A 57,671-nucleotide genomic window follows, 5' to 3' on the forward strand; every position below is an offset into this window, starting at 1 on the left:
CGCGACCAGCAGGCCCAACCCGAGGCTCAGCAAGACCGCCACCTGCAACCCCGCCCGGTAGTGCCGGTTCACCTCGGCGGCGTCGGCCCGGCCGTTGGCCTGCGAGATGAGCGCGCCAATGACGGTCAGGCCGCCGATGCCAACACTCGATAGCAGGAATGATAGCGACATCGATAACCCAGCGGCACCCAGTGGCACCGCGCCCAGCAATCGGCCCACAAACAGGTTGTCGGTCAGGCCCATCAGCGTGGTGCTGAGTTGCGCAATGATGATCGGTATGCTTAAGCGAAGGGTATCAGACAGGTCGGCACGTAACGGGGAAGGCATGACAGATGGGGGTAATGACTACTTAAACAATGACCCTTCACGAACAATCGTTCATCCGGCCGAAAAGCCCTTGCCGATCGACTAACCCTTTCGGCAGATTCGTGGTTATCAGGAAAATTAAACCACCCGTCTGTGTATGGTCACCCTTACCGACCTGCGTGCCTTCCCGCCTTTTGAACACGTACCTGATGACCAGCTCAACTGGTTGATCGACCATGCCGAAGAGGCAACATACCCCGCCAACCACACGCTCAACAAGGCGGGTGAACCCATCAATTACCTGCGGTTATTGCTCGACGGCACTATTACCATCGTGGAAGCCGGGGGGGAACCACTGCTCGAATACCGCGCCCCGGCCATACTGGGTGTGTTGCCGTATTCGCGCATGACTGAAGCCAACCTGCCATTGATCACCGATACGCCCGTGCGCACGCTGGACCTGCACCGCGATCGGCTTCGGGACATGACCACCAGCTGCTACGAACTCACGGCCGCGTTGGTGCAGCAGATGACCGACCGGGTGCGCAACTTCACGCAGCAGGCGCAGCAGGAAGAGAAGATGGCGTCGCTGGGGCGACTGTCGGCGGGGTTGGCCCACGAGCTGAACAACCCGGTGTCGGCCATTGTGCGGAACGCCGATGCCCTGAAGCAGCAGATGCGCGCTACGCCGGAGCACTTCAAGGCGATCATGCACCTGAACCTGACCGACGAGCAAACCGACACGGTCAACGAGTGGCTTTTTGATAAGCTCGATCACAAGACCGCCCCGCTCAGCTTGCTGGAGCGAAGCAGCCTCGAAGACGACCTGACCGACTGGCTCGACGACCAAAAGGTTGTTGCCGATGGAGCCGAAACGGCGGATCTGGCCGTGTCGCTGGCGGAGTTCCGGTTTAGCGAAGCTGATCTGGATTTTATTCTCGACCGCATTGGCAAGCAAAATCTGGCGGGGGTGCTGCTGTGGGTCAACAATAACCTGATCATCGAAAAATTGGTCGTCGATATTGGCGAGGCGTCGAAGCGCATGGCGGCGCTGGTGTCGTCGATCAAATCGTATACGCACATGGATCGGGGCGGGGGCAAAGAGGCCGTACACGTTGGCGAGGGCATCCAAAGCACGCTGACGTTGCTGGGGCATAAACTTCGGGCGAAAAACATCGCCGTTACGCTCAACTTCCCGCCCGAAATGCCGACCGTGCAGGCTTGGCCCGGCGAGTTGAATCAGGTCTGGACCAACCTCATCGACAATGCCATCGATGCGCTGCCCGAGAAAGGCGGTACCCTCACGATCGGCAGTCATCTGGAGCGGGGACAGTTTCTGTACACGACCTTTACCGACAATGGCAGCGGCATCCCGGAGGCAATTCAACGGAAAATCTTCGACCCCTTTTTTACGACAAAAAGCGTTGGCAAAGGTACCGGCCTTGGTCTCGACATCGTGCAGGGCGTCATTCGCCACCACAACGGCAGCATTACCGTTCACTCCAAGCCGGGCGAAACGACCTTCACGGTATGTTTACCCATTAACGCGTAGCGCCGCGGGCATCTTAGCCGCAGTCTGTGCCTGCCTGTAGCGAGTCTGTGTTAAATGCAGCATCTTGCGGCTCAACCTGAAAAACGCACCCATGAAACAGCCCATCATTCTTGCCATCGACGACGACGAACAGGTGCTTGAAGCCCTGCGGCGCGACCTGCGGGCCCGATACCGTAAAGAGTACCGGATTCTGACCACTTCGTCGGCCCGTGAGGCGCTGGCGTCGCTAACCGAGTTGAAGAAAAAAGGAGAAACGGTGGCGCTGTTGCTGTCGGATCAGAAAATGCCCGAAATGCTCGGGGTCGAGTTTCTGAAGGAAGCCCGCACCATTTTTCCCGGCGCCAAAAAGGCGCTCTTGACGGCCTATTCAGATACCGAAGCGGCCATTCGGGCCATCAACGAGGTACAACTCGATTACTACATCAATAAACCCTGGGACCCGCCCGAAGAGAAACTGTTTCCGACCCTCGACGGGCTCCTGGCTGACTGGCGGGTCAACTACGTACCTGACTACGAAGGCCTGCGGCTAGTGGGCTACCAGTTTTCGCCCCGTTCGCACGAGCTGAAAGATTTTCTGGCGGGCAACCTGTTTCCGTATCAATGGCTCAACATCGAAGCCGATGAGCAGGCCAAACAACTACTAGACACGCACGGGCTGACCACCGCCGATTTGCCGCTGGTGCTGCTCGAAGACGGTGAAGTACTGGCGCGACCCACGCTTCAGGAAGTCGGCGAGAAGCTGGGGTTGACGCCCAAAGCGGCTGGCGAACTGTATGACTTGGCCATCATCGGCGCTGGACCGGCCGGGCTGGCGGCGGCGGTGTACGGTGGGTCGGAAGGGCTGCGCACAATCCTGGTCGATAAACGGGCGCCGGGTGGGCAGGCCGGTACATCGTCGCGCATCGAAAACTACCTCGGTTTCCCCAATGGGCTCAGCGGCTCCGAACTGACGCAGCGGGCCATCACGCAGGCCAAGCGCTTCGGGGTAGAGTTTCTGGCCCCGCAGGAAGTCAACGAGATTCAGTCGGAGGGTCAATATAAACGCATCAAGATGGTCGACGGGAGTGAGATCGTGACGCGGGCCATCCTGCTGAGCACGGGGGTTTCGTACCGAAAACTGGAAAACGATACCCTCGACAAGTTTACCGGCGCGGGGGTGTATTACGGAGCCGCCACCACCGAAGCCTACGCCTTTAAGGGGCAGCCCGTTTACGTAGTAGGGGGCGGTAATTCGGCGGGGCAGGGGGCGATGTACCTGTCGCGGACGGCGTCTGACGTGTATATCTGCATCCGCCGCCCGAGCCTGTCCGAAACGATGTCGCAATACCTGATTGATCAGATCGAGCGCACGCCCAACATCCACCTGCTGCCCTGCACCGAGATTGTGGCGGGCCGAGGGGATGACAAGCTCGAAACCGTAACGATCCGCGACTTGAACACCAATGAGGAACGCGACGAAAAAGCGGGAGCGGTGTTCATTTTCATCGGCGCTAAACCGCTTACCGACTGGATCGAGATGGACATCATCCGGGACGACAAAGGCTTTATCCAGACGGGCCGCGACCTGATCAACAACCCGCGCTACAAAGAAATCTGGAAGCAGAAACGCGAACCCTACTCGCTGGAAACATGCAGCGCCGGCATCTTCGCGGCGGGCGACGTGCGGTCGGGCGCCATGAACCGGGTCGCCTCGGCCGTGGGTGAAGGGGCCATGGCTGTCAGCTTCGTGCACAAGTATCTGGCTGAGAATTAGCGTACCTTTGCGGCCATTATGACACCGATAACGCCCCTCCTTCAGGCTGCTCAGCAGGCAGCGGCTGCCGTGCGCCGGCTCAGTAGCGACCAGAAAACGACTCTGCTCAATCGGCTGGCCGACGTGCTGCTGACTGCCACACCACAGATCCTGGCTCAAAACCAGCTTGATCTGGATGCCATGCCCGACACCGACCCGAAGAAGGATCGGTTGCGCCTTACCGAAGGGCGCGTGGCCGATCTGGCCGACAGCCTGCGGCAGGTGGCGGTGTTGCCCGACCCGTCGGGCGTGGTGGTGCTGGAGCGCGAAATCGAGCAGGGGTTGCGGCTGAAGAAATTGGCTGTGCCGCTGGGCGTGGTGGGTGTGATCTACGAATCGCGCCCCAACGTGACGGTCGATGTGGCGTCGCTCTGCCTGCGATCGGGCAATGCGTGTGTATTGAAAGGTGGCAAAGAAGCCGATCATACCAACCGGGTGCTGGTGAGCCTTATTCATCAGGTGCTTGGCGAAGCCAACGTACCCAGCGCCGCCGTAACACTCCTCCCGCCCGATCGTGCGGTAGTCAATGAACTGCTCACGGCCGTCAGGTACGTCGATATCATCATTCCCCGAGGCTCGGAATCGCTGATTCAGTACGTGCGGAAAAATTCGCTTATCCCAACCATCGAAACGGGCGCGGGCGTTTGCCATACGTACGTGGACGCCTCAGCCGATCTGGACAAGGCGGCGCGCATTGTGGTCAACGCGAAGGTATCGCGCCCGTCGGTGTGCAACTCGCTCGACTGCGTGCTGGTCGACCGGGGGGTAGCGGCCGATCTGTTGCCCCGGCTGCTCCCCGATTTTAAGCGGTACAACGTCGAAGTGTTTGCCGACGAAACCGCATTCGGCATATTGCAGGCGGCTGGGTACGTTGCCCTGCAAGCCGCCCAGCCCGCCGATTTTGGGCGTGAATTTCTTGATTACAAATGCGCCGTGAAGGTGGTCGATGGGCTCGATGAGGCCCTATCGCATATTCAGGCGTATTCCTCAAAACACTCCGAGGCTATTGTTTCAACGGATCAGGCCCGTATCGACCGGTTCCTGAGCGAGGTTGATGCTGCCGCCGTATACGTCAACGCCTCGACGCGGTTTACGGACGGTGGTTGCTTTGGGCTGGGCGCCGAGATCGGCATCTCGACCCAGAAGCTCCACGCCCGAGGCCCCTTCGCCCTCGAAAAGCTGGTTACCGAAAAATGGGTTGTTACCGGCGACGGGCAGGTAAGAGAGTGAAGTAAGTTTGTCAAACTTACTTCACTCTACCAGCACGCGGCCGACTACGGCGCCTTGCGGGGTGATGATCTGGTAGACGTGAATGCCTTTGCCCAAATTCCGAACGGCAACCTCGGTGTTGCGTTGAAACGGTTTGCGGAGTTGTTCGCGTCCGGCTACGTCAAACAGCACCAACTCGTGGGGGCCGCTAAGGTTGCTTTCGACCCGCACCAGTTCCGAAGCTGGATTGGGCCGCAGCGTCACTAATGGCGGGGCGTTAGGCTCGACTGCCAGCAACGGAATGACCGTAATCCGGGCCTGTCCCGATACCGTGCCGACGCCGCACCCGTTCGACACACCACTGACTCGGTAGACGGCCGTCTGATCGGGTTTAATCACAACCTCGGTCGTAGTTGTAGCCGAATTGCCGGTGGTTCCGTTGGAGAGCGTATACTGGAAAGGCGCCGTCCCGGTGAACGTTAGCCGGAGGCGGGTTTCGTAGGTCTGCAAAACGCTTGAATCGCCCGCTGCTACAATACTAGCCGTGGGTTTCACATTGATCGCAAAGGTCGGGCTGGGCGTGAGTTCCAGTTTTTCGGCCACATTACCCACCACGCGCAGCCGGTAACCACTTCCCATTGCCTGGCTGGTTCCAATCGTAAAGGGTAACGGCGACTGTGTACCTGCGCCTACGTTGACGGGCGTTGTAAAACTGCCTGCTGCATCGGAGAGCTGTACCACGTAGCTGGTTGAGGCGTTGAATTTGCCGCCCTGCACAAACGTCAGCGAACTGCTCTGGCCCGCGCATAGTTCGGTCGCACCAACAGTCTGTACTGCCAGCGTCGGAATGACCGTGACGCGCGTTGCCCCGCTGACGGTACCCGCGCCGCAGACATTGCTGAGGCTCGTTAGCTGGTAGGTGGTGCCTTCCGTGAGGGTTACCGCCTGCACCACCGGGCTGCTGGTCGTGGTGCGGGGGCCATCGCCTGTAAGCTGATACGACCAGGGGCCAGACCCGTCGAAACTGAGCGTGAGGCTGGCGGGACTGCCGTAGACAACCTCCGCCGGGCCATTGAGTGTGGCTTTGGGCAAGGTCAACACCGAAAAGGCATCGGAGGTATCGGCGGTGGCGATGTTGTTGTTGCGCAACACCCGAATCTGATAACCCGCGCCCCGCGCCAACGTACCTGGAATCGTCACATCGGCCGTCGTGGCGGTGGTGCTGGCGAGTAGCGTTGGGCTGGCAAAGGACCCGCTGGCATCCGAAAGTTGAATCGCGTACGTGTTGGGGCCTGTGGCGCCTTTCGTGACCTGGTACGTAACGCCCATCGACGTACCGGCGCATACGTCCCGCTTGGCCGTGATGAGCGACGTGACCTGCCCAACGGGGACCGCCAGTGGTACTTCCCAAACACCCCGACCGTGGGTAGCGGCTTTCAGCTTACTCCCTGTATAATCGACGCGCATATCATACACAGGCGAGTTGGGTAGTCCCGTTCCGTAGCGCGTCCACTGGCTCATGGTATTGTCTTTATAATAAACGCCCTGATCCATCGCGACGTAAACACCCTCATCGGTGCCTTCCTGCACGGTAATCGCGTTGCCCGACACCTTGGGCAGATTGCCCGTGATGTCGGTCCAGGTACGTCCGTAATCGCTCGATTTCATGACGAAATAGCCTGCGGGCGATACCGTCCGGTAGCGCGAGGCGTAGATGGTTTTGGCGTCCTGCGGGTGAATCGTCAGCGCCGTGATGTAGGCGTCAAAGCCATCGCCCAGTACTTTATCCCAGGTTTGGCCAGCGTCGGTAGTTACGTAGAGACGGTAGCTGGTGGTGGCGCTGTAGGTGCGGACGTAGATCGTTTTAACATCCGACGGGGCCACAAACACATCCTGAATCATCTCTTTGCTGTCAAAATCCTTCACCCGCTCCCAGGCTGAGCTGAAGTTGTTTTCGTTTTTGCGCCAGAGTGTATTCGAGCCGATAAATAGGGTTTTGGTGGCCTGATGGTAATCGATGGGGGTATAGAAACTAGTGTTTTCGTCGGTGACGCCCGTAGGCGTGATGTACGACGAACTGGCCGGGCCCGTAAACCGAAGCAGATAGCCATTCTGCGAGGTGACGTAATACACTGAGGGGTTGGCGTCGTCGATGAGGCAACTGATCCCATCGCCGCCACCTACCTGCTTCCAGAGGCCGTTTTCATACATCTTGGTGCCGTTGTCCTGCAAGCCGATAATCATCCGGTCGGAGAGGCTGGCCGGTTGGGCCAGGAAATAGATCTGCGACACGGCGATGTTATCGTAGAACCGAAACGCCGCCCCCCGTTTGCCCGTGGCCGCATTGAGCCCCCCATCGGAGGTGACGAATAGCCGGTTGGTGCCCGGCTGAAAATCGAGGCTACTGATGTCGGAGTGCACGTCGCCCGCCCGGCTGGTTGCCCAGCTGTGCCGGTATTCCCAGGTACGTCCCCCGTCGAATGTCGACATCAGCGGTACCATGCCTACATGGATCTCGCCGGTATCAGTAGGGGAAACGGCCAACGAGAGGCAATAATACAGTTGGGTGTCGTCGCGGGTTTGCTGTTGGGTGGCAAAACTTTTGCCCCGCGCCACAATGGTCCGCAGGTCACCCGTGGCGGTGTTGAGGCGATAGAGGCCCCCGTGGCGCTCGGTGCCCATCGTCGTGAGCAGATACAAAAAATCGGGTTGGGCCGCCGATACCGCCAGTTCGACCCGGCCTACCGTGCCCACTTCCACGGCTTCCGGCAGCGGTAGTTGGGTGAATGTCTTGCCGCCATCGGTGGAGCGCAGTACCTGCTCTTTACCGGCGCCACTAACGTAGACGGTTTGCGGGTCGCCCGGCTTGAACGCGATGTCGACGTAATCGGCGAGGCGATCGGCCACGGGTGTGGTCGCTTTCTGCCAGAGAAGGCCGCCGTTGGTCGAGTACAAAATAGCCCGCTGGGTAGTGGCAATCAGGTGCTGATCGTCGGCGGGGTCTATGTCGATCGACAGGGCCCGGCCCACGTAGGCTTTGCTGCCGTTGGTGTTTGTCTCATACTGCACCAGAAAGGGAATGTGCTGCCAATTGGCGCCCCCGTCGGTCGATTTTTCGATGCCGTAGCCTGCCGTGCCGCCGCCCACCGTGGCAACCGCAAAATGATTGCCGGTGGCATACACAGTCTGCGGGTTTTTGGCCGACACGGCCACGTCGGTCACGATCATGTTGGGGTATTGGTCGAAAAGCGGCGTCCAGCTTGTGCCGCCGTTGGTGGTTTTCCAAATACCCCCGCTGTTGATGCTGTTGCGGCCCGGCGCGGCCGTGTAAATTGTATTGGCGTCGGTGGGGTGGAACGCAACCGCGCCCAGCCGCCCCACGTTGTAGCCGTAGAGGTAATGGGCTGCGTTGTTGTAAGCGGCCGTCGTTTGTGTCTGAAACGGGCCCAACTCGCGCCAGGCCGGTGTCGCCCCCTGACGGGCACGTTTCGACCCCGAACGGACAGCGGCTACCTGCTGCCGATCAAACCGGGTAAACTCCTGCGCCGGGCTGGCTACGTCTTCGGTACCGTCGGGCGCCAGGTGCCGCAGTCGCCAGCGTTCCCAGCGATAGAACTTGGCTTCTTCTTCATTTTCCTCAAAAACCGGATCGGGGAGGCCTTTGCGGCGGGCTTGACGCACCGCCTTTTTCTTGGCCCGTTCGTCGAGTTCGCGGGCTTTTTCGAAGGCTTTTTTTACGTCGCTGTAGCGGACTTTTTCGTCCTGCATCAGCAGCTGATACGGCTTTTGCTGCGCCTGAACCAGCAGGGTTGACCAAAAATACAGCAGGCCAAGTAAGCGTAAACGAGTTGGCATAGTAAACAGGGGGATAGAAATCGGGCAACCCAAGTTACCTGCTTACCTATACCTACCGTAGCCGCTACCTGAGTTACTGTCGGTCTAATTTACTAAGTGGTAGCGCCTAAAAACGGACCGTGGTTCGTTGTCATCGATTGCCCGTTTCGGCAACCCAATGACAACGAACCACGGTCCGTTTGTTAAGCTTCTTAGGCGTACATTTTTACGTCGTCGAGCGTGATGACATCACCACACATGATGACCAGCCGTTCGATGACGTTGCGCAGTTCGCGAACGTTACCTGTCCAGGGCATCGTCTGTAGGTAGACCATCGCGTCGTCGGCGATTTCCTTCGGGGCCGAATTGTATTCGTTGCCAATGTCGTGCAGGAATTTGTCGGCCAGGAGCGGAATGTCTTCGCGGCGTTCGGCCAGGGGCGGCACGTGGATCACGATGACGCTGAGGCGGTGGAACAAATCTTCGCGGAAATTACCGTCGGCAATCTCTTTGCGCAGGTCTTTGTTGGTGGCCGCAATCACGCGCACGTTCACCTTGATTTCCTTATCGCCACCCACCCGGGTGATTTTGCTTTCCTGCAAGGCCCGCAGCACTTTCGCCTGCGCCGAGAGGCTCATGTCGCCAATTTCGTCCAGAAACAACGTACCTCCGTCGGCCTGTTCAAACTTGCCGATACGCCGGGCGGCGGCGCCCGTAAAGGCCCCCTTCTCGTGACCGAACAACTCGCTCTCGATCAGTTCGCCGGGAATGGCCGCACAGTTGACCTCCACCAGCGACATGCTGGCGCGGTTGCCTTTTTCGTGAATGCCCTTGGCCACCATCTCTTTACCCGACCCGTTGGGGCCCGTTACAAGTACGCGGGCCTCCGTGGCGGCCACCCGGTTGATGGTTTCCTTAACTTTCCGAATCGGGTCTGATTCGCCCACGATCTCGTTGATCTTGTAGATCCGCTTTTTAAGCGTTTTGGTTTCGGCCACCAGCTTCGATTTCTCGATGGCATTGCGCACCGTTACGAGCAGGCGGTTGAGATCGGGTGGCTTCGTGATGAAGTCGAACGCCCCCCGTTTGGTGGCCTCAACGGCATTTTCCACGTTGCCGAAAGCCGAAATCATAATGAACTGCGTTCCGCGTTCGGCTTCGGTGGCTTTCAGAAGCATTTCCAGCCCGTCCATTTTGGGCATCTTGATGTCGCAGAGGGCTACGTCGTACCGGTGTTTGAGCACCATGTCCAGGCCTTCTTCACCATCTCTGGCTTCGTCAACCTCATAGCCTTCATACTCTAAGATGTCGCGGAGAGCGGACCGAATGCTCTTTTCGTCATCAATGATGATGAGTTTGGCCATAAATTGTAAAACTGTATTCGATGTAACGATTAGTTAGTTGGCGAGGGCACTTGTTTACTAACCTGTTGCGCGCTTCCCTCTTTTTTCAGGCAATCGAAATACGGGGTTTACTGACAAGGAAACAACTGCCTACCTAATCTTTTTGCTGAAACTACATAGGTACGTGGCTGCTAGCCAATCCCTTCCAGCCAAACGGGCCACAGTAAACCGACATTGTGTCCCTGAATCGGGGCCAAAAAGAGTTCGCGCTGATGCTGTTGACGGGTAATAAATGGTTACTACCCTCAGGCCTATACGCTGACTAAATACAAGAAAATGGTTGCGGTTACGACGTAACTGTAGCTGTTTTGCGGTACGCCCAACTTTATCGCTGATGCCCCGCCTCGACCGCCTGACTGCCATTCTGATTCACCTTCAAACCAAGCGGGTGGTGAAGGCGCAGGAACTCGCCGACCGCTTTGGGGTCAGCCTGCGTACCATTTACCGGGACGTGCGTTCGCTGGAAGAAGCTGGCGTACCCGTTGGGGCCGAGGCCGGCGTGGGTTATTTTCTGGAAGACTACCACCTGCCGCCGGTCATGTTCAGCAAAAACGAAGCAAGCGCTTTGCTGTTTGGAGCTAAGTTGGTAGATCAGTACACAGACGGCTCGGTGCGGGAGGGCTTCGAATCGGCGCTATACAAGATCAAATCGGTGCTGAAGCGTGGCGAGAAAGACCATATTGATGACCTCTCAGACCAGATTGCCGTGCAACGGTCGGCGGCAAGCGCAGTGTCGGGCAGCGGTACGGTGCTGTCGACGATTCAGGCGGCGATTGTGGCCCGGCACCGGTTGCGTATGGTGTATCAGCGGCAATACGGCACCGATACCGAGCGTGAGATCGAGCCCATTGGCCTGCTGCACTATGGCGTGGGCTGGCACCTCATTGCCTGGTGCCACCTCCGGCAGGCGTACCGCGATTTTCGTACCGACCGGATTGTGCGCCTTGCCGATACGGGGCAGCCGTTTCCGGCTCGTGATCGGCTATCGCTCAGCGATTACCTGGGTACGTTGCAGTTCACGGCGCAGCTCACCGAAGTATGGGTTCGTTTCGACGAAGCGATGGCGCGCCACGCACAGGTGCAGCGCTATAATTTTGGGTACGTGGATGAAGAAGTACTCGATGGCCAGGTGCGGATGCGCTTCCTGACCATGTCGACGGAAGGGCTCTGCCGATGGCTACTGATGTTCGGCAATGGCATCCACCTCGAATCGCCGGTGGAACTGCGCGACAATCTTCGGGCGTATGCGCAGGAGTTAATGGCCCACTGGGGCTAGCGGCGACCTCGCGCTACGAAAATCGCATGGAGAGCCGGGTTTGCAAAAAGGCTCCTGACATACTGTTGTCACAAGCGCCGCTCACCTTTGTTACGCTCGTTTAAACCAAGCGCAACCATGACAACAGATACCCAACAACTCACAATTCCGTCGCTGAGCATCATTGACGTACCTGCCTTTCAGGCACTGTGTTTTACAACAGTCGCCACACTGCCACAGGTACCGCAACTTGGGGACGTGCCGGCCCAGTTGTATGACGACGCCACGCGCCTCGGCCTGACCATCGCCGGTCCCGTTCAATACAGCTACGAAGGCGTCAGTGGCGACGTCACCAACGAGTTTACGCTTACCATTGCCCTGCCGGTTCGGGAACCCGAGCCAGGTACGTTGTCGGATGGGTTCGTATTCGCGTCCGTACCAGCTTTTCGGGCCGTGACCTTCACTTACACCGGCGCCTGGGATACGTTTATGCCCATGTACGACGCGCTATTCGCGGCTTTCTACGAACAGGGCTACGCCTACTCGGGTAACCTGCGCGAAGTCTATACGGTGGTTGACCTGGGCCAGCCCGAGCGCTGTGTAACGGAGATCCTGATTGGTATTCGCTGAAACGTCTAGTGGCGCTGACCTAAGCAGAAAGCCCCTTCAACGTCGTGTTGGAGGGGCTTTCATTGTTACTCTACTGGCTGTTGGTAAAGCGCGTTACCGTGACCCGGCGTTGCTGCTCATCAGTTTGCTCTGCATGTCGCGGGCGACTTTCAGGTGCGTTTTCACCAGCGGGTGCGCCGCTTTCTCAATAGCACTCAGGTTGCTATCTTTCGCCTGGCTACGTACCGTCGACATCACCTGATCGAGCTTTTCGTGACCTTTGATGGCGTGCTGCTGTACGTAATGCTTATCCAGCTCAGCACCCGACATGTTCTGCATTTTCGAGAGCATGTCCTGCAACTCGGCATCCGGGGTCGAGGGGAGCGTGACGCCTTTGGCGGCGGCAATTTCTTTTAGCTTATCAGACAGACCCGTTTGCTCGTCGACTTCCGCCTGGGCAAACTCGCGCACTTCCTGGCTTGCCGCTTTCTGAACGGCGATCTTGCTGGTTTCGAGCTGCATCATGCCGCCCTTGGCAACCTGCATCATCAGATCCTGATCGGCCGAGGAGAGCTTGGTGCTGGTAGGGGTAATGCTCGACACGGTGGCGGCGCCTTCCTTGTTTTTCTGATCGAAAGCAGTCTTGCTCATTTTGCCGACCATGTTGTTGTCCATGCGGTTTTGGGCCTGCGTCACTCCCGACACACATAGAGCCGTCATCAGGCTCATACCCATTACTAGTTTTTTCATGACGTTATGTTGATTACAAGTCAAACAACGCCGATTCGGAAGGAGTGTTTGCCGTTAGCTATCAAATAATCTATTTATCTATAGATTAAAAGGAAAAGTGCCTTTTAACGCCCATATCTTCCCTGTGGGTAAGTGAAAGTCTCACAAAACCAACAGGTTACAACCTCGGACGTCGCTGTTGTCGAAACGGCCCATAATCCGGAAAGAGCCATCGGTGCCTACGTATTGCCCCAGATCCTGTGTCTCGATAAACGCGCAGGAATCCAGATTAGCCAGGTCGATGACATTGACGCCTCCAGTCTGTCGGGTACGTTCGGGGTGGTTGGCAGCTGGGTTAATGACCGGGTACAGGTGAAAGGGATCGTTGAGGTCGCGTAGTCGGATACGCAGCGTGGCGCTGGGCTGGAATACCCCGGCTCCCGAGGAATATGCCTGCGAGAATAACTCGGTCATACCGTATTCGGAGTGGATGGCGGGTACGCCCATGGCGTCGGTCAGGATGGCGTGTACTTCGTCGCGCAGGAGCTCGCGGCGGCGGCCTTTCATGCCTCCCGTTTCCATAACGACGAGGCCTGGCAAGTCGGCTAGAAAACGCAGGTCGGGCGTGGCGTCGACCCAATCGAGCAGGCCAAACGTAACGCCGATCAGCAACACCCGGCGGCTAGGTACGTTGCTCCGGGTGGCGGCGTCGGTCAGGTGCCGTAGGTGATTGGTTAAGGCGGCGGTATCGTGCAGGTAAAAACCCGATAAATCGGAGCCCGATCGCTCCATAAACCGCTGAACCATATACACCAGCGACGAGTTATTTCGTTCAAGGTACGACGGCAGCAACGCCAGAATATGGTAGTTGGTGAGCGGGCCGTAACGGGCCTCAAACAGTCGGATCGACACGTCGTCGTAGAGCGCCAGATCGGGTGCCCAATGACGGCTGGTAGTCGCGCCGGTGGTGCCACTGCTGGCAAAGACGGTGGTCTGGCTGTCGGCGTCGCCAATTAATACGCGTTGCGTCTTGAAAAAACTGATCGGCAGAAACGGAACATCGGCCAACGACTGTACATTGGCCGGGTCTCGGCGAAGGTGATGCAGATAAGCGTTATAAACCGGGTTGTGGCGAGCCTGATACTGAAACAGATCAAGGGCTACCGCCTCAAAATCGGTATCAGTAACTTGCCGGATACGGTCGCGTAAGTGGGTACGTTCGCCAGATAAAGAAGAAAACACGAGACAAAAGTTTTTTAGTTTTCAGTGTTGATCAGGCGTGGTGCAACGCAAGGAGCGCCGCGAGGGTCTACACGCAGCCGAGAACAGAAAACGATTAACCTGAAAACTATAAGCGGTACGTTTAGAACACGATGCGTAAACAACTAATTCAGCAACTTGCCCTGGTGTGCACCCTTGGGGTGGCCGTAGCTGCCTGCTACGTGGAGCCCGATTATAGCGATACACCCGAAATCAGCGTCGTTGGTCCGCCTATCCGGTATGAATTGGAGGCCGGTACAGGCGTTGGCGCTTCTAAGCGGGATTCGATCGTTCTGTCGATCCGGTTTCAGGATGGGACGGGCGATCTGGGCGAGAATACGCTCGATACGGCCCGCATACGGTCACTTTTCGGCAAAGAAACCTGGGGGAACTACGAATTGCGCACGTTCTACCTGCTCGACGGTAAATTCGTGGAGCAGCCCGCATCAGTAAACCAGAAGCTATACTTCCCCCGCATGACGCGCGACGGGCAGCGGGGGGCTATCGAAGGCAATCTGGATTTTAGTCAGAACTTTCCTTACGTGCGGCCTTTCCGAATGGTGCCCGCCAAGTTCCAGATCCGGATTCGGGATCGGGGCCTGCGCGCCAGCAACGTCGTCGAAACCGATACCATCAACGTGCCGGTCAGTGCACGATAAACGAGCTAGGCCTCAGTCATTAAACTAGGCTTATGCCGCCTTTTTCGGCCCTCGCAGCGTAAGCAGTGAGGGCCTTTTTTTGCGCGGTACGGCTACTTCGGGCAGCATTCCCGGTTCGCGCTTGAGTACGATGCGGAACGTGGTGCCCTTGCCCAGTTCAGAGCTTTTCACGAACAATCGCCCGTTGTGGTATTCTTCCACAATGCGTTTGGCGAGCGTAAGGCCCAACCCCCAACCGCGTTTTTTGGTGCTGAAGCCCGCCGTAAACACTTTGGCCATGTTGGCTTTGCTCATGCCTTTGCCCGTATCGGTAATGTCGATAGCGACTTCGTCGTGGGGGAGGGGCAACATCCGCAACCGTAGCTCGCCTACACCAGCCATCGCATCGACGGCGTTTTTGCAGATGTTCTCGATCACCCATTCAAACAGCAACCGGTTGATGCGTACCGTCAGCGTGGCGGGTAGGTTGCTTTCGACGCTCATCTTCACCTTGGTCGAAATCCGGCGGGCGAGGTAATCGGTAAACTGCGTAACCACCTCGTCGAGGTTTTCGTCTTTGAGCGTTGGTATTGACCCGATGCTGGAGAAACGCGCCGTGATGGTCTCGAGCCGTTTGATGTCTTTCTCGATCTCGTCGGTTACTTCGGGCTCGTAATGATCGGGGTCGGTGCGCATGTAATCGACCCAGGCCAGCAGCGAGGAGAGCGGCGTGCCCAACTGATGCGCCGTCTCTTTGGCCAGCCCCACCCAAACCCGGTTTTGCTCGGCCCGCCGCGACGAACTGAACGACAGGTAAGCCAGGATGCTCAACGCGCCCAGAATGGCTAGCAGCGCGTAGGGGAAGTAATTCAACTGGCGAAGGAGCTGCGAGTTGCTGTAATAAATCAGGCCCAGTTTCCCATTTTCCATATTGACCGGAATCGGGTAGTGGTCGGCCCGCATCAGCTTTACCTGATCTTTCAGAAAGTCGTGTTTTTCGGTGTCGGTAAGGTTCGCCGGGAAGTCGATGTTTCGATGCTGGGCGGGCTCGTTGTGCTCATCGACATAGATCGTCGGCACCGCGTTGGCCCCGTTAGTCTGGATAATGTCCGTGACCACAAAATTGACATCTTCCAGCTTGTCGGCTTGCTGAATCACATAACCCAGCGCTTTGGCGTACAGCTGGACGTACTGCATCTCGCGCTGCTCCAGCTTGTTGATGATCCGGTTCGTGAAAAGCAACGACGCCGTACCGACCAGCAGCAGGTTGACGGCCACGATGATTTTCAGGATATTATTCTGATTATATATATCGAACGATTTGAGCATGAAGGCGGACGGTAGACACCAATTGTCGCTTCATTGGCAGGAATTGACGGTTCAATGGCTACGAATTACAATTTACTCGTTCTGTCGCTATCTAAGCAACGAAACTCAGAACTGATCCGTATAGCCAGGTGTTTTGGGGTTAAGGAAACAAGTTGGATTTAGCCAAGAATAGCAGCTTAGTTTGTACTTATTCTAAATAGGCTCGATCTACTAATTCTGGTTTACTCTACTCGTTCTGTACCGTAATTTTGCACCCGCGTTTGGTTGTTGGCTAAGCGTTTAGGCTATGTTTGACATTTTCAAAGCTATTAGTTTATCTCACAAAACGGCCCCACTGGCTGTGCGTGAGCTAATTGCACTCAGCGAAGATGAAGCCAAGCGGCTAATGCACCGCCTGCGCGACTTCTTTGGGCTGTCAGAATTGCTGGTTGTGTCTACCTGCAACCGGACCGAAGTATACTACACCAGTGCTCAGGATCAGAACGAAGCCATTGCCCGTTTGTTACTGATCGAAAAAGGACTCACTGATACCGATACGTACCTGCCTTATTTCCAGCAGATGCCCGAGCATGCTCAGGCCGTTCGGCATTTGTTTGAAGTGTGCGTGGGGCTGCATTCGCAGGTTATTGGCGACATGCAGATTCCCAATCAGGTGAAGCAGTCGTACCAATGGTCGGCTGATCTGGACCTGGCTGGTCCGTTCATTCACCGGCTGATGCACACGATTTTCTTTACCAACAAACGGGTAGCGCAGGAAACGTCGTTCCGCGACGGAGCCGCCTCTGTATCCTATGCCGCCGTTGAACTAATCGACGAACTGGTTGGCGAGCACGCTAACCCGGCCGTGTTGGTGGTTGGTCTCGGCGAGATCGGGGCCGATGTATGCCGGAATCTGGTGAATCGGGGCATCAAGAACGTGGTGCTTTGCAACCGCACCCGCTCGAAAGCTGAAGAACTGGCGCAGGAGCTTAACTTAGGTTTTGCCGATTTCGATCAGCTTGCTGCCGAAGTGCAGAAAGCCGACGTAATCATCTCGGCCGTGCAGCGCGACGAACCCCTGTTTACCCCAACGCTGCTGCGCGACATTACCGTACTGACCTACAAATACTTCATCGACCTCTCGGTGCCGCGCAGCATCGACGCCGCCGTGGAGCAGATTCCGGGCGTGTTGGTGTACAACATCGACCACATCCGCAACCGGGCCGACGAAGCCCTCAACCGCCGTCTTGCGTCTATTCCGCAGGTCGAAATGATCATTGGCCAATCGGTGGCCGAGTTTGGCGACTGGTCGAAGGAGATGATGGTGTCGCCGACGATCAACAAGCTGAAGAACGCCCTGGAGCAAATCCGCAAAGAGGAAATTGCCCGGCACATGAAGCACCTCTCGACCGACGAGTCGGAGAAAGTCGACAAGATCACCCGGGGCATCATGCAGAAAGTGCTGAAACTGCCCGTACTGCAATTGAAAGCCGCCTGCAAGCGGGGCGAAGCCGAAACGCTGATCGACGTGCTGAACGACCTGTTCAACCTCGAAGGCCAATCCGCCGACGTACCCACGACGCACTAAGCCGTACATACACAACAGAGAAGCCCCGAACCGTACGGTTCGGGGCTTCTCTGTTTAAGGGCAACGTGGGATTAAAACTTGAACCCCAACTCAACGGCGACCGTGTTGTTGCGGGCGTCGAGGTTGGCGTCGCGCATGACGCTGGTGAGACCGCGCTGGTAGCTCAGGCCGAAGTTCAGGGCGTTAACCGTGTTGAGTTTGTACTGAACCCCGGCGCTGAGCAGTACGCCCAGGTCAAGCAGGGTGTATTGGCGTTCGTAGGTGCCGCTGGCCATCGCGTATTTGTACAGAGCGTTGGTTGTCCTGTCGAGCGCCTTCTCGGCAAGTTTAATATCCATCAGCCCGCCGCACTGAACGTACCCACGCAGGTTGGGGCCGATGTTGTTGGCGTACATCTTCACCGTCAGCGGAATTTGCAGGTATTGCAGGTTATACACCGACTCACCCGTGGGGCGGTTTGGTACAAAGCGTTCCTGACCAAACGAACCCGGAACTGTAAACGCCGACCGCTTGACGGTGTACCACAGCCCCGTACCGAAGGCGTAGCGATCTTTGAAGAAGAAATAATCGAGCGAGGGACCGATACTCATGCGGGCGCCCATACCGTTGGCGTCGAACTGGCTATAGGCGCCTGAGCCTTCGACGGTGTTGAACGAAATGCTCGGCGCAACCCGGAAGGTCATTTCAATCAGGCGGGCGGGGTTCTGGTAATCAGGGTTGCCGTTGCGTGCCTGCCGTTCGCGCAGGTATTCGGCGTTGGCCCGGTCGACATCCGACTGCGACGAGAATTTCGGTTTGACTATTTTTCGCCGAACCTGCGCTTCAGCCGGTAACAACGTACCCAGGCTTAGCACACAACCCAGCATCAGGCCCGCTACTGCAACTTTTTGCATAATTTTGTACGTTTTCAAGATAGCTAAAGCGCCATCCGTATGGGAGTTAGGGTCAGCTCAGTCAGACGTACCTATGGGTTGATAGGCTGTCTGAGCCTTATTTATTTTTTCTGCTTCAATTCCTGTACCAAACGTGAACCGGTTACGATTGACCGGCTCGATCAGGCCTTGTTCTCGGCAAAATCGCCCGCAGCGGTGCAGGCGTTTTTAACCAAAAACCGGACAGTCGCCGAATTGTACTTTAACGTGGGTGAGTCGGCTCAAGGCCCCGCTGGCGATACCGCCCTCGTAGCCGAACTGACAACCCGTATCAATAATCCCGAACTGAACCTGCTGTATCAGCAGACACAGGCCGAGTTTGGCGACGATGCCGCCCTGCTGCGCGACCGCCTCACCGAAGCGTTCACTAACATCCGCCGCGACTTCCCCGACTTCAAATCGCCCCGCGTTGCCACGATGATCACCGGCTTTATGGGCCCCGACCTGCTCGTGACCGACAGCCTCATCGTGATTGGCCTCGACTACTTTGCTGGCCCGAAGGCCAAATACCGGCCCGTCGGCGAAGAGTTTCCGCAATACGTGTTGCGCCGTTACCAGCAGGCCTATATCGTCCCGACAATCGTCCGGTTGATTGCCGATCGATACAACGCCTCGGACCGGGCCGATCAGACGTTACTGGCCGACATGGTCTATAACGGTAAAAGTCTGGTTTTTACGCGGACCATGCTGCCCGAAACCCCAGATAGTTTACTCATTGGTTACTCAGACCGTCAACTGACCGAAACGTTTAACATGCAGGATGTGGTTTGGGCACATTTTATCGACAATCAGCTGTTGTACAATACAAACGGCGAGATCAAAAAGCGGTACATGGGCGAGCGCCCGTTTACGGCCGAGATCGGTAGTCGCTGCCCCGGCCGCATTGGCGACTGGCTTGGCTGGCGCATTGTGAGCCGGTATTTCGACGAGAAGAAAATATCCATTCAGGAATTAATGCAGAACGCCAACGCCCGGCAGCTTTTCGAACAGTCGGGTTATAAAGGGCAAAAAGAAGAAGATTGAATGTATAATTTACAAGGTACACTGTACACTGGTGCGTTGCTAATGACCCTAGGGGGCCGATGAGCGGAGCCATTGTTCATTGTACATTGTGCATTGTACATTCCATAAAGGAATGGCAAAACGAGGACGGAATTTCGGTGAGGAGACGCCGGAAGAAGATAAAAAGAAAATTACGGGCGACAGCCTGAAACGCACCCTTCGGATGTTCCGGTTTGTGCGGCCTTACCGCACGCAGTTTGTGCTGATGTGCGTGTTTCTGGCCCTGTCGACGGCTTCTACGCTGGTGTTTCCGGCGCTGATCGGGCAGGTGACTAAGGTGATCGAAGGCAAATCACCGTTTACGCTTAATCAGGTGATTGGGCTGTTTGGCGGTGTACTGGTGCTACAGGCCATTTTCTCGTTTTTCCGGATTTATTTCTCGGCGCAGGTAAGCGAGCGGGCCATGGCCGACGTGCGCCGGGCCGTTTACGCCAAGATCATCACGCTACCCATTCCGTTTATGGAAAAACGGCGCGTGGGTGAACTCACCAGCCGCCTCTCGGCCGACGTATCGCAGTTGCAGGATGTGCTCTCGATTACGCTGGCTGAGTTTTTCCGGCAGATTGCTACCCTGCTGGGTGGTACGGCCTTTATCCTGTATGTATCCTGGAAACTGACCCTCTTCATGCTGGGTACGTTCCCGGTCATTGTGGTGGCTGCCATTGTATTCGGGCGGTTTATCCGGAAGCTGTCGAAAGAATCGCAGGATCAACTGGCGGCGGCAAGCGTGATCGTGGAAGAAACACTGCAATCGATCAACGTGGTAAAGGCCTTTACCAACGAACGGTTCGAGATCGGCCGGTACAGCGGTGCGCTGGTGAAGATGGTCAATACGGCGCTCAGAACGGCCAAATTCCGGGGGCTGTTCGTGTCGTTTGTCATCACCACCATGTTCGGCGCCATCATGGCTATTGTCTGGTATGGCGGTAACCTGGTGCAAAGCAAGGAGATTGCCTTTGCCGACCTGCTGTCGTTCATCTTCTACACGGCCTTTATTGGTGGTTCGGTAGCGGGTATGGGCGATATGTACGCGCAGATTCAACGCACAATCGGTGCCTCGGAGCGGATTCTGGATATTCTGGACGAAGAGTCGGAGGTGGACGTTGAGCAGCCGCAGCCGGTGTTGGCCGCGCCTATTACCGGCGACGTAGCTTTTGCCGACGTTACGTTCTCATACCCCGCCCGTCCCGATGTGGAGGTGCTGAAAGGTATATCGCTGCGGGTCGATTCCGGGAAAAAGATCGCGCTGGTAGGGCAAAGCGGGGCTGGTAAATCGACCATCGTGCAGCTGCTCATGCGGTATTATCCGCTGGCAGGTGGCCAAATCACGATCGACGGTCGGCCAATCAACACGATCGACGTAACGACGCTCCGGCAGCACATTGCCGTGGTGCCGCAGGAAGTGATGCTCTTTGGCGGCACCATCGAAGAGAACATACGCTACGGTAAACCCAACGCCACGGAGACCGACGTGCGTGATGCCGCCCGGCGGGCCAATGCGCTGGGCTTCATCGAGTCGTTTCCCGAGGGCATGCAGACCATCGTGGGCGAGCGGGGCGTGAAGCTATCGGGCGGGCAGCGGCAACGTATTGCCATTGCGCGGGCTATTCTGAAAGATCCCGCCATCCTGATTCTGGACGAAGCCACGTCGTCGCTTGATGCCGAGTCGGAGCGGCTGGTGCAGGAAGCGCTCAACGAACTGATGCAGAACCGCACGACGCTGATTATCGCGCACCGGCTCGCGACCATCCGTAGCGTCGACCAGATTTACGTGCTCCGCGACGGACTCATTGCCGAACAGGGCACCCACGATCAACTGACCAACGTACCCGACGGTCTGTATGCTAATCTGGTTAAATTGCAATTTGAAAACGTAAACAATGTCATTAATGGTCATTGAGCGTTGCTGTCATTAGTAGAAAAAACAACGAATGACTACTAATGTCGGCGAAGCTTAATGCCAGCGACGCTTAATGACGTTTCTCCTATGACCGCTGCACAGACGCTTAAGGAACACGACCTCCGCCATACAACCAATCGGGTAGAACTGCTCGATCTGTTCATGCAGAGCGATCACGCGCTGGCGCACGGTGATATTGAGTCGCGCCTGGGGCCCGACCATGACCGGGTGACGATCTATCGCACGCTCCGGACTTTTCTGGATAAAGGCATCGTGCATCGGGTGCTCGACGATGCGGGCGATCCCAAATACGCGCTCTGCCGGCATAGTTGCGGCAAAGACGATCATCACCACGATCATGTTCACTTCAAGTGCCATCAGTGCGGCCAGACTACCTGCCTCGATGAGGTGCGGATTCCAACCATTGCGCTGCCCAATGGATATCAACGTCAGGAAACAAACCTGCTGATTCAGGGGGTTTGCCCCGATTGCGAGAAATAGTATTCTCCAACGCTCCAGCGTTGGAAGTAGCCACGCTACGTAGCCGTTTACACCAGCGCTGGAGCGTTGGCCCACCCTATGCTCCCGTTTACTCAACGACAACACCAGTTTGAATCGATCGCTGCCGAAGCCCAGAAGCAGCATAACACCCTGGCCATTGGTCGCTTAATCTGGTTTTTCGGTACACTGGGTACGTGTTGGTTGCTGTGGGCCAACGGGCAATCCAGCGCGGGCATCATCGTCGCTATCGTTGGGATGATCGTATTTGTCCGCCTGATGGTCTGGCATCGGGCGGTGCGCCGTCGTCGGGACCTACACCTAAATCTGGCCGCTATTAATGCCGACGAATTGGGGCGGCTCAATCGGCAGTATACCCGCCCCGAAACGGGGCTCAACTTCGCGCCGCCCAATCACGCCTACGCGCAGGACCTCGACCTGTTTGGTAATCACTCGCTGTATCGTCTGCTCAACCGCACCCATACGCACGAAGGGGCCGCCCGCCTGGCTTATTACCTGCTTCAACCCGCCCGGCCCGAGCATATTTTTCTGCGCCAACAGGCCGTTGAGGCCCTGAAGCCGCATATCGACTGGCGGCAGGAACTGGAAGCGACAGCTAAACTAAATGAACGCATCGGGCAGTCGCCGGAAGGGCTACGCGAGTGGGCGGTTGGGCAAACGCCATTGCCCGGCTGGGTCAATGTGGCCCGGTTCGTGTTGCCGCTAATTACATTGGGTGTAGTTGCGCTTTGGCTGCTGGGCAACGTACCTGGCTGGGTTGTATTGGCTTCGCTGGCGCTGCATGGCACGGTGCTGAGCCCACTACAGGCCACCAGCAAACAGGTGAGCGTCCAAACCGCCGACATGGCCAACGCCCTGACCGATTTTGCCGATTTGTTTCGATTTGTGGAGAACATGTCCGGCGATGCCCTGCTACTCCACGACCTGAAGCAGCGGCTGCGGGTGGAGCATGGATACGCCTCAACGGCCATCGCGCAACTGGCCCGGCTAGTTGAGAATTTCAACTTCCGCCAGAATGCCTATTTCTACCTGTTTGTTGGCTTGCCTACCTTATGGGATGTCCACTATCTGGTAGCGCTAAACCGCTGGCGGGCACAACACGGTCCGCAACTGGCCACCTGGCTGGCCACCCTGGCCGAAGCGGAAAGCCTCAACAGTCTGGCGGGGTTTGCCTATGCGCATCCAACCTACGCCCAACCCGATCTGGTAGATGAAACCAACCCGGTGCTGGAAGCAACCGACATGGCGCACCCGCTGATCGTGCCTCTTCGCGCAGTCACCAATTCGTTGGCGGTGAGTGGCTCCGGGCAGACAGTGCTCATCACGGGCTCGAACATGTCGGGTAAAAGCACATTCCTACGGACGTTGGCCCTAAATGTGGTACTGGCGCAGGCTGGTGCGGTAGCGTCGGCGAAGCGGTTCGTGTGTGCGCCCGTGCAGGTTTACACCAGCATGCGAACGCAGGATTCGCTGGAAGAGAATACGTCGTCGTTCTACGCGGAACTGAAGCGGCTCCGTACCCTGCTCGAGTTAACCGATCCGAAAAACGCCAATGTATCACCTCTACCGGTGCTGTATTTTCTGGACGAAATTCTGAAAGGCACCAATTCGACCGACCGACACAAAGGTGCCGAAGCGCTGATCCGGCAACTCCATCGTACGAGTGCGTTGGGGTTTGTGTCAACCCACGACCTTGAACTGGGGCAGATGGGCGATGCTGTCGATTATGTACAGAACTACCATTTCCGGTCTGACATTCACGACGGACAGGTCACCTTCGATTACACGCTTCGCCCCGGTATTTGTCAGAGCTTCAATGCCAGTCAGCTGATGGCCGCCATTGGCATCGAGTTGTAAAAAAAACGACCGTCAGATACCGAAGCGACCAGCTTCGGTATCTGACGGTCAGCGTCCATTTCTGGGTACGTTACTTCTTGAATTCCCCCTTGTAGGTATCAAAGACCAGCGCGTTGATCCAGTAAGCGTCGCGGGTGAAGTAAAACATCTTCGTGTTCAGGTTGCCAATCTCACGGAATACCTGCTGAGCCAGCAACGTACCTGCCAGACACCCTTCGCGATTATAGACCTTCTTGGTCGCCTTGGCATGATCGCGCTCCATCAACTCCCGCAGCTTGGGGTCTTCTACTTTGGTAAATGTACGGCTCTGCCAATCAAGCCAACCCGTTGGTGAGCTGAGCATGTCGATAAACTGGTTGAAGTCGTTCATCGTAAATTCGACGATCTCGTCCTGTACTTTCTCCGGGAAACGCCAGGTAACGAATTGATAAGCCGCCCCACCCGTCAGATACACGATAGAGCGGTTCACCGTTTTGATCTCCGGGTTATCGTTCAACGACATCCGAATCAGCGGGGCAATGGAATCTTCTACCATCGTGCGCAGCTCGCTCTGGTACTTAACCGGATCATTCTGGCGCAGCAAAACCCGCTCAGAAACCCGACGCGCGCCATGCTCAATGGTGTAGGCCTTAAACGTATAGCGCGTTGACCCCGACGCGCTGATATAGGGCTGTAAAATGCCACCTTTCAGGTTACCACCACCCACGTCGATCAGGATCGCTTTGTCAAAGTCTTCGCGAGCCAGGCCCGCCCGTACACTATACGTCGCTTCAACTTTTGTGGGCATGTTGGTTGTCGTCGGGATACCCAGCACTTTCTGGGTCAGCGCATCGACATCGGCCACGTTAGTGGCCAGATTGACCCCCGATGACGTATAAATAATGAAGTCGCGGGGGGCCATGCCATACGTTTCGCTGGCATCTTTCAGCATTTCCTGCACCGTGGCTACGGCATCCTGAATATCCGCCGCTCGGAGCTTACCGTTGTTTAGCTCCATGCCTTTTACCAGCCCGACCGTTTCCTGCCGGTCGTAAACGAGCTTGTATTTTAGTTTGCCCTCCCGGTGGTAAAAACCGATAATCGATAGCTTAACGCCTTGGGAGCCAATATCAAAGCCGCCCCGGTAGCCGTCATAAACGATCGGCGCCTGTACTTCCTGTGCCTGTAGGGTGCTGGCGCTCAGGCAAAGCAGGATGAACCAAATAAAACGACGAAAAGGTAGGGTGTACATTGGGGTAAAGTGTCAAATCGTTAGGTGGTGGTTTCAACGAAGGAGTGGCCTACCGGAAGTCGACTTCAACGTCTTCGTCGTTTTTGGTTTTACGCTTAAGTACGGGGGCTGCACTCACCGTAACAGGCGCCGGTGCAGGTTGAACAACCGGTTTCAGATCGCCGGGAACACCCGATTTGGTTCTGCCCGTGGTTGTGGGCGAGGCTGGTTTGGCCGTAGGGGCCGTAGCGACAACAGCCGATTTGGCAACGGGTGCAACCTCAGGTTTGACAGCAGGTGCAACAGGGGGCGCAGCAACAACGGCTGGCTTCTCGACGGGCGTTGGGGCAATAGCCGGAGCGTCGGCAACGCGGGCTGGTGTTTCGGTCGGTTCTACATCGTCGGAGGCTGAATTGACTGAACGCTTGATGCGTGTTCGCTCGATCGGATTGACTTTATTCGTAGCCACTGTGCCCGATGCCTTTGTAGCAGGCTCTGCGTTGTCAGTAGCCAGTTCGGGCAAATCTTGTGCCGCTTTTTCGGTTGAAATAGGGGCCTGAGCAGCTTCTGTAGCGCTTTCTGATGCCTTTGTGGCAGTATTCGATGCTGGTGCGGACGACGGCGTTGAGGTAGGCGTGGTAGAAAACCAATAAAGACCGCCTGCCAGAAAAAGGAGCAGGAAACCAATTAATAAACCACGCTTAGCCTGAAAAGAAGAAGAGGGCTGATCGTCGTTAGTTGCTGACATGATATGGACTGATTGAAAGTACGCAGGCTGCGATCAAATTAATGGATAAGTATACGCTAAATTACTTCATAGATTTATGAAATTGCGCTATTATACTCATAGATTTTTGTTTAAATGGTAATTCTAATAAGGGTAGCTATTTAATAGTCAGCTATTTAAACAACATATTAACAAAAAAGCCCAATTGGGTATAATAACCTAATTGGGCTTTCATATGATCCATTGCTAAGGCGAATGGTAACCTAAGCGGCTATAAGTGAATCGCTTCGCCGTAAGCCGCTTCCGTAGCATCCTTGATCGCTTCCGACATGGTCGGGTGCGGGTGAACGGCTTTCAAAATCTCATGACCGGTGGTTTCCAGTCGGCGGGCTGCAACGACTTCGGCAATCATCTCCGTTACGTTGTTGCCGATGAAGTGAGCACCCAGGAATTCGCCATACTTCGCATCGAAAATCACCTTTACGAAGCCTTCTGACGCACCGGATGCTTTGGCTTTGCCCGATGCCGAGAAGGGGAACTTGCCAACCTTTAGCTCGTAACCAGCTTCGCGGGCGGCTTTCTCGGTAAAACCAACCGACGCGATCTCGGGCGTGCAATACGTACAGCCCGGAATGTTGTTGTAGTTCAGCGGTTCAACGTGCGGCAAGCCGGCGATTTTCTCTACGCAGATGATGGCTTCGGCTGAGGCCACGTGCGCCAGCGCCTGTCCTTTGGTTACGTCGCCAATGGCATAATAACCCTCTACGTTAGTTTTGTAGAAATCGTCGGTGACGATCTTGCCCCGGTCGGTTTTGATGCCCGTTTCTTCGAGACCGATGTTTTCGATGTTGGCCACCACGCCCGCGGCCGAGAGTACCACGTCGGCATCGAATGACTTTTCGCCATCCGGTGTCTTCACCGATACTTTACAGCCTTTGCCGCTCGTATCGACTTTCGTCACTTCCGAACTGGTATAGATATCGACGCCGAGCTTCTTGTACTGGCGCAGCAACTCCTTCGATACGTCTTCGTCTTCAACCGGCACAATGTTGGGCAGGAACTCGATGATGGTAACCTTGGTACCCATGCTAGCGTAGACGTAGGCAAACTCAACGCCGATGGCTCCCGAACCGATGACCAGCATCGTGTCGGGGCGTTTTTCGAGTGTCATGGCTTTCCGGTACTCGATCACCTTTTCGCCGTCGATGGGTACGGCGGGTAGCTGCCTCGCCCGGCCACCGGTGGCAATAATGATATGTTTAGCGGCGTACTCAGTCGTTTTGCCGTCTTTGTCGGTCACGTCGACTTTCTTGCCGGGTTTCACTTTGCCAGTGCCACTGATGACGTCGATTTTGTTCTTCTTCATCAGGAACTGAACCCCCTTGCTCATGCTGTCGGCTACGCCACGACTCCGCTTGATGACCGCGCCAAAATCGGCCGACGAGTCGCCAACGGTGATGCCGTAGTCTTTCGAGTGCTTGATGTACTCAAAGACCTGGGCGCTTTTGAGCAGGGCTTTGGTGGGAATACAGCCCCAATTGAGGCAGATACCGCCCAGACTTTCACGTTCAATAACGGCTGTTTTCAAGCCTAACTGCGAAGCCCGGATAGCCGCTACATAGCCGCCCGGTCCGCTTCCTACCACGATTAGATCGTATTGCGAAGCCATCTATTTAGAATAAAATGAGTCATTTACGGTTATTGGCCGTCATTCGGCAACGTCAGCTTCGAGCCACCATAAATGACTACCAGTGACGACGAATGACGATCAATGACCTACTTTATCAACGCAAAGGTATGTTTAAAAGTTGAGCCGGGGCCAAACCCAACCCTCGCCCGCTTTTGTTCTATTTTTGTAGTAGCAATCGGAACGCGGATTGAGCGGATAGAACAGATTGTCGCGGATCCTGATGCGAATCAGTACCTAAGCATCCGCGATGATCCGTTCCATCCGCCCAATCCGCGCTCCCATCCCTTTTTTCATGACGACGGAACAATTACAAGACCTGCGGAGCCGTGTTGAGGCGTTGCGTGGGTATCTGGATTACGACAATAAGAAGCAGCAACTGGGCGAACTGGAACAGCAAACGTTTCAGCCCGAATTCTGGACCGATGCCGAACGCGCTGAAGGGGTGATGAAGCAGGTACGTGGGCTAAAGGGCTGGATCAGTGGGTACGATAAGCTGCTGTCGGAGTTTGGCGATCTGGAAACGCTTTACGAATTCTATGACGCTGGCGACGTGAGCGAAGAAGAGGTTGATGCCGAGGGCCGTAAGCTTCAGGTGACGCTCGACGAACTGGAGTTGAAAAAGATGCTCAGCAACGAGGAGGACCAACTTTCGGCGGTGCTCGAAATCAACTCCGGTGCGGGTGGTACCGAAAGCCAGGACTGGGCCGACATGCTGTATCGGATGTATATGCGCTGGGCCGAAAAACACGGTTACGGCGTCAAACAGGTCGATTATCAGGATGGCGATACGGCGGGTATTAAATCAGCCACAATCGAGATCGACGGCCCCCTGGCGTATGGTTACCTGAAATCGGAGAATGGTGTTCATCGGCTGGTGCGCATTTCGCCGTTTGATTCCAATGCCCGGCGGCACACCTCCTTTGCTTCGGTCTACGCCTATCCGCTGGTCGATGATACGATCGAAATCGACGTGAATCCGGCCGATATCGATTGGGACACCTTCCGGTCGGGTGGTGCCGGTGGGCAGAACGTGAACAAGGTCGAAACGGCCGTGCGGCTGCGCCACAAACCGTCGGGGATCATCATCGAATGTCAGCAGGAGCGGAGTCAGTTGCAGAATAAGGAAGTGGCCATTCGGCTGTTGAAATCGAAGCTGTACCAGATCGAGGTGGAGAAGCGCAATGCGGCCCGCGCCGAAATCGAAGCCAGCAAGAAAAAAATTGAGTGGGGGTCGCAGATTCGGAGCTACGTGCTCGACGATCGCCGCGTGAAAGACCACCGTACGGGTTTCCAGACGTCCAATACAGAGGCCGTGCTGGATGGCGATCTGGATGGGTTTATTAAAGCGTATTTGCTGGAGCAGTAAACAAAAAAGAACGTACCTGACATCTTGGGTACGTTCATGTTTTCATGTGCTTTCAACGGGTAAAGCGGTTGCCGACGACGCTTTTGGCCGTAAACCTTTCTAGTTTTCAGCCATATGATTAACTCGCTCAGTCAATCGCGGCGGCGCTTTCTGACCACCGTCGGCGCTTCGGCTCTTACGATTCCCACGCTTACCGATGTGCTGGGCCGCCCCCTCCAGACAGAAGCGGGACAACCGGGCCGAAAGCTGGGTGTCGCGCTGGTTGGGTTGGGCTACTACAGCAAGAACCTGCTAGCCCCGGCTCTGCAACAAACGCAGCACTGCCGACTGGCGGGCATCGTAACGGGTACGCCAGCAAAAGCCGAAGAGTGGAAGCAGAAATACAACATCTCGCAGGCAAACGTCTACGATTACAAAACCTTCGACCGCATCATCGACAACAAGGATATCGACGTGGTGTATGTGGTGCTACCCAACAATATGCACCGCGAATTTGTGGTGCGGGCGGCGCAGGCGGGTAAGCATGTGATCTGCGAAAAACCCATGGCGATCACCGTGGCCGATTGCCAGGCCATGATCGACGCCTGCAAGAAAGCCAACCGGCAGCTGGCCATCGGCTATCGGTTGCACTATGAGCCATTCACTCAGGAAGTGATGCGGCTGGGCCAGCAAAAGGTATTCGGACCCGTCAAATTCATCGAAAGCAGCGACGGCTTCCGGTCGGGCGACCCGAATCAGTGGCGCTTGAAGAAAGCGATGGCGGGGGGCGGCCCCCTGATGGACGTGGGTATCTATGCCGTGCAGGGCGCCAGGTACGTTACGGGCGAAGAACCGATCTCGGTGACGGCTCAGTTTTCGCCCAAAACCGATCCGCAAAAATTTAAAGAAGTTGAAGAGACGATGTTCTGGCAGTTTCGCTTTCCGAGCGGGGCCGTCAGCAATTCGACGACGAGTTACGCCTCGGGGGTTGAACGGCTGTACGCTTCCTGTCAGGATGGCTGGTTTGAACTGAGCCCCGCATTTGGCTATGGCCCCCTGAAAGGCCGTACCAGCAAAGGCCCCATCGAAAAACCCGTTGTAAACCATCAGGCCGCGCACATGGATGGTGTCTGCAAAGACCTGATCGATGGTAAAAAGCTGCCCGACCACATCACCGGCGAAGAAGGGCTACGTGACGTGCGGCTGCTCCAGGCGATTTACCGCGCCGCCGAAACCGGCCGTACGATTGATTTGAAAGCGTAGTAATTACACCTGATTTGGCCGTAAAACAGGCTGATGCGAGCTTTTCGTGTCAGCCTGTTTTATGTGCTACGGGACAATCAGCACTTTGCCCATTACTTTTCGGCCTAGCATTTCGTTAAGGGCATCGGCAGCCCCTTCCAGCGGGTACGTTGCGTGGATATGAGGAACGAGGTGACCGGCTTGCCAGAAGTCGAGCAGCTCGCGCACGTTTTGCGCATTCTCTTTAGGCTGACGTTCGGCAAAAGCTCCCCAGAACACACCCACCACCGAACAACCTTTCAACAGCGGCAAGTTGAAGGGTAGCGACGGGATCGGCCCTGCCGCAAACCCAACCACCAGATAACGGCCACCCCAGGCCATCGAGCGTAAGGCCGGTTCGGCGAGGTCACCCCCAACTGGATCATACACGACATCGACGCCGCGTTTGCCGGTCAGTTCATTCAAGCGGTCGCGGAGGTTTTGCGTGGTGTAGTTGATGATCTCGTCAGCACCATATTGGCGGCAGAGCGCGAGCTTCTCGTCGGTTGAGGCAGCGGCAATGACTCGGGCTCCCATCAGTTTACCGAGCGTTACCGCCGCCAACCCCACTCCACCGGCTGCGCCCAGCACTAACACTGTCTCACCGGAACGTACCTGCGCCCGCTGTTTCAGCGCGTGGTAGGAGGTGCCGTAGGTGTACATCAGCGAGGCGGCCGTGGTGTAGTCCATACCCGCGGGCATGGGAAAGGTCTTGAACCCATCGGCCAGCACGCTTTCGGCAAAACCGCCCCAGCCTGTCAGCGCAAATACGTTGTCGCCCGGTTTCAGGTACGTTATTCCCTCGCCCACGGCGCGCACAACGCCCGCTACTTCGCCACCCGGCGAAAACGGAAACGGGGGCTTAAACTGGTACTTGCCTTCAATAATGAGCGTGTCGGGAAAGTTGACGCCGCAGGCTTTCACGTCGATAACCACGTTGCCCGGTGCGGCACTGGGTACGTCGATCTGGTCAACGACCAGGCTTTCAGGTGGGCCATACTGGCGGCAGAGAACAGCTTTCATGGTATTGTGTTTAAACGCGAAGACGCCAAGGTGTCGCAAAGGTCGCTAAGTGCAAATCTCGATAAAGAAAAGCGTTGCGTTCTTTGCGACACCTTGGCGTCTTCGCGTTCAAAAACTTATAAGCGCGTGATCTCGGCGCCGATGGCGTTGAGGCGGGTATCGATGTGCTGGTAACCCCGGTCGATTTGCTCGATGTTGTCGATAATGCTCGTGCCGCTCGCCGACAAGGCTGCAATCAGGAGCGACACCCCGGCGCGAATGTCCGGCGACGACATGCGGATGCCCCGTAACTGCTGATGCCGACCCAGCCCAACGACTGTAGCCCGGTGCGGATCGCAAAGGATAATCTGCGCGCCCATCTCGATGAGCTTATCGACGAAGAACAGGCGGCTTTCAAACATTTTCTGGTGGATTAATACCGTGCCGCTCGCCTGAATGGCCGTTACCAGCACAATGCTGAGCAGGTCGGGGGTAAAGCCGGGCCAGGGCGAATCGGCCACGGTCATCATACCACCATCAAGGAACGTCTCGACCTCATACAATTCCTGCGAGGGAATGTGGATATCATCGCCCCGGAATTCCATTTGAATACCCAGCCGCTTGAAAACGTCGGGAATGATGCCCAACTCGGGAATCTGGCAGTTTTTGATCGTGATTTCAGACTGCGTCATGGCGGCCAGGCCGATAAACGAACCGATCTCGATCATGTCGGGCAGCATGGTATGCTCTGTGCCCTGTAGTTCTGAAACACCCTCGATGGTGAGCAGGTTGGAACCCACGCCGGCGATCTTGGCGCCCATGCGGTTGAGCATCTTGCTCAGTTGTTGCAAGTAGGGTTCGCAGGCGGCGTTGTAGATGGTGGTGGTCCCCTCAGCCATAACCGCGGCCATCAGCACGTTGGCCGTACCCGTTACTGACGCTTCGTCGAGCAGCATATAGGCGCCTTTGAGAGCTTCGCCTTCGACGCGGTAAAAGTCGCCGTCGTAATGGAATTTGGCGCCCAGTTTCTCAAAGCCGAGGAAGTGCGTATCGAGCCGACGGCGTCCGATTTTATCACCACCCGGCCGGGGAATGCGCCCCTGCTTGTAGCGCGCCAGCATAGGCCCTAACAACATCACCGATCCGCGCAGGGCGGCCGCTTTGCTTTTGTAGGCAGGCGTGTCGAGGTACTCCAGGTTCACATCGGAAGCCACAAACCGATAAGAGCCTTCTTTGAGTTTGGTCACCCAAACGCCCATATCGCCCAGCAGGTCGATTAGCTGATTGACGTCGCGGATGTTGGGGATATTGTGAATGGTGACCGGCTCTTTGGTCAGCAACACGGCGCACAGGATTTGGAGAGCTTCGTTTTTTGCCCCCTGCGGTACCAGTTCGCCCTGTAGCTTCCGCCCGCCCGTAATTTTGAATGAAGCCATTTTAGAAATGTACAATGAATAATGAACAACGCCTTTCACCGCTTCGGTACAATGGATCCCGTACAGCATACAGCGGAGGCTAGCTCCTTGTACACTGTATAGGATTCACTCATACCTCTACCGGCCTCTGCGCCGGTTGTTGTTATTGGTATTGCCCCGGAAGTTGTTGCGGTTGCTATTGCCGTTGCCGCTCCCTCCGCCGCTCGTGTTATTGCCCCGGAAGTTGCGGTGCCCGCCTGCATTGCGGTTGCGGCCTTGATTCTGCTTGGTCGGGAAGTTATTGTTGGGCTGACGACCATTCCGGCCCAGCCGTTGCGGCTGCTCGTCTTCGCCCTCGCGTGGGTTCGACTCAATGAGGCCTTCCGAACGGATTAGTGAGATATCGGGGGCCAGCATACCCCGCGAAATATCGAGCAGGCTCTGGTAAATGGTTTCGTCTTCTACGTTCTCCTTATTCCAAGTCGTGTAGAAGTTCTTCATGAGCCGAACCAGATACGACACAAACCCGCGGCGCTCTTCGGCGTCGTCGGTGTCGATGGCCCGCTGCACCAGCAGGTTGACGTTCTGCCCGAAGTGTTTGTATTTGAGGTTCCGGTACTTGTAATCGACTTTTTTAGGCTTCTGACCCAGGGCGTCGGGCGCCGGCGGTGGAAACGGGCTGTCGACATCGAGCTGAAAACCCGACATCAGATAGAGGTCATCCCACAGCTTGTTGCTGTAGTCCTGCCCATCTTTCATGGCCGGATGCAGCTGCCGCATCAGTTCGATCAGCACGTAGGCCTGTCGCGTCCGTTTCTCGCGGTCGTCGATGGTGAGCAGGTAGTTCACCATTTTCTGGATGCTGCTACCGTACTCTTTTAAATGGATATTCTCCGAATTGAGGGATGCTGTCATAAATAAACGTTCAACGGGTCATGTCCAAAGTCTAAAGTTGTGTCATGCACGAACGCCTGCCTGGAGGCCATGCCACGTTGAACGTTAGACGTCAAACAGAAATTAGCTCACATACACCTCCTCATTTTTGAGGAAGTCCTGGTAGGTGGCAGCAAGGCCTTCGCGCAGGCCAATGCGGTGCTTGTAGCCCATATCGTGGAGGCGCGACACATCCATCAGCTTCCGGGGTGTGCCGTCAGGTTTATCGGTATTCCAGCGTAGTTCGCCTTCGAAACCAACCGTTTCCTTCACTAATTCGGCCAATTCCTTGATGGTTACTTCGTCGCCCGTACCTACGTTAACGAACTGTTCGCCATCATAATTATTCATCAGATACACGCAGGCCTCGGCGAGGTCATCGGCGTGCATGAATTCACGGAAAGGCGATCCTGTACCCCAAACTTCCACAAACTCCTGGTTGTTTACCTTCGCCTCGTGAAACTTCCGGATCAACGCCGGCAACACGTGTGAACCCTGCAAGTCGTAGTTATCATTGGGCCCGTAGAGGTTCGTGGGCATCGCCGACACGAAATTGGCGCCATACTGGCTCCGGTAGGCTTCACACAGCTTGATCCCCGCGATTTTGGCGATGGCGTAGGGCTCGTTGGTAGGCTCTAGAAAACCGCTCAGCAGGTAATCTTCTTTCAGCGGCTGCGGCGCCATTTTCGGGTAAATGCACGATGAACCCAGAAACAACAGCTTCTTTACGCCATTTTGGTAAGCGCTGTGGATGATGTTGGCTTCGATAATCAGGTTGTCGTAGAGGAATTCGGCCCGGTAAATATTGTTAGCCAGAATGCCACCAACTTTGGCAGCCGCCAGAAAGACATAGTCAGGTTTTTCATCGGCGAAAAACGTTGCCACCGCTTCCTGATTGCGCAGGTCCAGCTCAGATGAGGTGCGGGCTACAATGTTTTGATAACCATGAGCGTTGAGGTAACGGACAATTGCTGAACCGACCATGCCGCGGTGACCAGCTACATAAATTTTTGCGTCTTTTTCCACTGCTGAAGTGAGATAGCCGTATGCCCGTTTTGGCGTGGCCCTTTTTTTGTGAATCCGTTTCTGTATAAATACGTTGCACACCAGATCGGTAGCGCAACGATACAAAACTAACAAACTTCATCGGCCCAACGATTCCCTCCAACTCAGATACCCATTAAACCTGGTTCGTGCGGTCTCTTTAGCTCTATGTTTCGCGTATTTCTTTTACTTAGTGCCTGTTTTTCGGTCACGGCATCCCTGGCCCAAACCACAACGCCTTCTGCCCTGACCACGGCAGGCGGCCCCCCGGTGGCAGTGCCTGCCAAGCAAAAAGGGGGTTTCCTCAAAAAAGTGGCCAAGCAGGCAGGCGTGCCCGCCAGCGTAGTCAGCGATCCGCTCTCGACTACGTCATACGGCTTACCGGGCCTACCCAAAAAAGACTCAACCGGCGGGATGCTCAGTAGCGTGCTGGGCTCCGATGTGGTCGACCTGGGTCTGAAGATTAAATCGTTTACCAAGAAAAAAGACGACAAGCGCGCCAAAAAGAAAGTCTCGAAAACCGATTACGAAGGCCTGGCTATGATCCGGCAGTTTATCAAAATCGGTAGCGGCGATCGGACTGTCGTTGAGGAGTTTCATGTGCTCCGCGAATGGCAGGAACCGAGTAAGTATGTCCGTGAAGTATATGGCTATAACCCTAAAGAAAGCCGGATCAAGGTACTGAACAAGGACCTGGATAACGTGTATTTGCTTCACGGTCCGTACAAGCGTTACCAGAACGGTGATCTGGTGGAAGAAGGCCACTATTATGTCGGGACCAAAGATGGGCGCTGGGAAAAATACGACCCCAAGTTCATGCTCATCGATAAGGTACGTTACCACCGGGGCTTCCCGGCCGAGGCCCACATTACTTACTACGATTCGGCACACACGAAGGTCAAAGAAGTGATGCCCTACGAATACGGTAAGCTAAAGGGAACGTACCTGGCGTTTCATGCCAATGGGCAATTGGCCGAAGAGGGCAAGTACGACAATGGCGTAAAGGTTGGCCGCTGGACGGAATACTACCCCAACGCCACCCGCCGATTCCGCAAGCGTACGACGCAATACAGCCACGACCGTTGGGAGGTGCCATTCGACCCGTACACCCTCACGGAGTGGGACGAAAAGGGCAAAGTCACCTACGAACGCCCGAAAGACAAAGTAGTCGACGAGGAAGAAGAGTCGGAGTAGAAACCTTCCCAAACGGGCAGTTTAAACTGCCCGTTTGGGAAAATAACCCCTTAAGGGACTCCTTACTTGAATAACCCGATTGGATCTGGCTCTTTAGCCAGTAACTCCTGAATGTAGCCCAGATCGATCGAGGCGAGATCGAGCTTGTAGGCTTTGTGCAGATACGCCCAGGCATTGCGATACTCGGCCCGATGGTAACTGATCTGCGACAGGCGGGCAAAGGCTGTGGCGTGCGATGGGTTCAGGAAAATGGCTTTCTGAAGATGATCACGTGCCTCTGTGAGGCTGGTTGTGTCGTGCTTGGCCTGGTAGTATTCCAGTTCGACGGTAGCCAGATCGGTTAGCAGCACGGCGTTGGTATCGGCCAGAGCCGCGCCGCGTTTCAGCATGTTGATGGCATCGGAAAGCTGATTACGCTGGTAACAAACTACGCCTAAGCCCCAGAACGCATCGCCATTTTTGTCGTTAAGCAGATTGGCCAGATTGAACCGGTAAGCGGCCGTATCCAGTTGTGCTTCGCTGACATACTCCCAGCCCCGCGCTGCAAAAAACTGACTCGCCTCTTCGCGCGAGGTGAAGTTCTGATCGCATTCGTTCAGGAATCGGATCTCGTCCTCAATTTGCTGAGCCGACTTCGAGCGTTCGCCAAACAGGGGCAAAATTCGGGCGTCGACCTCACGGACGATGGTGGCTTCCTGCTTAGGCGTAGCAACGGGTTGTGCCAGATGAGCCACCGCCGACTCGGCAACCGGCGGCGTTTTCGTCGCCGAGCCAGCTGGTTTTGTTGCCGAGCGGGGCACTTTCACCATCACCGGGGTACGTGCCTGTGCGTGGGCTAGCGCAGGTAACAGCAGCCAACCCCACATGAGAACCTGCGAGAGGCCCCCAGCGGTTTTGGATGGTCCGTTATGAGGATAAGCCTTGTGATGCATAGCTATCGTAGAACGATAGGACAACCAAGTTAGTACGTAGTTACCGATTATCGTCGGCCCGATCGGGGTTTTTTGCCGCCCCGATTGGCTGAGGCTGAGCGACTTGCTGATTTGGGCCCGCCGCTCGTTGATCGTTTTTTTAATCCGCTGCCAGCCCCACTCGTCGAGCCTGATTTGGCTCTGGTAGCCCCCCCGCGACCAACCACTGGGCGTTTGGTGGCCCGCGCCGCCAATGGGTTCTTTTTTTCGTGAAAAGCTCCCTGAAACGTGGGGTCCTCTTTGCGCCGTTGCTCGTCGATTTCGCGGAGCATATCCTGCTTTTCGTCGAAAGGCGTTTCGGTTTGCTCGACCTCATTTGGAATGGGCCGCCGCGGAATGGTCATCCGAATGATCTTCTCGATTTTGGCCACGTGGTATTCCTCGGCCATTGTCACGAAGGTAATGGCCTCCCCAGTATGGTTGGCCCGGCCCGTGCGCCCGATGCGGTGCACGTAGTCTTCGTAGATCAGCGGTACGTCGAAGTTGATCACGTGCGAGACCTCGGCCACGTCAATACCGCGCGCCGCTACGTCGGTGGCTACCAGCACCCGCACATTCCCTTCTTTGAACGCTTCCATCGAATTGATGCGCGTGTTCTGGCCCTTGTTGGCGTGGATAACGCGCACGTTACCAGCTTCTATCACTTTCCGGGCCAGAAACTTGTAGACGTTTTCGGCGTTGGTTTTGGTGCGGGTAAACACGATCACGCGCTGAAACGATTCCTGCAAAATGAGGTAGTTGAGCAGGTTTATTTTCGTTCGGAAGTTGGGTACGTCGTAGATGACCTGCTCCACCATCTGGGCCGTGGAGGCCTGCGGGGTAACTTCGATGCGGACCGGTGCCTCCAGAAACTCCGACGAAAGGCGCTCAACCTTATCGGGGAAGGTGGCCGAGAAGAGCAGGTTCTGCCGTTTGCGCGGAATGACCTCCAGAATGGCTCGAATCTGTGGCATGAAGCCCATGTCCATCATCTTATCGGCTTCGTCGAGCACCATTACTTTCAGGTCTTTAGTCACGATCTCGCCCAGCCGGTAGAGGTCGTTGAACCGCCCTGGCGTGGCTACGATGATATCTACACCGGCTTGCAGGCGCTCGATCTGGGTTTTGGGGCCTAAGCCGCCGTAAATTGCTACGTGCCGGATGTCGGTATGCACGGCCAACTGCCCGATGGCCTCGTTAATCTGCATCACCAGTTCGCGGGTAGGGGCTAGGATCAGCGCACGCGGTGCCGTTCCCTGCGCGAATTTGATGCGCATCAGCAGCGGTAGCACGTAGGCGGCTGTTTTGCCGGTACCGGTCTGGGCAATCCCCAGCACGTCGTGGTTTCCCAATACAACCGGAATGGCCTTTTGCTGAATGGGCGTGGGTTCGGTATACCCCGCGTCGGCGACCGCGTTGAGCAGCTGCCGATTCAGCGCAAAGTCCTCAAATGAAGTGATTTCCATTTCACAAAGGTACGAAGGCTTGGCCACACCGGGCTTTGCCCGGTGCAAGTAGCTGCTTCGCCGAGGCGAGCGCTTATCGCGTACACAACCATTTGTCTGGAGACGTTGTAGCTTACTCAGCGGAATATCCTGTATAAAGAATAAAACATGAACACGAGTCATTGATTGCTCAATAAGCGCTCGCCTCAACGAAGCAGCTACTTGCACCGGGCAAAGCCCGGTATGACCTTTGCCGAATGCTCACCCCGTTTACGCTGACTCCACTCACACCAACGTTGTTCCTCCACCAGATCGAGTTGGGTACGTATGCGCATTGGCTGGCGCAGGGGCACGACCCGACGTTCTTCTTCCAAAACCTGACTGATCAGATGGCCCGACAGGGACAGCGGGTTGTGCACGTATGGAGCGATGTAGTGAAGCAGAAACCGATCATCGTTGCCTCGCGGTTAGCGGCGCTACGGGGCGAGTCGATTCGGGTGCCGGGGCGACTTACCCAGGTACGTCGGATTGACAAGGCAACGGCGATGGCCTTTCTAGCGGAGCACCATTTGCAGGTGCCGCTGCCGGGCAAAGTGCGGTATGGCCTTTTTCTGCCCGAACGTTATTATCGGGTACTGCCTACCCCGCCCCCGGCTCCTCCCCTTAACGAAGGGGAGGGGGCAAGACTTCCGCTGTCCACAGAGGGTTCTACAGGAATGCTCCCCTCCCCTTCGTTAAGGGGAGGAGCCGGGGGTGGGGGCAACAATGAGCTTCTCCTGGCGGTGGCGACCTTTGCGCAGCCCCGGCAGATGAAGCAGGATACGCAGCCTTATCGTTCGGCAGAGTTGCTACGGTTTGCCAACCGGGTGGGCTTCACGGTGGTGGGCGGGCTGGATAAATTGCTGACAACGTACCTGCGCAACCATCCCGCCGATGACCTGATGACGTATGCCGACCGCGACTGGTCAGACGGAGCCAGTTATCGCAAAGTGGGGTTCGAGGCCATCAGCGATACACCACCGCAACGGTTCTGGGTTCGCCCCGATGAACTCATCCGCTATTCCGACACGACGTTACCCACTGGCGTTGAGGTAACCAATGCCCACTTACTGGGATACCTACCTGTTTTCAACGCTGGGAGTCGTAAGTTTGTGAGACGTGTAGTCTAGCGAATTTTCGTGGCTACCGAGACAACAACGTACTCATGACCCGACCCATACCCTTTTCCGAATTTGTCAAAGGATTTCTGCGGCTGGTACGGGTGCAGAATCTGCTGATTGTGGTCGGGACGCAGTATCTGGCGCGTGTAGCCCTGATCGGCCCGCGAAGCGACTGGCCGCGCATTTTGCTTGAACCTCAGCTATTTATCTTGACACTATCGACCGTCTGCATTGCGGCGGCGGGCTATATCATCAACGATTACTTCGACGTCAAGATCGACATCATCAATAAGCCGGAGCGAGTCGTGATCGGGCGGTACCTCAAACGCCGCTGGGCCATCACGCTGCATCAGGTGCTGAACGTCGTGGGTTGCTTGCTGGGCCTGTTGCTAAGCCGCTGGGTATTTGTGGTCGACGTACTGTCGGTGTCGCTGCTGTGGTTTTACTCGGCCAACCTCAAGCGGCAGCCGTTCATCGGCAACCTCGTTGTGGCCTTCCTGACGGCCCTATCACTTATCGTGCTGGCAGTCTATTACCGGCAACGTGTCGACTTGCTGATGGTCTACGCCTCGTTCTCGTTTATCGTAACGTTGGTGCGTGAGATCATAAAGGATATGGAAGATATTCGGGGTGATGCCCGCTACGGCTGCCGCACGTTGCCGATCATCTGGGGCCTGCGCCGGACTAAGTACCTACTTTATATTATTATCGCGTCGTTTATCATGACGCTTTTCCTGATGGCCGACTCGCTCAACAACCCGCGCCTCGGCTGGATCTTCATGCTGCTGCTGATTCCGGTGGCCTGGCTGGTATACCGCCTCGTCATGGCCGACACCCGGCGCAACTTCGCTTACCTCAGCAACCTGTGTAAGCTCATCATGATGATGGGCGTGCTGAGCATGGTCTGGGCCTGACTAACGGCACCGGCCACCATCTAGCCCGTCGACCAGATCGCGCATGTCGGTAATCAGGCTTTGCAGGCGCTCGGGTCCAATAATGCTGCTGAAGTGGTCATTGGCTTCTTCCATGCATTCTGAAACGGCAAAGAGCAGCGCAAATCCACGTTCACTCAAAAAAATACGGCTGGCGCGGGAGTCCTGCTCGTCGCGTTTGGTAAAGATGTACCCTTCGCGTTCCAGCAGATTGACCACCTTGCTCATCATCTGCTTGGTGACGTCGGCTTTGCGGGCGAGTTCGTTATTGGTAATGCCGTTTTCCTCAATGTTCGCAATCAGACGCAGGTAGCTGAGCTTGAAATCGGCAAAGCCACGCTGGTGCAGGCGGGGTTCCATAAACTCATCCACAAACCGCTTGAAACGCCACGCCAATCGTCCCAGCGAACGGCTGCGAATGTCCCGCATTCGGGCGTAATCAAAGGTTTTGTTGCTCAATTCCATTTTTTACGGCAAGAAAACAAAAAGTTGAAACCAGTTAACTGAAAACTCACTTACAAATATAGTCAACTTGCTTGACTTTTATAGTCAACCTGGTTTACCTTTGGCTCCAAAGCCGGACAGATTGGCTCCGGAATCTGTCGTTTTCGCAGCACTAACAACCAAATTTTAGTAACATATGGAAACTGAATCGTCTACGCTCAAAACCTATCTACCCCGTTTGTTGGGCGTGATCGTGTTGCTAGCTGGCGCATACTGGGGGTTCACAGCGTATCGTCACGGTCAGCAATACGAATCGACAGACAACGCGCAGATTGAAGGCAGCACCGCGCCTGTACTGGCCCGGGTAGCTGGGTACGTGCAGGACGTAAATGTCGATGACTACGCAACCGTTAAACGGGGGCAGCCTTTGCTCACCATCGACCCGCAGGAATATGAGGTAGCCCTACAGCAGGCAGAAGCCGACTACGAATCGACCCTGGCCGACATTCGCACGGCGCAGGCCGATATCCGCAACGCACAGGCTGACCTGGCTACAGCGCAGGCCAATTCGCGCAATACCCAGCAGAGCCTGCGGGTCACGCAGTCGAATGCCGAGGTGCAGGCAGCCCGCCGCAGTAAAGCCCAGACCGACCTGCAACGCGACCAGAACCTGTTCAATGACCAGTCGCTGACGCGCAAGCAACTTGACGATTCGAAGAACAACCTCGACGTGCAGGAACGTACCTATCGGGCCAGCGAAGAGCAGATTGCCTTGGCGCGCTCGCAGCAGGGCGTAGCACAGGCCGGTATCCTGAAAGCACAGGCAGGTATCCAACGTACCCAGGCCAACATTCAGAAAATGCAGGCCATGTTGAAAGTAAAGGCGGCGGCTGTTCAGAACGCCAAACTGCGGCTGGGCTACGCTAAACTGACGGCGCCTATTGACGGAAAAATCGGCAAGAAAACCGCGGTAGTTGGCCAGTATGTGCAACCCGGTCAGACGCTCATGACGATCGTCAACAACAGCACATTCTGGGTAGTGGCCAATTTCAAGGAAACTCAGCTGGAAAACATGCGCGTTGGGCAGGATGTCGAGATCAAACTGGACGCCTACCCGGATCTGGACGTCAAAGGCCGCGTGGCATCGCTGTCTGAGTCGACCGGCGCCAAAACCGCGCTGCTCCCTCCCGATAACGCCTCGGGCAACTTCGTGAAGATCACACAGCGCGTGCCGGTGAAAATCGAGATTCTGAACCCCGACCAACTCAAGGACAAACTACGCGCCGGCCTCAGCGTTGATGCGGCCGTACGGGTAGCCAACTAATCATGGCAGAAACAGCCCTCGCTTCGCCACCCGTTGAGGCTCAGCCAGCCCTGCCTACGGGATTTAAGAAGTGGATCATCGTTATTACGGCTATTACGGCCGCCATCGTTGAGTTGATCGACATATCGATCGTCAACGTGGGGCTGAACGACATCGCGGGGAACCTCGGCGTGACCATCGAAGACGTGTCGTGGGTCGTGACGGCCTATGCCATCGCCAACGTGATCGTGATTCCGATGACCGGCTTTTTGCAACGGTATTTTGGCCGGAAAAACTACTACATCGGCTCCATTGTGCTCTTTGCGCTGGCTTCCTACGGCTGCGGCCTGGCCACCAACCTGCCGATGCTCGTGTTGTTTCGGTTCTTGCAAGGGGTAGGCGGCGGCGCGCTGTTGTCGACTTCGCAGGGGCTCATCTACGACGCCTTTCCGCTATCGCAGCGCCCAACGGCGGCGGCCATTTTCGGGGCGGGCATCGTGCTGGGACCAACCCTAGGCCCCACGCTCGGTGGGTACATCATCGACAATTACCACTGGAGCTGGATGTTCTACATCAACGTACCCATTGGGTTGCTGGCAACGTACCTGAGCTACACGTTCATCGACAAGAAAGCCGACGAACTCAACATCGACCGGGGTAGTATCCGGATCGACACGCTTGGGATTGCGCTGCTGGCTATCGGTGTGGGGAGTCTGCAATATGTGTTGGAACGGGGCGAAGCCGACGACTGGTTCGACAGCCTTGCCATTCGGTACCTAACCGCCGCCACGATCATTACGGTGCCGCTGTTCATCTGGTGGGAGCTGCGCGGCACCAATGAACCCGTGGTCGACCTGCGTGTCCTGAAAAACCGCAACCTGACGCTCGGCGCCATTCTGATCACCATTGTGGGCTATGGGCTGTTTACGTCGGTGCTGCTCTTCCCGCTGTTTGCCCAACGGATTGTGGGACTTACGGCGACGCAGACGGGACTGTTGCTCATTCCCGGTGGCTTCGTGACCCTGCCTATGTTTGCCATTTCGGGCCGGTTGCTGGCTAAAGGCGTATCCCCGCGTAACATCGCTATTGCCGGTTATATCGCTTTCGGTACGTTCTGCTTTATCATGTCGACCTACAACATGGACGCCACCAACAGTTATTTCATCTGGGCGCTCATTATCCGGGGTATCGGGCTGGCGCTGGTCAACGTGCCGTTGATCAACCAGTCGGTGTCGACACTTGAGCCACGCCAACTACCCACGGGTATTGCTATCGTCAACATGATGCGGCAGCTGGGCGGCGCGTTTGGCGTAGCCATCACCAATACCTACGTGACGCAGCGCTCAGCCGTGCACCGGGGCGATCTGGTCAGCCACCTGCAACCGGGCGATCCGCTGCTCACCGACCGCCTCAACGCCATATCGCAAGGGCTGATGTCGCGCGGGATAAATGCCTTTGAAGCCATGTCGGGCGCTTACCGAAACCTCGACCTGATCATCCAAAAGCAGGCGCTGATGTTGTCGTATCTCGATACGTTCCGGCTGGCGGGGCTGTTTTTCGTGGTTTCGTTTCCGCTCCTGTTTCTCCTGAAGTCCAAGAAGATGTCTGCCGAAGCGGCCAAAGCGGCTGCCGATGCGGCTCACTAAAATTTCTGTCACGGTCGTCGATGGTGAGTTAAGGCTCGGGCGTATAACGTTCTCAGACAACTCGCCGCCGACCGCCGAATCATTCCACAACATGCGATTTCCACTACTTTCTATACTGGTCTTGCTCCCCGGTTTGGCGCTGGCGCAGCAATCTACGGCGTTGCCCGATGATCTGCGGGCGTTGGTGCAACAGGCTTCGGCAAACTTTCCGCTCCTGAAACAGCAGGAGCAACAAATCCAGGCGACCGCGCTTCAGGCTGATCTGGCCCGCACGGCCCTGCGCCCGCAGATTGGACTGAACGGATCGTATCAGTACATCGACCCCGTCCCGAAAGCGACGTTACCCGTCAACGGTCGTGATGTGACGTTGCAGTTTCAGCCAAACCACAACGTAAACGCCAACGTCGCCATCTCGCAGTCGCTGTATGATTTTGGGCGAACCAACGCCGCCGTGCAGCGGGCTGGCGATAACCTGCGCATTCAGCAGCGGCAACAGGAACTGACGCGCCATAATCTTACCTATCAGGTGGCGGCGGCCTATTACGGCATTGGTTTCCTGCAACGGAGTATCGTGGTGCAGGACTCGGTTATCCGCACGGCGGGCGATAACGTAAACGTGCTGTCGGCCCGGCTGCGCAACGGCGATGCCTTGCAGTACGACGTCATCACGCAGCAGGTACGTCTGAAGACGGCGCAGAACCGCAAGATCGACCTGCAAAATCAGCTGGATCGGCAGCGGGCGCTGCTAACGTACCTGACGGGTAATGCCGACCCGGCCGTGAGCGCGGCGTCGCAACAGTTTGGCGAGCCCATTCAGCCGTTTGCCTTGGACGGGCAGCTTCAGACGGCGTTAGCCAGTAACAAAGACGTATTGGCGGCGCAGGACCGGGTGAAACTAGCCGAAACGGAGATCCGGATCGACGAGTTGTCGGGGCGGCCCAATTTGGTCTTGCAGGGGGCAACCGGTTTCCGTAACGGCTACGTACCTGACGTAAACACGCCCAAGTTCAATGTGGCGGCGGGAGTGGCGTTTTCAATGCCGATCTACGCGGGGCGGCGCTACCGGCTGCAAAATCAGGTGGCCAAGCTGAACCTGAACGCTAACCGCTATGCCGTGGAAAATGCCAACGCGCAGCTACGCCAGCAACTGACCCAACTCAACGCTGATATTGCCGCCAATCAGACGCGGCTCCAAAACCTGAATACGCAGGTGCTACAAGCTCGCAAGGCGCTCGAACTGGCTCAAACCCGTTTGCGTAATGGCGTCATCACGACGGTGGAGCTCGAAAGCGCCGAAACTGGCATCGAGGAGGCTCAACTGGCTCAATTGGCGTTTCAATACCAATTATTGCTGAATCAGCTAGAACTCAAGCGGTTGCTGGGCGAATCGCTCTGATTATTGTGGGGTACGAGTTAACGAACCGGTGCATTGCCCAGACCGTGCTTAGCCTGTGTTGTAACTCGTACCTCGAAGTGGTGTATCCTTTCCCTAAAAAATCATAAAATTTATCTTTTTGTTAATTCGCAGATGCAACAAAATCAGTTGATTGGGAGTTGAAGACGTAAACACCATCCTCAAAACACAACAATTCGGCTCGAAGACAAGACACGTTATGAAAGAACAAGTTGTTGATATTCTCAAAAATTTTGGCATCCGGGAATCCGAGCTGACCGATACCGTACACTTCACCCGCGACCTTGGCCTCGACAGCCTGGACACGGTCGATCTGATCATGCATCTGGAGCAGACATTTGGCATTCGCATTCCCGACGAAGATTACCCGAAGCTGGTGACGCTCAAGGGCGTGCTAGACTATTTGGAAGACGAGCAACAGGTTGGCGTCGCGGCTTAGTTGCCGTATCGATTGCCCCTGGTTGACGCTGAAGCCCACGACGTATGTCGAGGGCTTTTTCATGTAGATAGCTTTTGGTAAAACCAAAACGCCCCGGCTATCAGATGACAACCGGGGCGTTTTGCTTAAGCAGGCAGGACTTAGAGATTCTGCCGCTTCAGTTCTTTTACGGCGAAATCAGCCGCGCGGGCCGTGAGGGCCATATACGTAAGCGAGGGATTCACGCACGAGGCCGACGTCATAGCAGCACCATCAGTAACAAACACGTTCTTCACCGAGTGTACCTGGTTGTTGGCGTTCAGGACCGACGTTTTGGGGTCGCGGCCCATGCGCGCCGTGCCCATTTCGTGGATACCAATCCCGAGGTGCTTCGATTCGTCGTTGTAGCCACGGACGTTTTTCAGACCGGCTGCTTCGAGCATTTCGACGGCATCGTTCATCATGTCCTTCCGCATTTTCTTCTCGTTCTCGCCGTAAGCGGCATCAAATACGAGCAGCGGCAGTCCCCAACGGTCTTTTTGGTCGGGCGAGAGGGTAAAACGGTTGTCGGGGTTGGGCAACACTTCGCCGAAACCACCGAGGCCCATTGTCCACGGACCAGGGGTAGTGAGGCTTTCTTTGAAGTCAGCACCGAAGCCTTCCATGCCGTTACCCCGGTTCCAGCCGCCACGGCTAGCGCCACCCTGATAGCCAAAGCCACGCAGGTAGTCACGCTTATCGCCGTCCCAGTTCCGGTAGCGCGGTACATAGACACCGTTGGCCCGACGGCCGTAGTAATACTTGTCTTCCATGCCGTCAAAATCACCCGACGCACCTACCGCAAGGTGGTGGTCCATGATGTTGCGACCCAACTGATCCGACTCGTTGCCCATCCCGTTGGGGAACCGGTTCGATTTCGAGTTCATCAGGATCGACGTTGACCCGAAGGCTGACGCATTGAGGAAGATGATCTTGGCAAAGTACTCACGAACCTCTTTGGTGTTCTGGTCGATCACCCGAACGCCCGTGGCCCGGCCTTTCTTCTCGTCGTAAAGCACTTCCGCCACGATCGAGTCGGGGCGAAGCGTGAGCCGACCGGTTTTCATGGCGGCGGGCAGCGTGGCGGCTTGCGTGCTGAAATAAGCACCAAACGGGCAACCGCGCATACACTGGTTCCGGTATTGGCAGGCAGCCCGGCCCAGATCCGTGTGTAGCGCTTTGGGATCGGTGAGGTGCGCCACGCGGCCGATGGTAATGCGTCGTTTGCCGAAAGCTTTCTCGACCCGTGCTTTCACCTCCTTCTCCACGCAGTTGAGTTCCATGGGGGCCAGGAAGTTGCCATCGGGCAGTACGCTCAGGCCGTCTTTGTTGCCGCTGATGCCGGCAAATCCTTCGACGTAGCTATACCAGGGTGCCAGGTCTTTGTACCGGATGGGCCAGTCAACGCCAACGCCTTCTTTGGCGTTAGCCATAAAGTCTTCCTCATTCCAGCGGTAGCTCTGCCGACCCCACATCAACGACCGGCCACCCACGTGATACCCGCGGATCCAGTCCATCGGGCGTTTCTCGATGTAAGGGTTCAGCGAATCGTTTTCGAAGTGATGGCGCCATTCTTCGTTGGCGGTGTAGCCCGTCCGCATGTTGGCCCAATACTCTTCGGCTGCCTGCGTGGTGATGCGCCCACGGTGGGGGAAATCCCAGGGGTTGTTGGTGGCTGTTACGTAGCCTTCAACGTGTTTAATGTCGCGGCCCCGTTCCAGCATCAGCACTTTCAACCCTTTCTGGGTAAGTTCTTTTGCGGCCCAGCCACCTGATATGCCCGATCCGACCACGATTGCATCGTAGGTCATGTCTTTCTGGGCGTCAATGTTGAGATTCATTGTAGAGTAAGTTTTTCAGTTTTCAGTTGGCAGTTTTCAGTTTTGGCCGTGTGGCAGCGGTACGTTGCCGGACAACGACAAACCTCAAACGCGAAACGATAAACTTGTTTAGATCGCCCAGGCTTTTTGGCCGGGTTTCAGGGGAACACATCCGTCGTAGCGGCCGGGGATAGCCACATACTCAAGGGCCTGCGTGGCACCAATCTCAGAGGTAAAATAGCCCATGAGCGTCAGGTCTTTAAGCATGACGAAGAACGGTGTTGCGTTGCGCTTCGCCTGCGGAATCTGCACATCCTGCTGGCCTTCCACTTTGCGGGCCATTTCGGCACGTTGCTGCTTGGCTTCGGCCTCCAGTTTCTTCATGATGTCGATCTTCTGCGTGTTGTCGAGTTGCGTGTACGACTTCCCGTAGGCATCCTGACTCATCTTCTGCACCTGCGTCAGGCCGTCGATAAAGCGTTGCTGGTCAGGCTGTTTGTAACAGTCTTTCAGCACCACGTCGATAATCTCGTTGACCTTCGCGGCTTTGGCGCCGGGTGTTTTGGTGGTGGGAATAATCACATCAGCCAGTTCGGCTACCAGCGCGTCCTGATCGGCAGTGAAAAGAACGGGTTTGCCCGTAGCCACACGTTGAGCGGCCGAAGCTTCAAGCGTATCGGCCAGTGCGGATGAACCTAAGCCGGGCAGCGTCATGGTTGCTCCGACCATCGTGGCCACCCGCAAAAGGGCGTCGCGTCTGTTCATAATAGGTTTTGTTAAGAGATCGTAATTCAGACAAATATACACAATTCTAAGACGAAATAGGAAGGAGAAAAGGCCCGTAAAGTGCCTATCTCCGGGGCACGGGAATAAAACGACAGGTACGTTGGCTATCGTATCTAACCCGTTGGCAACCAGCTTATGTTAGCGGAGCAACACGCGCGCCAACTCGCTCACCGGCAGCATGCCCTGCGCCAGTACGGCATTATGAAAACCGCGCAGGCTGGCCTTTTTACCCATCTTTTGCTGGTAGCGATCGCGCAGGGCCAGCAGTTGCAGCTTGCCGAGCGAATAGGAGAGGTAGCCAGGGTCGTAAGTACCACGGATGGCCTCTTCTCGGGCGGGTTTTTCTTCGTAGTAACAATTGGCCTGAATGAAGCGCGTAGCCTGGTCGACGGTCCAGCCGTGGGTGTGCAGATTAATGGCGCAAACCAGTCGGCAATACCGCAGCAGCGACTCCGACAGCTGAGCCATCTTGTACCTGGCGGCTGTTTTGGGATCGCGCCACACATCGCCGCCGGGATAGCCTTCTTCGAGCATCATTTGCTCGGTGTAATGCGCCCAGCCTTCCACAAAGGCATAGCTGCTAAACACCTTTCTAACTTCGCTGACCTTGGACGCGTTCAGGTGCAGAAACTGTACGTAATGGCCGGGGTAGGCTTCGTGGATGGAGATAACCTCCGCCACGTAGCGGTTATACTGCGTGAGCCATTCTTCCTGCTGCCGGGCTGGCCAACTGGCTTTGGGCAGCGTAACGTAGTAATAGGCCTGCGTCGCCTCTTTCTCGAACGGCCCCGGTGTGTTCATAGCGGCGGTGGCCCCGACCATAAATTCGGGCGTTTTGGTTACGGTGGCTCGCACCTCCGACGGAATGGAGATCAGCTGTTTGTCGAGCAGGAACTGCCGGATGGCCTCGCAGTGCGCCTGTGTGCTGCTGACGAGTTTGTCGGCCGTGGGGTGATCCCGCTGAATGCTACGGAATACCTCAATGGCCGGGCGGTTGGGGTCAATGATGCGGGCGGCGTTGGTAAACTCGATCTGCTCGCGTTTCAACTGGGCCAGCCCTACTCGCAAAATACTGTCGGGATTGGCGTTAAGCTGCTCATTGTATAGCAGCATCCGCCGGAAATTGCCTGTTCCGATGGCAAAGGAGCCTTTGGCGGTTGGTAGGATATGGCGCTTTAGGTGATCGGCCAAGCCGTGTAGCGCGTCGGCGGCGAGTTTGGTGGCGGACTGGAGTTCGGTTTGTTGGCCGGCGTTGCCCACTTTGCTGAACGCCGTACGAACGTCGCCCAGCAGGTAATCGGCCGTGCCGTTAAAGACATCGATACTAACCTGAACGTGCTCCGGTGACGGGTTGGCGCTGAGGTTCTCTTTCACGGCCGCTACGTAATCGGGCATGAGCCGGGCCTTGTTGATGAGCGACTGCATCCGCCCGGCTGGTATTCCGAACGACCGCTCCACGTAGGTGCTGAAATCGACATTGTACGAATACGGATCTTCGGATGCACGCAGGCTGTCGATGTCGTTCAGTTCGCCGAGAATATTGGCCCGGATGAGCCGGTAGTCGATCTGCTCGTCGACGCTCAACTGAGCCGTATCGAGTTGGGCAAGCGCCGAGTCGAAATGAGCGAGCTGGGTACGTTGCTGCTGCCACCAGCTTTTGGTGGGGATGGGCAATTGGCCGTCGTACGCATGGTTACCGAGATAGACGGCTGCTTCGGGATTGCTGGCGTAATAGGCGTCGAGGTATTGACGCGACAGGTCGCTGAAGCTGGGTACGTTGCCGCGTTCGCGCTGGCAGGCAACCAGCAGCGTGGCGAGCAGTAGAGTGGGGTAGGCGAAGCGCATGCAGAAACAGAATGCTGAACAAAGAAGATGGGCCTAGTAAGCGTGCCCATTTACGGCCCCAAGTTCATTGTTCAGCAGCCATAGTTCCTAATGACTTACAGCCCTTTTGCGGGATTGCCGAAGACGGTGGCGCCGGCAGGTACGTTCTCAACCACAACCGAACCCGCACCAATGCGGGCATTTTTGCCAACGGTGATGCCCGCCACCAACACAGCCCCCGTACCGACGTAAGCACCCTCTTCGATGGTAACGCCGCTGTTGACCACGGCGCCTGGTCCAAGCTGCACGAAATCACCGAGTTGAGCCCGGCTGTCGATGATCGCCCCGGCCAACACGAGGCAATGCTGCCCGACTGTCGCCATTGGGTTTATGACGGCGCGGGCGGCAATAAGGTTACCGTGCCCCAGGCTGGCCAGCGACGAAATCACGGCCGTATCGTGGATGGCGTTGACGGGCTGCACCTTGCGCCGGTCGTTGAGGAGCTTCACCAGTTGTTTGCGGACGCGCCCGTCGCCAATAGCAATGCAGGCCTCGCAACTCTTGGCTGAGTTAGCCCCGATCAATTTCAGGAAACCATCGTCGTCGGTATCGCCAAGCACGGTCACGTCGCCAAACTCCTGCCCATGCAGGGCTTTGTTGTCGTCGAGCAGGCCGTAGACGACTACGTCGTTTCGCTGAAAAATATCGAGGGCCGTCAGGCCAAGGCTACCCGCCCCAAAAATCAATACTGGGTTTTCCATAGACAATCAATGTACAATTGACAATGAACGATGTACAATGAGTTTGTCTCAACAAGGGGTGGTTGGAGCAAATTCATTGTACATCGTTCATTGTCAATTGTACATTCTTCTTATTTTGATAATCAAGCGATAAAATCTACTTCATATGTAGACAGCACCTTTGGGTCATGAAACAGGCCACACTGTTTAAGACGATTGTGCTGTCAGATCTTCACCTCGGCACGGCGGGGTCGAAGGCCAAAGAGACTGCCGACTTCCTGAAACACCATTCGTGTCAGAAGCTGATCCTGAACGGCGACATCATCGACGGCTGGCAACTCCGACAGCATGGCCTCTGGAAGAAAAAGCATACCGCCTTTTTTAAGGTGGTTTTGAAGCAAATCGTTCAGTACAATACGAAGGTGATCTACCTGCGGGGTAACCACGACGATTTTCTTGATCAGGTACTGCCGTTGCAGGTCGGCAAGAATTTCAGCATTCAGCGCGATTACCTGCACAAATCGGGTAAACGTACCTTCTACGTGACGCATGGCGACGTGTTCGACTCCATAACGTCGCACATGAAGTGGCTGGCTTACCTCGGCGATCTGGGCTACACGCTGTTGCTGTGGGTGAACAAATTCTACAATCAATACCGGGCCTGGCGCGGGTTGCCCTATTATTCACTGTCGCAGACCGTGAAACTGCGCATCAAGCAGGCGGTGAATTATATCTCCGATTTTGAAGAGAAACTCACCGAACTGGCCCGCGCCCGCCACGCTGATGGCATCATCTGCGGGCATATCCATCAGCCCGCCATCCGCGACATCAACGGCCTGACCTACATGAACTCGGGCGACTGGGTCGAGTCGCTGAGTGCGCTGGTCGAAGATCATGACGGCGACTGGCACCTGCTCTACTATTCGGCCGACATGGCCACACCCGACGAGGAAGTCGAAACCGAACAGCCCGAGGTGGTTGTCTCGGCCCACGAACCCATCGAGCAGCACATCATTAGCGAACTTCTTAGCAGTCAGTAAGCCGGGTAACGTATGCGGTTCTTATTCATCATTCAGGGAGAAGGGCGGGGCCATCTCACGCAGGCCATTTCACTCGCTCAGATGGTGCAGGCGGCAGGCCACGAAGTAGTGGAAGCACAGGTTGGGCTGGCCGCCGACCGACCCATTCCGGCGTTTTTTGCCGAACAGTTCCCGGCTCCGTTCAAACCCGTCACTACACCTGAATTGGTTTACTGCCCCCACACCAATCAGTTGTTGCTTGGCCCTACGGTCAAGCGGGTGCTCAGTAAGCTGGGTACGTTCCGGCAGAGTATGCAGCAGTTGCACGAGGCCATCGAGACGCACCAGCCCGACGTAGTCGTGAATTTCTTTGAGTTGCTCTGCGGCCTCACCTACGCATTTTACCGCCCGTCGGTTCCGGTTATTAGTGTGGCGCATCAGTTTATGGCGCTGCACCCCGACTTTCCGTTTCCGCCGAAAAAGCGGCTCGACAAATGGTCGTTCCTGGGGCTGGTTCGGCTCAACGCCATTGGCTCGTCGGAAGTACTCGGGCTCTCATTCGATCAGCAAGCCGACGTACCCAACCGCCGACTGCGGGTGGTGCCGCCACTGCTTCGGCAGGAACTGGCCGCGCTCAAGCCAACGCAGGAGCCGTTTATGCTTGCCTATACCACGCAACCGGGCCTGCGGTCAGTGGTGCGGGCCGCCCATCAGCAACAGCCCAATCAGGCGCTGCGCTACTATCATGCCGGGGTAGGTCAAGTAGAAGAGGTTGTCGATGAGACGCTTACCGAATGTAAGCTCGATGGGCAGCGATTTCTGGCCGACATGGCCCGGTGCTCGGCGGTGGCAACCACGGCGGGTTTCGAATCGGTTTGTGAGGCGATGTTTCTGGGCAAGCCGGTGCTGATGATGCCGCAACCCAATCACTACGAACAGGCCTGCAACGCCCTCGACGGGCAGCGTGCGGGAGCTGGGCTGGCTGCCGATACGTTTGATCTGGCGGGTCTGGTTGGGTACGTTCCGGAGTACGACAGAGGCCTGCAAAAGCGGTTTCAGCACTGGCACAGTCGGGTTAGCGGGTTGTTTCTGGCGTCGTTGTACCGCGTGGCCAACGGGCAGAAAAACCGGCAGCCTAACCCAACGGGTCGTGTACAGACGGCGTAACGGTCGCGAGGAATATATCGTAAGAATGTGCAATTTGAGCCCGTAATTGTTTTACAGGTTCATGCGATACGTTTTAGCCCTGTTCACCACCGTTGTTACCATCGCGCTGGTGTACGCCCTTAACCGAAGCTGGGGACAAGTGCCCGCCTTTGGTCCGCTTCTAAGTCCCTTTACCGGTTTCTGGCAAAATGCCGAAAAGCCCGATCAGCTTCAGGCACAGGAGATCGATATCGAAGGCACCCAACAGCCCGTCGAAGTGGTGTTCGACAGCCTGCATATTCCGCACGTTTTCGCGCAAAATGACCACGACGCCTATTTTGCGCAGGGCTACCTGACTGCCCGCGACCGGCTCTGGCAGATGGAGTTTCAGACCCACGCCGCTGCCGGTCGGGTATCGGAGATTGTGGGCGAGCGGGCCTTGGAACTCGATCGGTACAACCGTCGCCTCGGCATGGGCTATGCTGCCGAACAATCGGTCGACTTCATGATGAACGACCCCCGCACTAAAGCCTGCGTGGAGGCGTATACGGCCGGTATCAATGCCTATATCGCGCAGCTCAAGCCGGCCCACTACCCGCTTGAATACAAATTGCTGGGTTACGCGCCCGAACCCTGGCAGCCCATCAAGTGCGCTTATTTTCTGAAATACATGTCGGGCGTATTGGCCCTCGGCGCCGACGACGTGGCCATGACCAATATTCTGGCGAAGTACGGGCCGGAGGTTACCAACGATCTATTTCCGAATTATCCCAGCCATGAAGACCCGATCATTCCGGCCGGCACGAAGTGGGATTTTCTGCCGGTCTACTACCTCAAATCGCCGCTGAACCCCAAGCCATCCAATCAGGGGTATGTGACTAATTGGCCCGACGGTGGCTGGCCCCGCCACGACCCGGCGATCGGCTCCAACAACTGGGCGATTGCCGCGCAGAAATCGGCTACGGGCTACCCCATTCTGGCCAACGACCCGCACTTATCGCTGAACCTGCCGTCGATCTGGTACCTGATCCAGCTGCATACGCCTACGCTCAACGTGATGGGCGCGTCGATGCCGGGGTCGCCGGGGGTAATCGGTGGGTTCAACCAGCATATTGCCTGGGGCGAAACCAACGTGGGCTCCGATGTGCTTGATTTTTACAAGATTAAATTCAAAGACGACAGCCGGCAGGAATACTGGCACGGCGGACAGTGGAAGAAGGTGACGCGCCGGATCGAGACCATCAAAGTGAAGGGTAAGCCCGACGTGATCGATACCGTCTTATATACGCACCACGGGCCGGTGATGTACACGCCGGGGATGAAGTCGTTTGCCAAAAACTTCCCGGTAGGCTATGCCGTGCGGTGGGTGGCGCATGATGCCTCCAACGAGTTGCTTTGCTTTTACCTGCTCAACCGGGCCAAAAACCACGCGGATTACCGCGATGCGCTGACCTACTACGGCGCACCAGCGCAAAACTTTGTCTTCGCCGACGTTAACAAAGACATCGCCATTGCACCCAACGGTCGCTTTCCGCTAAAGAAGAAAGGGCAGGGTAAATTTTTGCTTGATGGCACCGATCCTAACGACGACTGGCGGGCATTTATCCCGGCTGAGCATAATCCACACGTGAAAAATCCGGCGCGGGGGTTCGTGAGTTCGGCCAATCAGTTTTCGACCGACCCAACTTACCCATACTACCTCAACTGGCAGTTTGCGCCCCCCGAACGTGGCATGCGCATTAATCAGCGGCTGACGGCTATGCAGCAGGCGACGGTCGACAGCATTGGGCAGTTGCAGTATGACAATTACAACCTGCGGGCTGCCAGTATGCTACCGAAACTGCTGCCTCAGGTACGTGCTAATGGGCTAACGGCCGCCGAAAAACAGGCGCTGGCGACTGTTCAGGCGTGGCGCTACAATAACGCTACGAGTGAGGTTGGGCCGACAATCTTCACCGAATGGGAAAAACGGTTTATGGATGCGCTCTGGGCCGACGACCTGCCCGAATCGGATAGCTTACCCCTGCGCAAACCCTCCGCCGACCGGACACTGCAACTGGTTACCGAAACACCTACCGCCCGCTGGGTCGATGATGTGCGCACCCCCGCCCGCGAAACCCTGGCTGATATCGTTACGCTGAGTTTCCGGGCAACGGTTGATACCCTTACGCGTCGGCATGGGCCGCAGGGGAATGCCTGGCAGTGGGCGGCGACCAAGTCCACACGCATTGCTCACCTGGCCCGCCTCGATGCCTTGAGTGCCATGAACGTGCAGGTAGGAGGCGGGAGCACCGTGGTCAACGCCACCACCACCCGAACCGGCCCGTCGTGGCGCCTGGTGGTAGCGCTGGGGCCAAACCCGAAAGGATACGCCGCCTTGCCGGGTGGACAATCGGGCAATCCGGGGAGTCATTATTACCTCAATATGCTCGAACCCTGGCGTAAAGGGCAACTGACCGCCCTTCAGTTTCTTCAGTCGCCTGCCGACGCCAAACAGGCAGTCCGCTGGACAATGAAATAAAATGAACTGACGGGCTTGGGTTGCTCCTCGACCTCAGCCCGTCATCATCAATTCTCAAAAAATACGTATGATTCCTATCTTGCTGATTGCGCTTCTGAGCCTGGTTGCCCAACTGATATTACCGTGGTGGAGCGTCGCACTGGTCGCGTTTGCGTTTTGCTTTGGCCGCCCGTTGAGTAGTGGACGGGCCTTTCTGTACAGCTTTATCGGCGTCGGTATTGTGTGGCTGGTATATGCCTTACTCCAACACCTGCAATCGGGCGGTATCCTGACGGGCCGGATGAGCGAAGTGCTCAAATTGCCGCCAAACCCTGTTTTTCTGCTCCTGCTGACACCCGTGCTGGGTGGCCTTGTGGCTGGCTTCGGCGGCATGGCGGGCTACTGGGTACGTAAAGCCATAAAGCCGTAAGCCACTTACGAGTTTAAAGATTTACCTTTGTGAAAATCAATTCATAATCATCCGTTACCACGTGAAAAATGTTTCCCTGGCGATCAACGCCGTGCTCGCCATCGCCGTAGCTGTATTGTACTACCTGCACTTCAAATCACAGCAACCTGCCGAAGACACCAAGGCGGCTCCGAAAGTAGTAGAAGGTCGCAAAATCGTGTATGTCAACATCGACTCGCTAGCAACTAACTACGATTATTTCAAGGACACGCGCAAAGTGCTCGAAAGCAAGCAGTTCCAGCTGGAAAACGATATTCAGAACCGGGGGCGTAACCTGCAGAATAAACTGGCGTTTTTCCAGCAGCGTGCACAAACCATGACGATGGAGCAGGGCCGCGCCGCTCAGGCTCAGTTGCAGAAAGAAGAGCAGGACCTGATGGCCTACCGCGAACGCGCCGCCCAGGGGCTGGCCGTTGAAAAAGCGAAGAAAGACGATGAGCTGTACAACCAGATCTTCGACTACCTGAAAAAAGTAAACGCCCAGAACAAATATGAGATGGTACTGGGCTACCAGAAAGGCGGCAATATCCTGTTTGCCGATGGCGGTAGTGATGCCACGAAGCGCGTCATCGACGGCCTAAACAAAGAGTATGCAGCCAAACAGACCGCTACCAAAAAATAGATAGTATCGCATTTCGCTCAAGCAGCCAATCCAATCTGGGTTGGCTGCTTTTTTTGGCACAGGCTTTGATAAGCGCGTATTGACGGCCCTGCTACGCTGCTCTGAGGGTAAGATTATACTTTATTTTGTATTTATCGAATAAACTATAAAATAAAAGCTGCCTTGCGGGCTGATCAGGCACTGTTTTTGTCTATTCCCTAAGTGCCTCCTGCAAGCAGTTATACATCTGCTAGCGGACAATATCGCTCTGGCTGGTCGATGCCGTATTGGGTCCTGAGGCTGTGGCTTCAATACCGTAACTGGGTTCTGCTCAGTTATGAAACGTTGGCCAGCCGGGCGTCTCTCCTTTTATTCTATTTTGTTAGGCAAATAAGTAATTTTCCGAACCCCAGTCACTCGGCTGGGGTTTTCCTTGTTACGACGGTTTCGCCCGCGGTTAATTGCGCGACGTCTGGTCGTGTGCTGGACACAGACATCGCTTATTGACGCGTCTGATTGCCAGCGAGTAAACCCTATTTTCTACGAACATAGATGGCTAGTACAACAATTGTGAAGCAGGTCGATATCCGGAATCGGCGAGCTTCGTTTGAATACGCGTTTCTGGAAACATACACCGCCGGGCTGGTACTGACCGGCACCGAAATCAAATCGATTCGTCAGGGAAAGGTGAATTTGCAGGACGCCTATTGCCTCTTTCTAGGGGATGAACTCTACATCCGGCAAATGAGTATCTCGACCTATACCGAAGGCACTTATAACAACCATGAACCCCTCCGCGACCGCAAGCTGCTGATGACCAAACGCGAGCTTCGGAAGCTGACCGAGAACCTCAAAGACCAGGGGCTGACGATCGTGCCGGTTCGGCTTTATACCAACCCGCGCGGATTTGCCAAGCTGGATATTGCCCTTGCCAAGGGTAAGAAGCTGTATGATAAACGCGAAAGCATCAAAGAGCGAGACACAGCCCGTAACCTGCAACGAGGGAATTACGACGATTGACCGGCCTTTGGGCTATTCGCTAAAATAGCACTTATTGGGCCCCCACAAATCGGAATAACTCCACCGTACATCGTGAATTATTACGTAAATTGCTTGCAAACAGAGGATTTACAACCGATTGTATGGGCAGGAAAGTCTTAGTCTTAAATTCAGATTATAGTGCACTTAGCATTTGCTCTGTACCCAAAGCGTTTCTGTTGGTTTACCTGAGCAAAGCCGAATTAGTGGCCGAGTCAGAGGCCTTGTTTCTCCGCACCGTTGACAAGGAGTTCCCGATGCCCACCGTCATCCGACTGCATCGGTATGTTCACCTACCGTATAAGGGCGTCATGCTGACTCGCCAAAACATTTTCCGGCGGGATGGTCATCAGTGCCAATACTGTGGTACAACCGAGGACTTG

The 57,671-nt window shown here is 56.0% G+C and carries 48 protein-coding genes (2 of these 48 running past the window's edge); 27 read left to right on the top strand and 21 right to left on the bottom strand.

What is annotated here, in order from left to right:
• Nucleotides 1–327: the beginning of an MATE family efflux transporter gene (locus FAES_RS05080; RefSeq protein WP_015330126.1), read on the bottom strand. Its footprint begins 1,032 nt before the window's first position; 327 of the gene's 1,359 nt are visible here — the first part of the coding sequence; the start codon lies at nucleotides 325–327; its stop codon lies beyond the left edge, outside the window.
• A gap of 136 nt (nucleotides 328–463) precedes the next feature.
• On the opposite strand from FAES_RS05080, the gene FAES_RS05085 reads away from it, so the two are divergent.
• From FAES_RS05085 to FAES_RS05095, 3 genes are all read left to right on the top strand, one after another.
• Nucleotides 464–1,858: a sensor histidine kinase gene (locus tag FAES_RS05085; RefSeq protein WP_015330127.1), complete on the top strand. Its 1,395-nt coding sequence runs from the start codon at nucleotides 464–466 to the stop codon at nucleotides 1,856–1,858.
• A 91-nt stretch (nucleotides 1,859–1,949) separates the two neighbouring features.
• Entirely contained in the window at nucleotides 1,950–3,611 is a 1,662-nt protein-coding gene (locus FAES_RS05090) for an NAD(P)/FAD-dependent oxidoreductase (protein ID WP_041257567.1), read from the top strand.
• An 18-nt stretch (nucleotides 3,612–3,629) separates the two neighbouring features.
• On the top strand, nucleotides 3,630–4,880 hold the full coding sequence (locus FAES_RS05095; RefSeq protein WP_015330129.1) for a glutamate-5-semialdehyde dehydrogenase: 1,251 nt from the start codon (nucleotides 3,630–3,632) through the stop codon (nucleotides 4,878–4,880).
• Between the two features lie 21 nt (nucleotides 4,881–4,901).
• Here the strand turns inward: FAES_RS05095 and FAES_RS05100 are convergent, their stop codons facing one another.
• Complete coding sequence (locus tag FAES_RS05100) at nucleotides 4,902–8,714, bottom strand: T9SS type A sorting domain-containing protein (RefSeq protein WP_015330130.1); 3,813 nt, start codon at nucleotides 8,712–8,714, stop codon at nucleotides 4,902–4,904.
• Nucleotides 8,715–8,905: 191 nt separating this feature from the next.
• Entirely contained in the window at nucleotides 8,906–10,057 is a 1,152-nt protein-coding gene (locus FAES_RS05105; protein ID WP_015330131.1) for a sigma-54-dependent transcriptional regulator, read from the bottom strand.
• Between the two features lie 373 nt (nucleotides 10,058–10,430).
• Here FAES_RS05105 and FAES_RS05110 point away from each other — a divergent pair, with 373 nt between their 5' ends.
• Both FAES_RS05110 and FAES_RS05115 read left to right on the top strand, forming a co-directional pair.
• Nucleotides 10,431–11,372: a helix-turn-helix transcriptional regulator gene (locus FAES_RS05110; protein WP_015330132.1), complete on the top strand. Its 942-nt coding sequence runs from the start codon at nucleotides 10,431–10,433 to the stop codon at nucleotides 11,370–11,372.
• A 117-nt stretch (nucleotides 11,373–11,489) separates the two neighbouring features.
• Nucleotides 11,490–11,981 carry a GyrI-like domain-containing protein gene (locus FAES_RS05115; protein WP_015330133.1) on the top strand — a complete coding sequence of 164 codons (492 nt, stop codon included), beginning with the start codon at nucleotides 11,490–11,492 and terminating at the stop codon, nucleotides 11,979–11,981.
• 93 nt (nucleotides 11,982–12,074) lie between these two features.
• On the opposite strand, the gene FAES_RS05120 is transcribed toward FAES_RS05115, so the two are convergent.
• Nucleotides 12,075–12,710, bottom strand: coding sequence for a DUF4142 domain-containing protein (locus FAES_RS05120; protein WP_148289293.1), 636 nt, complete (start codon nucleotides 12,708–12,710; stop codon nucleotides 12,075–12,077).
• A 141-nt stretch (nucleotides 12,711–12,851) separates the two neighbouring features.
• Nucleotides 12,852–13,931 (bottom strand): long-chain-fatty-acid--protein ligase, encoded by a 1,080-nt coding sequence (locus FAES_RS05125; protein ID WP_015330135.1) that lies wholly within the window; start codon nucleotides 13,929–13,931, stop codon nucleotides 12,852–12,854.
• Between the two features lie 131 nt (nucleotides 13,932–14,062).
• On the opposite strand from FAES_RS05125, the gene FAES_RS05130 reads away from it, so the two are divergent.
• The gene (locus FAES_RS05130; protein WP_015330136.1) at nucleotides 14,063–14,608 is read left to right on the top strand and encodes a hypothetical protein; all 546 of its coding nucleotides are present in this window, start codon (nucleotides 14,063–14,065) and stop codon (nucleotides 14,606–14,608) included.
• A gap of 30 nt (nucleotides 14,609–14,638) precedes the next feature.
• On the opposite strand, the gene FAES_RS05135 is transcribed toward FAES_RS05130, so the two are convergent.
• On the bottom strand, nucleotides 14,639–15,916 hold the full coding sequence (locus FAES_RS05135; RefSeq protein WP_015330137.1) for a sensor histidine kinase: 1,278 nt from the start codon (nucleotides 15,914–15,916) through the stop codon (nucleotides 14,639–14,641).
• Nucleotides 15,917–16,202: 286 nt separating this feature from the next.
• On the opposite strand from FAES_RS05135, the gene hemA reads away from it, so the two are divergent.
• Nucleotides 16,203–17,483 (top strand): glutamyl-tRNA reductase, encoded by a 1,281-nt coding sequence (gene hemA / locus FAES_RS05140; RefSeq protein ID WP_015330138.1) that lies wholly within the window; start codon nucleotides 16,203–16,205, stop codon nucleotides 17,481–17,483.
• Between the two features lie 71 nt (nucleotides 17,484–17,554).
• Here hemA and FAES_RS05145 read toward each other — a convergent pair whose 3' ends face one another.
• Complete coding sequence (locus FAES_RS05145) at nucleotides 17,555–18,376, bottom strand: porin family protein (protein WP_015330139.1); 822 nt, start codon at nucleotides 18,374–18,376, stop codon at nucleotides 17,555–17,557.
• 39 nt (nucleotides 18,377–18,415) lie between these two features.
• On the opposite strand from FAES_RS05145, the gene FAES_RS05150 reads away from it, so the two are divergent.
• From FAES_RS05150 to FAES_RS05165, 4 genes are all read left to right on the top strand, one after another.
• A complete protein-coding gene (locus FAES_RS05150) occupies nucleotides 18,416–19,438 on the top strand; it encodes a gliding motility protein GldB-related protein (protein ID WP_015330140.1) in 1,023 nt (340 codons plus the stop codon).
• A gap of 112 nt (nucleotides 19,439–19,550) precedes the next feature.
• Entirely contained in the window at nucleotides 19,551–21,377 is a 1,827-nt protein-coding gene (locus FAES_RS05155; RefSeq protein ID WP_015330141.1) for an ABC transporter ATP-binding protein, read from the top strand.
• 87 nt (nucleotides 21,378–21,464) lie between these two features.
• A complete protein-coding gene (locus FAES_RS05160) occupies nucleotides 21,465–21,878 on the top strand; it encodes a Fur family transcriptional regulator (protein ID WP_041257569.1) in 414 nt (137 codons plus the stop codon).
• A 78-nt stretch (nucleotides 21,879–21,956) separates the two neighbouring features.
• Entirely contained in the window at nucleotides 21,957–23,753 is a 1,797-nt protein-coding gene (locus FAES_RS05165) for a MutS-related protein (RefSeq protein WP_015330143.1), read from the top strand.
• A 70-nt stretch (nucleotides 23,754–23,823) separates the two neighbouring features.
• Here FAES_RS05165 and FAES_RS05170 read toward each other — a convergent pair whose 3' ends face one another.
• The 3 genes from FAES_RS05170 to lpdA all read right to left on the bottom strand — a co-directional run bounded on the left by FAES_RS05170 (nucleotide 23,824) and on the right by lpdA (nucleotide 27,359).
• Complete coding sequence (locus FAES_RS05170) at nucleotides 23,824–24,984, bottom strand: hypothetical protein (RefSeq protein ID WP_015330145.1); 1,161 nt, start codon at nucleotides 24,982–24,984, stop codon at nucleotides 23,824–23,826.
• 49 nt (nucleotides 24,985–25,033) lie between these two features.
• Nucleotides 25,034–25,711, bottom strand: a complete 678-nt coding sequence (locus FAES_RS28850) for a hypothetical protein (protein WP_015330146.1) — start codon at nucleotides 25,709–25,711, stop codon at nucleotides 25,034–25,036.
• A gap of 250 nt (nucleotides 25,712–25,961) precedes the next feature.
• Nucleotides 25,962–27,359 (bottom strand): dihydrolipoyl dehydrogenase, encoded by a 1,398-nt coding sequence (lpdA, locus tag FAES_RS05180; protein ID WP_015330147.1) that lies wholly within the window; start codon nucleotides 27,357–27,359, stop codon nucleotides 25,962–25,964.
• A gap of 313 nt (nucleotides 27,360–27,672) precedes the next feature.
• On the opposite strand from lpdA, the gene prfB reads away from it, so the two are divergent.
• Nucleotides 27,673–28,746, top strand: a complete 1,074-nt coding sequence (gene prfB, locus FAES_RS05185) for a peptide chain release factor 2 (protein ID WP_083891466.1) — start codon at nucleotides 27,673–27,675, stop codon at nucleotides 28,744–28,746.
• A gap of 114 nt (nucleotides 28,747–28,860) precedes the next feature.
• Nucleotides 28,861–29,988 carry a Gfo/Idh/MocA family protein gene (locus FAES_RS05190; protein WP_015330149.1) on the top strand — a complete coding sequence of 376 codons (1,128 nt, stop codon included), beginning with the start codon at nucleotides 28,861–28,863 and terminating at the stop codon, nucleotides 29,986–29,988.
• 66 nt (nucleotides 29,989–30,054) lie between these two features.
• Here the strand turns inward: FAES_RS05190 and FAES_RS05195 are convergent, their stop codons facing one another.
• The 4 genes from FAES_RS05195 to fcl all read right to left on the bottom strand — a co-directional run bounded on the left by FAES_RS05195 (nucleotide 30,055) and on the right by fcl (nucleotide 34,382).
• Nucleotides 30,055–31,029 carry an NADPH:quinone oxidoreductase family protein gene (locus FAES_RS05195; RefSeq protein ID WP_015330150.1) on the bottom strand — a complete coding sequence of 325 codons (975 nt, stop codon included), beginning with the start codon at nucleotides 31,027–31,029 and terminating at the stop codon, nucleotides 30,055–30,057.
• Between the two features lie 116 nt (nucleotides 31,030–31,145).
• Nucleotides 31,146–32,444, bottom strand: a complete 1,299-nt coding sequence (gene murA, locus FAES_RS05200) for a UDP-N-acetylglucosamine 1-carboxyvinyltransferase (protein WP_041258599.1) — start codon at nucleotides 32,442–32,444, stop codon at nucleotides 31,146–31,148.
• Nucleotides 32,445–32,561: 117 nt separating this feature from the next.
• Nucleotides 32,562–33,338 (bottom strand): DUF4290 domain-containing protein, encoded by a 777-nt coding sequence (locus tag FAES_RS05205; protein WP_015330152.1) that lies wholly within the window; start codon nucleotides 33,336–33,338, stop codon nucleotides 32,562–32,564.
• Between the two features lie 102 nt (nucleotides 33,339–33,440).
• Entirely contained in the window at nucleotides 33,441–34,382 is a 942-nt protein-coding gene (gene fcl, locus FAES_RS05210) for a GDP-L-fucose synthase (protein ID WP_041257570.1), read from the bottom strand.
• Between the two features lie 186 nt (nucleotides 34,383–34,568).
• Here fcl and FAES_RS05215 point away from each other — a divergent pair, with 186 nt between their 5' ends.
• Nucleotides 34,569–35,594 (top strand): toxin-antitoxin system YwqK family antitoxin, encoded by a 1,026-nt coding sequence (locus FAES_RS05215; protein WP_015330154.1) that lies wholly within the window; start codon nucleotides 34,569–34,571, stop codon nucleotides 35,592–35,594.
• Between the two features lie 62 nt (nucleotides 35,595–35,656).
• On the opposite strand, the gene FAES_RS05220 is transcribed toward FAES_RS05215, so the two are convergent.
• Together FAES_RS05220 and FAES_RS05225 are read right to left on the bottom strand one after the other, a co-directional pair.
• Complete coding sequence (locus tag FAES_RS05220; RefSeq protein ID WP_015330155.1) at nucleotides 35,657–36,460, bottom strand: tetratricopeptide repeat protein; 804 nt, start codon at nucleotides 36,458–36,460, stop codon at nucleotides 35,657–35,659.
• Between the two features lie 113 nt (nucleotides 36,461–36,573).
• On the bottom strand, nucleotides 36,574–38,010 hold the full coding sequence (locus tag FAES_RS05225) for a DEAD/DEAH box helicase (protein ID WP_041257571.1): 1,437 nt from the start codon (nucleotides 38,008–38,010) through the stop codon (nucleotides 36,574–36,576).
• 236 nt (nucleotides 38,011–38,246) lie between these two features.
• Here FAES_RS05225 and FAES_RS05230 point away from each other — a divergent pair, with 236 nt between their 5' ends.
• A complete protein-coding gene (locus FAES_RS05230) occupies nucleotides 38,247–39,158 on the top strand; it encodes a hypothetical protein (protein WP_015330157.1) in 912 nt (303 codons plus the stop codon).
• A 35-nt stretch (nucleotides 39,159–39,193) separates the two neighbouring features.
• Complete coding sequence (locus FAES_RS05235; RefSeq protein WP_015330158.1) at nucleotides 39,194–40,063, top strand: geranylgeranylglycerol-phosphate geranylgeranyltransferase; 870 nt, start codon at nucleotides 39,194–39,196, stop codon at nucleotides 40,061–40,063.
• Here FAES_RS05235 and FAES_RS05240 read toward each other — a convergent pair whose 3' ends face one another.
• Complete coding sequence (locus FAES_RS05240; protein WP_229364427.1) at nucleotides 40,064–40,510, bottom strand: MarR family winged helix-turn-helix transcriptional regulator; 447 nt, start codon at nucleotides 40,508–40,510, stop codon at nucleotides 40,064–40,066. It abuts the gene before it with no gap.
• A gap of 211 nt (nucleotides 40,511–40,721) precedes the next feature.
• Between FAES_RS05240 and FAES_RS05245 the strand changes: the two genes are divergently transcribed.
• The 4 genes from FAES_RS05245 (at nucleotide 40,722) to FAES_RS05260 (ending at nucleotide 45,327) form a co-directional block, all read left to right on the top strand.
• Nucleotides 40,722–41,849 carry an HlyD family secretion protein gene (locus tag FAES_RS05245; protein WP_015330160.1) on the top strand — a complete coding sequence of 376 codons (1,128 nt, stop codon included), beginning with the start codon at nucleotides 40,722–40,724 and terminating at the stop codon, nucleotides 41,847–41,849.
• Between the two features lie 2 nt (nucleotides 41,850–41,851).
• Entirely contained in the window at nucleotides 41,852–43,474 is a 1,623-nt protein-coding gene (locus FAES_RS05250; protein ID WP_015330161.1) for a DHA2 family efflux MFS transporter permease subunit, read from the top strand.
• Nucleotides 43,475–43,565: 91 nt separating this feature from the next.
• Nucleotides 43,566–44,870, top strand: a complete 1,305-nt coding sequence (locus FAES_RS05255; RefSeq protein WP_041257572.1) for a TolC family protein — start codon at nucleotides 43,566–43,568, stop codon at nucleotides 44,868–44,870.
• A 217-nt stretch (nucleotides 44,871–45,087) separates the two neighbouring features.
• Nucleotides 45,088–45,327 carry an acyl carrier protein gene (locus FAES_RS05260; RefSeq protein WP_015330163.1) on the top strand — a complete coding sequence of 80 codons (240 nt, stop codon included), beginning with the start codon at nucleotides 45,088–45,090 and terminating at the stop codon, nucleotides 45,325–45,327.
• A gap of 140 nt (nucleotides 45,328–45,467) precedes the next feature.
• Here the strand turns inward: FAES_RS05260 and FAES_RS05265 are convergent, their stop codons facing one another.
• From FAES_RS05265 to FAES_RS05280, 4 genes are all read right to left on the bottom strand, one after another.
• The gene (locus FAES_RS05265) at nucleotides 45,468–47,186 is read right to left on the bottom strand and encodes a GMC family oxidoreductase (RefSeq protein ID WP_015330164.1); all 1,719 of its coding nucleotides are present in this window, start codon (nucleotides 47,184–47,186) and stop codon (nucleotides 45,468–45,470) included.
• A gap of 108 nt (nucleotides 47,187–47,294) precedes the next feature.
• Complete coding sequence (locus FAES_RS05270; RefSeq protein WP_173401273.1) at nucleotides 47,295–47,930, bottom strand: gluconate 2-dehydrogenase subunit 3 family protein; 636 nt, start codon at nucleotides 47,928–47,930, stop codon at nucleotides 47,295–47,297.
• Nucleotides 47,931–48,089: 159 nt separating this feature from the next.
• Complete coding sequence (locus tag FAES_RS05275; protein WP_015330166.1) at nucleotides 48,090–49,796, bottom strand: DUF885 domain-containing protein; 1,707 nt, start codon at nucleotides 49,794–49,796, stop codon at nucleotides 48,090–48,092.
• Between the two features lie 95 nt (nucleotides 49,797–49,891).
• The gene (locus tag FAES_RS05280) at nucleotides 49,892–50,536 is read right to left on the bottom strand and encodes an acetyltransferase (RefSeq protein ID WP_015330167.1); all 645 of its coding nucleotides are present in this window, start codon (nucleotides 50,534–50,536) and stop codon (nucleotides 49,892–49,894) included.
• Nucleotides 50,537–50,703: 167 nt separating this feature from the next.
• Here FAES_RS05280 and FAES_RS05285 point away from each other — a divergent pair, with 167 nt between their 5' ends.
• The 7 genes from FAES_RS05285 to FAES_RS05315 form a co-directional block, all read left to right on the top strand.
• Nucleotides 50,704–51,555 carry a UDP-2,3-diacylglucosamine diphosphatase gene (locus FAES_RS05285; protein ID WP_015330168.1) on the top strand — a complete coding sequence of 284 codons (852 nt, stop codon included), beginning with the start codon at nucleotides 50,704–50,706 and terminating at the stop codon, nucleotides 51,553–51,555.
• A 12-nt stretch (nucleotides 51,556–51,567) separates the two neighbouring features.
• Nucleotides 51,568–52,701 (top strand): glycosyltransferase family protein, encoded by a 1,134-nt coding sequence (locus FAES_RS05290; protein WP_015330169.1) that lies wholly within the window; start codon nucleotides 51,568–51,570, stop codon nucleotides 52,699–52,701.
• Between the two features lie 61 nt (nucleotides 52,702–52,762).
• Nucleotides 52,763–55,201, top strand: coding sequence for a penicillin acylase family protein (locus FAES_RS05295; RefSeq protein ID WP_015330170.1), 2,439 nt, complete (start codon nucleotides 52,763–52,765; stop codon nucleotides 55,199–55,201).
• Between the two features lie 67 nt (nucleotides 55,202–55,268).
• Nucleotides 55,269–55,610 (top strand): hypothetical protein, encoded by a 342-nt coding sequence (locus FAES_RS05300; protein ID WP_015330171.1) that lies wholly within the window; start codon nucleotides 55,269–55,271, stop codon nucleotides 55,608–55,610.
• 61 nt (nucleotides 55,611–55,671) lie between these two features.
• The gene (locus FAES_RS05305; RefSeq protein ID WP_015330172.1) at nucleotides 55,672–56,271 is read left to right on the top strand and encodes an OmpH/Skp family outer membrane protein; all 600 of its coding nucleotides are present in this window, start codon (nucleotides 55,672–55,674) and stop codon (nucleotides 56,269–56,271) included.
• Between the two features lie 531 nt (nucleotides 56,272–56,802).
• On the top strand, nucleotides 56,803–57,270 hold the full coding sequence (smpB, locus tag FAES_RS05310) for an SsrA-binding protein SmpB (RefSeq protein WP_015330174.1): 468 nt from the start codon (nucleotides 56,803–56,805) through the stop codon (nucleotides 57,268–57,270).
• 122 nt (nucleotides 57,271–57,392) lie between these two features.
• Nucleotides 57,393–57,671, top strand: partial view of an HNH endonuclease gene (locus tag FAES_RS05315; RefSeq protein ID WP_015330175.1) — the 5' portion only. Its footprint extends 240 nt past the window's final position; only the first 279 of its 519 coding nucleotides appear in the window; it begins with the start codon at nucleotides 57,393–57,395; its stop codon lies beyond the right edge, outside the window.

The sequence above is a fragment of the Fibrella aestuarina BUZ 2 genome, from assembly GCF_000331105.1.
GTDB lineage: Bacteria > Bacteroidota > Bacteroidia > Cytophagales > Spirosomataceae > Fibrella > Fibrella aestuarina.

Coding starts and splice junctions, on each gene's coding strand:
- FAES_RS05245 (WP_015330160.1), top strand. CDS start 40,722: ATGGAAACTGAATCGTCTACGCTCAAAACCTATCTACCCCGTTTGTTG.
- FAES_RS05135 (WP_015330137.1), bottom strand. CDS start 15,916: ATGCTCAAATCGTTCGATATATATAATCAGAATAATATCCTGAAAATC.
- FAES_RS05115 (WP_015330133.1), top strand. CDS start 11,490: ATGACAACAGATACCCAACAACTCACAATTCCGTCGCTGAGCATCATT.
- FAES_RS05095 (WP_015330129.1), top strand. CDS start 3,630: ATGACACCGATAACGCCCCTCCTTCAGGCTGCTCAGCAGGCAGCGGCT.
- FAES_RS05235 (WP_015330158.1), top strand. CDS start 39,194: ATGACCCGACCCATACCCTTTTCCGAATTTGTCAAAGGATTTCTGCGG.
- FAES_RS05275 (WP_015330166.1), bottom strand. CDS start 49,796: ATGCGCTTCGCCTACCCCACTCTACTGCTCGCCACGCTGCTGGTTGCC.
- FAES_RS05205 (WP_015330152.1), bottom strand. CDS start 33,338: ATGACAGCATCCCTCAATTCGGAGAATATCCATTTAAAAGAGTACGGT.
- FAES_RS05300 (WP_015330171.1), top strand. CDS start 55,269: ATGATTCCTATCTTGCTGATTGCGCTTCTGAGCCTGGTTGCCCAACTG.
- FAES_RS05250 (WP_015330161.1), top strand. CDS start 41,852: ATGGCAGAAACAGCCCTCGCTTCGCCACCCGTTGAGGCTCAGCCAGCC.
- FAES_RS05230 (WP_015330157.1), top strand. CDS start 38,247: ATGCTCACCCCGTTTACGCTGACTCCACTCACACCAACGTTGTTCCTC.
- FAES_RS05190 (WP_015330149.1), top strand. CDS start 28,861: ATGATTAACTCGCTCAGTCAATCGCGGCGGCGCTTTCTGACCACCGTC.
- FAES_RS05120 (WP_148289293.1), bottom strand. CDS start 12,710: ATGAAAAAACTAGTAATGGGTATGAGCCTGATGACGGCTCTATGTGTG.
- FAES_RS05160 (WP_041257569.1), top strand. CDS start 21,465: ATGACCGCTGCACAGACGCTTAAGGAACACGACCTCCGCCATACAACC.
- FAES_RS05170 (WP_015330145.1), bottom strand. CDS start 24,984: ATGTACACCCTACCTTTTCGTCGTTTTATTTGGTTCATCCTGCTTTGC.
- FAES_RS05150 (WP_015330140.1), top strand. CDS start 18,416: ATGGGAGTTAGGGTCAGCTCAGTCAGACGTACCTATGGGTTGATAGGC.
- FAES_RS05280 (WP_015330167.1), bottom strand. CDS start 50,536: ATGGAAAACCCAGTATTGATTTTTGGGGCGGGTAGCCTTGGCCTGACG.
- FAES_RS05255 (WP_041257572.1), top strand. CDS start 43,566: ATGCGATTTCCACTACTTTCTATACTGGTCTTGCTCCCCGGTTTGGCG.
- prfB (WP_083891466.1), top strand. CDS start 27,673: ATGACGACGGAACAATTACAAGACCTGCGGAGCCGTGTTGAGGCGTTG.
- murA (WP_041258599.1), bottom strand. CDS start 32,444: ATGGCTTCATTCAAAATTACGGGCGGGCGGAAGCTACAGGGCGAACTG.
- FAES_RS05195 (WP_015330150.1), bottom strand. CDS start 31,029: ATGAAAGCTGTTCTCTGCCGCCAGTATGGCCCACCTGAAAGCCTGGTC.
- FAES_RS05100 (WP_015330130.1), bottom strand. CDS start 8,714: ATGCCAACTCGTTTACGCTTACTTGGCCTGCTGTATTTTTGGTCAACC.
- FAES_RS05165 (WP_015330143.1), top strand. CDS start 21,957: ATGCTCCCGTTTACTCAACGACAACACCAGTTTGAATCGATCGCTGCC.
- FAES_RS05220 (WP_015330155.1), bottom strand. CDS start 36,460: ATGTGGGGTTGGCTGCTGTTACCTGCGCTAGCCCACGCACAGGCACGT.
- hemA (WP_015330138.1), top strand. CDS start 16,203: ATGTTTGACATTTTCAAAGCTATTAGTTTATCTCACAAAACGGCCCCA.
- FAES_RS05240 (WP_229364427.1), bottom strand. CDS start 40,510: ATGCGGGACATTCGCAGCCGTTCGCTGGGACGATTGGCGTGGCGTTTC.
- FAES_RS05130 (WP_015330136.1), top strand. CDS start 14,063: ATGCGTAAACAACTAATTCAGCAACTTGCCCTGGTGTGCACCCTTGGG.
- smpB (WP_015330174.1), top strand. CDS start 56,803: ATGGCTAGTACAACAATTGTGAAGCAGGTCGATATCCGGAATCGGCGA.
- FAES_RS05105 (WP_015330131.1), bottom strand. CDS start 10,057: ATGGCCAAACTCATCATCATTGATGACGAAAAGAGCATTCGGTCCGCT.
- FAES_RS05295 (WP_015330170.1), top strand. CDS start 52,763: ATGCGATACGTTTTAGCCCTGTTCACCACCGTTGTTACCATCGCGCTG.
- FAES_RS05155 (WP_015330141.1), top strand. CDS start 19,551: ATGGCAAAACGAGGACGGAATTTCGGTGAGGAGACGCCGGAAGAAGAT.
- FAES_RS05090 (WP_041257567.1), top strand. CDS start 1,950: ATGAAACAGCCCATCATTCTTGCCATCGACGACGACGAACAGGTGCTT.
- FAES_RS05215 (WP_015330154.1), top strand. CDS start 34,569: ATGTTTCGCGTATTTCTTTTACTTAGTGCCTGTTTTTCGGTCACGGCA.
- FAES_RS05110 (WP_015330132.1), top strand. CDS start 10,431: ATGCCCCGCCTCGACCGCCTGACTGCCATTCTGATTCACCTTCAAACC.
- FAES_RS05265 (WP_015330164.1), bottom strand. CDS start 47,186: ATGAATCTCAACATTGACGCCCAGAAAGACATGACCTACGATGCAATC.
- lpdA (WP_015330147.1), bottom strand. CDS start 27,359: ATGGCTTCGCAATACGATCTAATCGTGGTAGGAAGCGGACCGGGCGGC.
- FAES_RS05085 (WP_015330127.1), top strand. CDS start 464: ATGGTCACCCTTACCGACCTGCGTGCCTTCCCGCCTTTTGAACACGTA.
- FAES_RS05285 (WP_015330168.1), top strand. CDS start 50,704: ATGAAACAGGCCACACTGTTTAAGACGATTGTGCTGTCAGATCTTCAC.
- FAES_RS05225 (WP_041257571.1), bottom strand. CDS start 38,010: ATGGAAATCACTTCATTTGAGGACTTTGCGCTGAATCGGCAGCTGCTC.
- FAES_RS05290 (WP_015330169.1), top strand. CDS start 51,568: ATGCGGTTCTTATTCATCATTCAGGGAGAAGGGCGGGGCCATCTCACG.
- FAES_RS28850 (WP_015330146.1), bottom strand. CDS start 25,711: ATGTCAGCAACTAACGACGATCAGCCCTCTTCTTCTTTTCAGGCTAAG.
- FAES_RS05270 (WP_173401273.1), bottom strand. CDS start 47,930: ATGAACAGACGCGACGCCCTTTTGCGGGTGGCCACGATGGTCGGAGCA.
- FAES_RS05145 (WP_015330139.1), bottom strand. CDS start 18,376: ATGCAAAAAGTTGCAGTAGCGGGCCTGATGCTGGGTTGTGTGCTAAGC.
- FAES_RS05260 (WP_015330163.1), top strand. CDS start 45,088: ATGAAAGAACAAGTTGTTGATATTCTCAAAAATTTTGGCATCCGGGAA.